Genomic DNA, 55,293 nt, shown 5'->3' on the forward strand with positions numbered 1-55,293 from the left:
CACGGCGGCCGTCGGAAAGCCGGCCGTCGGCATGGCGGGAGCCGCCGCGTCCGGGGCCGACGCGGCGTACGCGGCGGCGGGATAGGCGGCCTCCGCGGTGGCCGCCGGCGTGCTGAGGTAGGCGGCGGCCGCGTCCTGCGCGACGCCCGGGAAGAAACCGTTGTCCATCGGGCCCGGGACGGGCGCAGGCGTCTGGAAGGCGCCCGTGTCGGCGGGGTACGCGGCCTGGAAGGCGTCCGTGTGCGCGGGGGGCACGGAGGGAAACCCGCCGGTGTCGTCCGGCATCCGGAACGTGCCCGTGGCGCCCGGCGTCATGACCCGGAAGGAGCCGGTGTCGCCCGCGCCCGCGGCCGGCATCGCACCCGTCTCCCCGCCCGTCACGGGCGGGAAGCCGTCGGTGGCGCCCGGGGTCATCACGCGGGAGCCGTCCGTGTTCGCCGGGAACCGGGACTGGACGGCGCCCGGGGTCATGATCCGGAAGGTGCCTGTGTCCGTCGCGGACACCACCGGGATGCCACCCGTCGTCTCCGTCACGGTCGGGGCCCGCGAGGAGCCGGTGTCGCCGTACCGCTCCGGCATGCCGGCGGGGGCCGACCACTGCTGCGCGGGGGCCTGGGCCTCGGGCGCCGGCCAGGGGGCCTGAGCCGCCTGCGGTGCCGGTGCCGGTGCCGGGACGGGAGCGGCCGGTTCGGGCGCCGCGATCGCGCGCTGTCCGGTGCGCTGGGACAGCAGCTCGCGCGCCTTGGCGATCTTCAGCTGGTACTTGGTCTTGGACGCGCCCGGCGTGGCCCGCTGCGGCGCGGCGGCGGGCAGCGCCTTGGGCGAGCTGGACGGTCCCGGGGGCAGTGCCGCGGGGGATCCGGCCGTCAGTTCCAGCGGGCGCCCCGCCGGTTCGCGGACGACCTCGATGTCGCTGTTCGCGGACGGCCCCGCGGTCAGCTCGGGCCGGGCCGCGCCGGTGCCCTCCAGCTGGCCGAGCAGGTCGGCCGCCATGGCGCTGACGGGGCGTCGCGGGCCGGGACGGGCGGGCTGCCGGTCGGAGGGCAGCGCCGCCGGGACACTCGGCCCCAGCCGCGAGCGCGCTCCGTCGAACCACTCGCGGGCGATGCTGTCGAGGCCCGGGTCGTCACGCCGGGGCCGCTTGAACAGCGGGACACCGCGGGACCGCGAGCCCCCGTTCATCGCGCGTGTGGCGTTGTAGTTCCCGGTGGCGTTCTCGGCCTGGTCGTAGAGGCTGTCGATCCGCTGTCGAACCTCGTCACGGCTCTCGGGCGCCATGGGGGTCGTGCTCCTTCCGTACTCCGCCGACCGGGTTAGCTGTCGGGTTCGGGCGGGTCGATCCGGAAGGCATGCCCTACGGCCGTCGCCCCTCAGGGCAGTTGGCCGATTCACCCCAGTGGTTCGGTTGGGTCCCCGGCTCCGGGAGGCCCCGTTGGGCACCGGATTGGGCGGAGGCCGCGCGGCCCGACGGGATTCGCCGGGGGGAGCCGAGCGGCTTGCCCGTCAACTTAGCCAACTTGTGTCACTCGTGTGAAGGTTGAAGTGGCTAATGTCCGATACGTAATTGTGATGTTCGTCGTAGCGTTCGAGGTGCCGGAGCGGTGTCGTGGGCGACCGGACGGCTGCTTCCTATGAGATCGCCGTGAATTCGTGGGGCCGTTGAACACGGCGGCGCCGGGCCGCGTACAGGGCGGGGGATTTCCATGTCCGGCCCGACCACGACACGCAGGGGAACGACCTTGAGACCCAACAGGCGCAGACGCCCGACCGGCGCACAACGAGCGACCTTCGCAGCGGTCGCCCTCATGCTCGGCGGCGCAACACTGGTCGCGGTGAACGTCTACGCCTCGGCCACCGAAGGCGGTTCGGACCAGCAGGCCGGGCAGACCGCCCAGGTGCTGTCCGCGCCGACCGTCTACTGCCCCGACGCCGGCAGCCGTCTGACGGACGTGCCCGACGCGGCCCGGGCCGACGTCGACGGTGAACTCGCGCAGCTGGACCAGCAGATCGCGGCCGCCTACCAGCAGCTCAAGGAGTCGGCGGCGGCGATCCGGCAGAACCCCTCTCTCGCCGACCAGACGATTCTGGGTCCGCTGAAGGAGAAGCGGTCCGAATCCCTCCAGCGCATCGCCGACGCCATCGGCCGGGAGGGCGACCGCCCCGAGGGCCTCGACGACCTCGCCCCCTGCACCCTGCGCTCCTCGGACCAGGGCGGCGGCCAGTCGGCGTCGCCGCAGGACGGCGCCACACCGGGTCAGAGCGCGAGCGCCGGTGCCGGCGCCGGGACCGGCATCGGCGGCCAGGGCGGCAACGGCCCCGTCGCCGCCGACTACGCCGACATCACTGCCGTCCAGCCCAATGTCACGACCCCGGCCGAGCAGTCCGGCGGTTCCACCGGCACCTTCTCCTCCAGCTGCGGTGTCAACGCCAACGGGCTGTTCAACTCGGACAACGTGATCGTGGCGCCGGGTGTCTCCAACGGCGCGCACCACTTCCACGACTACATCGGCAACCAGTCCAACAACGCCTTCGCCAGCGACGACGACCTCGCGAAGGCCGACACGAGCTGTGCGGACCAGGGCGACAAGTCCACGTACTACTGGCCCGTGCTGCGCCTGCAGAACGGCACGCAGGAGCGGGACGCCGACAAGCCGGGCGGCGGCACCGAGGGCAACGCCGGGCAGATCGTGACGGCGAAGGAGGTCACGCTCACCTTCGAGGGCAACCCGACCTCCAAGGTCACCGAGATGCCGCGGCTGCTGCGCATCATCACCGGTGACGCCAAGTCCTTCGTCAACGGCCCGGCCAACGCGAACGCCTCCTGGAGCTGCACCGGTTTCGAGGACCGGCAGCTCAAGGACAAGTACCCGCTCTGTCCCTCCGGCAGTGACGTGGTGCGTACGTTCCGGTTCCAGAGCTGCTGGGACGGCCGGAACATCGACAGCGCCAACCACCGCACCCATGTGGCGTTCGAGGCCGCCGACGGCAGCTGCCCAGCCGGCTTCGAGGCCATCCCGCAGCTGGTGCAGCGCATCGTCTACGACGTGGACGCGCCGAGCCTTCAGGACGGCGGCCGGACGGTCCCGCTGTTCGCGGTGGACTCGTTCCCCGAGCAGCTGCACAAGCCGGTCACCGACCACGGCGACTTCATCAACGTCTTCGACGAGGACCTGATGCGGAAGATGGTCGGCTGCATCAACTCCGGCCGTACCTGCGGCGCGGGGGCCGACGAGGAGCCGCCGTCGCAGAGCGCCGAACCCGACCCGTCCGAGTCGGCGACCCCGGAGAACCCGCCGTCGGACACCGCGAGCCCGGTCACCGAGCCGAGCGACACGGCGGCCCCGGCCGACCCGCCGGCCCAGACGCAGAGCGCCGAGCCCTCCGAGCCCGCGGCCGAGCCGTCGGCCACGAGGTCCGGCTCCGGCGACTCCGGTCTGCCGCACGTCTACACGAGCGCTTCGCCGAAGAAGTCCTCGGGCACGGGAGGCGGAGTCATCAGCAAGCCGACCGAGCGGCCCGAGACCCAGGCCCCGGCCGACGCGGCGAGCACCGCCGGTGCCGCTCCGGCCGGCCGGCAGAACCCGTCCACCGCGCCCCAGACCGAGCCGCAGGCCGTCCAGGGTGATCTCGCCGAGACCGGAACCAGCCTCTGGCCGGCCGCCTTCGGCGGACTGCTGCTGGCCGCCGGGTTCGTGCTGCTGTGGCGCACCCGGTGGAGGTCGTCCTGACCCAGGCGACGCGTCTCCGCCGGGCCCCGGCCCGGCGGAGACGGCGCGTCCGGCCCCGGCCCCCGTGCCGGGGTCAGGCGGTGCGCAGTGTCTGCCGGGCGAGCTCGAACGCGGGGAGCATCGCGTCGTGCTCCGCGCTGTCGAGCCCGCCCAGGTGCAGGACGACGGGCCCGCGGGGCGTGACCACGGCCAGCGCGGACTCCCGCTTGCTCTCGCCCAGCAGCTCGCTGGTGTGGACGTAGTCGACCCGTACCCCGGCCGGCCCGCCGGACGTGAACGTGAAGGGCCGGTACCTCGCTCCGCTGGTGCCGTCCTCGGCGGCCACGAAGGCCCGGAGCACCGCGCCGGCGTCACCGCTGCCCGGCTTCCCCGTCGACACCCGAAGAAAGCCGATGGACCCGGCGGGCTTGGCGTCGATCTCGCAGACCAGGGTCACCGGACCCTGACGCAGCAGGCTCTCCGCCAGATCGGCGTCCGTGCCGTCCGAGACACCCGCGGCCGGGCCTTCCACGGCCGCCGCCCGCCAGCCGCGGGCGATGTCGAACGTGACCGGCAGCGCACAGGCCGAACCGGCGGCGCCGACCGTGCCCCCGCGCCGAGCCGCCGCACCGGACGCGTGTCCCGACTCCGTGACGCCGGTCGCGCGCGCCGACACCCCGCAACCCGTCAGCATCCCGGCCAGCAGTGCGAGCGGTACGGCTCGCCTCCCCAGGCTCCCCACCCGTTGCCTCCCCTTCGGCGTCCCGGCGCGTCACTGTAACGGAGGGCTCCGACACGGCCGACCAGCCGCACAGCCTTGACCGGCGGCCCGCCGTTTGCCGCCGGCGGGCCGCGCACGGCAGGGTGCCGGTGTGGCTACCTTGCTGATCGTCCATCACACCCCCTCACCGCACTGCCAGGCCATGTTCGAGGCCGTGGTCTCCGGGGCGACGGCCCCGGAGATCGAGGGCGTCCGGGTCGTGCGGCGGGCGGCGCTGTCCGCCACGGTCTCCGACGTCCTCACGGCCGACGGCTACCTCCTCGGCACCCCGGCCAACCTCGGCTACGTCTCCGGCGCCCTCAAGCACTTCTTCGACCAGATCTACTACCCCTGCCTGGACGAGACGCGGGGCCGTCCCTTCGGCGCCTACGTGCACGGCGGCAACGACGTCACCGGCGCCCTGCGCGCCCTCGACGCCCTCACCACCGGCCTCGGCTGGCGCCGGGCGGCTCAGCCGGTCACGGTGACGGGCGAGCCCGGCACGGCGGACATCGAGGCGTGCTGGGAGCTCGGCGCGACCGTCGCCGCCGGCCTCGCCGACGACGCCTGACCCGCCCCGCGCGACGCGCTCCGTCACCCGCACGGACGAAGGTGCGCGCACCGGGCCCAGGGCACACGATGGGACCAGGCCATGTCGTCGATCCGAGGGAGCGCCGGATGGCAGCGCACCGGCATGCCGCCGGGCCGCCCACGGAGGAACTGCTGCGGGAGTGCGCCCGGGACGTCGTGGACGTCGCCGAAGGCATCCGCGAGGTCTGCGCACGGACCAGCTCGGTCCTGTTCGCCCCGGCGCTGACGGGTTCCGCGCGGCGCCGCCCGCGCACCGGATACGCCGCCCGCTGGGCGCTGCTGCGGGCGCTCACCGACCGGCGGGGGCTCGGCGGAGCGGCGATCGTGGCCCCGGACGGCGTGGGCCGTCTCCTCGGCGCGGCGGGGGAGGCGCTGGGCCGGGAGAGCCTGGCCGCGCTGGTGGCGGTCACCTCGCTGCGGCTGAGGATCGCCGCCGTCCTGCTCGACCATCCCGAGTTCGGGCGGGACCCGGGCATGCGCCGGCTGACCGCCGTGCTCGGCGCCGGCCGGGACCTGGAGGCCGTCCACGCGCTGCGGGCCCTCTTCAAGGACCGACAGGCCCGGCGGGCGCTGTCCGCACTGGCCCCGATCCTCGCCGAACTCCTCGCCGTCCGCGGGCTGCTGGGCGAGGATCCGGTCAGTGACGAGACTGCCTGGGCACTCACCGCCGGCCGTGAGCTGGCCGCCGACCCGGTGCGGGGCATCAGCGCCGCCCACCCGGCCGCCCCGGACCGCGGCGAGGGCGCCGTGCAGGCCGTCGAACCGTCCGCCCGGGAGGCGCGGTCCCTCGCCACCAGGGGCTCCCTGCTCGCCTTCCTGCGCAACCTGGACGTCCTCGACGCCGAGAGCCGGGTGCTGGTCCAGGAGGTGCGCGGCCCCGACGCCGTGCTCCGGTACGTGGTCCAGGCACCCGGCACGACCCCCGGCCGTCCCCGCGACGACTCCCCGCAGGACTTCGCCGACGCCTGGCGCAACCTGTTCGCGGCCGACTCGCCCTACACCCGCTCGGTCCTGCTGGCGATCCGGGACCACGGCGTCCCGCGCGGCGCCGACCTCGCGCTCGTCGGACACGGCGAGGGCGCCATCGCACTGCTGAACCTCGCCCGGGACGAGGAGTTCTGCCGCGCCTACCGGGTCACGCACGTGGTGGCCGTCGGCGCGCCGGTCGGCCGCCGGGAACCCGCCGACCCCCGCACCTGGCTCGCCTGCATCACCAACCGGCACGACATCGTCCCGGCGCTCGACGACGGCGGCAGGGGCGCCGCCCCCGGCCCGCACCCCAACCGCTACCGGGCCGTCTACACCGGTCCGGACCCCGAGTTCCCGCGCTGCCACCTGCTCCGCTTCTACATCGACCATCTGGAGACCGTGATCCCGCAGGTCACCCGGGACGTCGACGAGGCCCTCACGTCCTACCGGGGCCCGGTGGAACGCACCCGTGTCTACCGGCTCGAAAACCGCGCCCACCCGCCCGAGGGCCACCCCCTGCTGACCGTCCCCACCACCAGCGTCCCCACCTCGGCGGGCCCGGTCGACGTGCCGGTCCGCTACTACGACTCGTCCGCCGCGCACCTGTGCTACCCGGTCGACGCCGACGTCGCCCGCAGCCTGCTGCCGGACGTCACCTGGCTGGTCCCCGCCCGCTTCGGGCGCCGGGCCCTGGCCGTGCTCTCCCTCTACGAGCACCGCTGCACCACCATCGGCCCCTACACCGAACTCGGCCTGTCCGTCCTGGTCGACGACCTGTGGCGGCCGCGCCCGTACGACCTGGCCAGGGACCTGCTGCGCCGCGTCGACCTGCGGCGCACCGGGCGGTACGTCGTCGCGCTCGCCGTCGGCACCGAGGAGGCGCGGGCGGTGGCCGAGGAGCTCTGGGCCCAGCCGGCCGTGCACGGTTCCGCCGAGGTCCTCCTGCAGGGTGGTGAACTGCGGGTCGAGGCACCGGAACTGGGCCTGGGCGTCGAGGGCGGCCCCGGCCCCGGAGTGCGCTGCCCGGAGGCGGACTGGGTGCTCTACGGCCGCCGGGGCGACTGCACCGTACGCACCCTGGTCCGTGCCGACGGCCGACCGCGCGTCCACACCCGTCCCCGGGTACGGCTGCGGCTCGACGGCGGGCACGGACCGCTGGCCCGCCACCTCCAGATCCTCGAACTGGACACCCTCCGGCCCGGGTTCGTCCTGACCAGCCCACGGTTCATGGCCCACAGAAGCGCCGGCGCGCCGCTGCCGCGCTGAGCCCGAGAACAGGTGCACCCGCCATGACGACCGAACCCCGTTCCGCCACCGCCGCCCCCGAACTCCTCGCCTACGTCGACGATCTGAGAGTCGACGCGGACCGGATGGACGACTACGCGCGGCGGCTGCGCGGCGCCGCGGACACCCTGGCCGGGCGCACCGGGGCTCCCGAGTGGAGCGGGACCGCCCTGGAGCGGCAGGCGACGGCCTGCGCGGCCGCGGCGGCACAACTGCGCTCCGCGGCGACGGCGTTGCTGGCGCACGCGACGCACTGACCGGCGGCCGTCTCCCGGATGTCAGCCGCGCAGCGCCGCCTCCAGGACCAGCAGGCACGCCTGCCCCGGTGCCGAGGAGTCGTCGGGCAGCGCGTACATCCGGAGCAGATCGGTGCCGGCGGTCTCGAAGTCCACGGCTCGCACGGTGACCGCCCGCCCGGCGGGGGAGAGGGCGGTGACCGCCGCGCAGTCGTGGACGTCGACGCGGCGGCCCGGCACGGGGGCCCCGTCGACGGCCTCGCCGTCCGTGGACAGCACCAGGATCCGCCGGCCGCCCCAGGTCGCCGCGTGCAGCAGACCGGTCTCGGGATCACGGGCGATGCCTCGGAGGTGGTCGGGGTAGCGGAACATCTCCTCCACCTCGCCGGTCGCCGGGTCCAGGCGGTACACGATGGACCGCGAGTCGGGCCGGTCCTCGGCCACCGAGACCCACACGAACTGCCCGTCGTGGGTGAGGCCGCCGGCGTGGTAGACGGTCTCCTCGCCGAGCTCCCAGTGCCGCAGCAGCCGTCCGCGCCCGCTCATCTCGAAGAGGTGCCCACGGCCGGTGCCCGGGGTGTACGACGGCCCGTCCGGGCCCGCGGCGGCCCCGGCCGGCCGCAGGACCTCCGAGCTGCTCACGAAGAAGCTGCCGTCGGCCCGGTCCATGCCCTGCGGGCGGTGGCAGACGAAGTCCAGCGGGACGGTGTCCACGAGGGCCCACTCGGCGGCCCTGGTCACGCGGGCGATGGCCTCGTCGACCGTGGGTTTCATCGAGGTGCCGCCTTCCGCCGGGGCCCCTTCCCCCGATCATGCGGCGCGACCACGGAGGCCGCATCCCGTGCCGGGCGCCGGCTGCGGACGCACGCGGGCCCAGGCCTCGCGGGAGGCCCGGGCCGCGGGGCGGGACGGGGAGCGGGTCAGTCCGCCCGGGTGGTGTGGGGTTGGTCGGGGCCGGGCTTCGGACGGGTGCGGGTCCAGGACGGGTCGGCGGCGAGGACGGGTGCGGGGGGATGGTTCATGGGACGACGTGCTTCCTGGGATGTGGGGGATGGGCGGTCAGCCCGGTGCCGTGGACAGCTCGGCCCAGACGACCCGTGCGGAGGATCCCTCCGGTGCGACCGTGACGCCCCAGTCGAGGCTGAGCGCGTCGACCAGGAAGAGCCCGCGCCCGTTCTGCTCGTCCGGTCTGGCCTGCCGCGGCGCCGGGAGCGTGAAGCTCCCGCTCTGGTCCTCGACCTCGACACGGATCCGGTCGACGGCGGCGTGCACCCGGCAGATGATCCGCCGGCCGGCCGAGTGGACGATGGAGTTGGTGACCAGTTCGGAGGTGACCAGGACCGCGTTGTCGCGGGCCTCCTCGCACACGCCCCACGAGGTCAGCAGCTCGCCCACGCTGCGGCGGGCGTTGCCCACCGCGCGGGGCGTGGGCGCCAGGTCGAACGCCAGGCTGTGCGGGGCGGGCCGGTCCCCGGAGGCGAACCGGTCGGGGCCTTGCGGCCCAGGGAGTCGACCGAGGCGTTCGCCTCCGGGTGGTCGGGGGATGCCCGTGGCCTCCGACGGGCGGTGCGGACCCTCGGCAGCGGCCGCGAGGGCCGGTCGGGGCGGGCCGGGTATCCGGCCGTCGGGCAGTCGGTCGAGCGGCTGGGGGAGAGAGGGCGGGGCCATCGCCGTGCGCCTTTCGTCCGGCTTCGCAGCGTGGGGGGCTGAGCGGTCGCGTCCGCCCGGGCCGCTCGGGGGCAGACGACGACCGGTGCCTGGACGACATCGGGTCGCAGTTCAGTCTCCCCCAACTGGACTGCTTCGCCTGCTCCTTGGTCGGCCGGAGCAGTGACTCCACTCTGGCATCTGCCAACATCGTCTCGCAACCGGCAAGTTGAAAATTGCAAGAAGCGAAGTGCATGCTGCTCCCGACAGGAAGTGATCGAATGAGTCCGCGAGCCGATCACGAGCGTGTGAGACGGTGACCCTGAAACCTGGTGCGAGGGGGTAGGGCGTGACCTCGGAGACCGACTGGGGCGGTGCCCCTTCCGTCCTGCGCATGATCCTCGGCCGGCAGCTGGAGGAGATGCGGACCCGGGCGGGCCTGAGCTTCGAGCAGGCCGGCGCCGCGATCGGCGTCAGTCACTCCACGATCCGCCGGATGGAGGCCGCCAAGGTGGCCCGGCTCCGGCTGGCCGACGCCGAGAAGCTGCTGCAGACCTACGGCGTGACGGACCAACAGGAGGTCGACACCTTCCTCCAGTCGGTGCGCGAGGCCAACAAGCGGGGCTGGTGGCACACCTACCGCGACGTGATGCCGGACTGGTTCGCCGCGTATCTGAGCCTGGAACAGGCGGCGTCGCAGATCCGCGCCTACGAGAACGAGTTCGTGCACGGCCTGCTGCAGACCCGCGAGTACGCCGCCGCCCTGCTCGGCGCCGGCAACCCGCACGCCCCGGCCGAGGCCACCGAGCGCCGGGTGGCGCTGCGCATGCGCCGTCAGGAACTGCTCACCCGTGAGTCGCCGCCCAGGCTGTGGGTCGTGATGGACGAGACGGTGCTGCGCTGGCCGGTCGGCGGCGCCGGGGTGATGCGGGCCCAGATCGACCATCTGATCGAGATCAACCGGCTGCCCAACGTCACCCTGCAGATCATGCCGTTCGCCAACGGCCCGCACCCGGCCATGCGCGCGGGTGCGTACCACCTCTTCCGGTTCCGGGCTCCCGAACTGCCCGACATCGTCTATCTCAACGGCCTGGTGGGCGCCGTCTACCTGGACAAGAGCGAGGACGTCGTGGTTTACCGCGAGGCCCTGGACCGGTTGGGCGCCCAGGCGGCGCCCGCCAGGAAGACCGAGGTCATCCTCGGTGCGATTCGCGAGGAGCTCTGAGTGCACCACCCCATACACAACGGCATCCCGTCCCGGCAGCTCGGCGCGCGCGGCTGGTCCAAGCCGTGGAGCGACGACGCCGGCGGCGCCTGCGTGGAAGTCAAGAAGCTCGCCGACGGGCGGGTGGCGGTACGCCAGTCGACCGACCCGGACGGCCCGGCGCTGGTCTTCACGCCCCGCGAGATGATCACGTTCCTCTCCGGTGTGAAGGCGGGTGACGCCGACTTCCTGATGTGAGACGTGTTACCGGAACTTCCTTGCTATAGCTGATCGTTGAGCGAACCCCCACCCCTGACACCACCACCCCCCACCCCCTCACCTCACCCGAATGGGAGACACGGCGTTGCCCGACAACGGATGGCCGGCCGACCGCATCGACACCGAGAACGCGCACTCCGCCCGCATCTACGACTACATCCTGGGCGGCAAGGACTACTACCCCGCCGATCAGGAGGCGGGCGACGCCATGTCCCGGGAGTGGCCCGCGCTCCCGGTCCACATGCGGGCCAACCGCGACTGGATGAACCGCGCTGTGCGCTGGCTCGCCGAGGAGGCGGGGATGCGCCAGTTCCTGGACGTGGGCACCGGCATACCCACCTCCCCGAACCTGCACGAGATAGCCCAGGCGGTCTCCCCCGACTCCCGGGTCGTCTACGTGGACAACGACCCCATCGTCCTCACCCTGTCCCAGGGCCTGCTCTCCAGCACGCCCGAGGGCAGGACCGCGTACATCGAGGCGGACTTCCGGGACCTGACGGACCTCTTCGACGCCCCCGAACTGCAAGAGACCCTCGACCTCGACCAGCCGGTGGCGCTCACGGTGATCGCCATCGTGCACTTCATGCTGGACGCGGACGACGCGGTGGGTGTCGTACGACGGCTGCTGGAGCGGCTGCCCTCCGGCAGCTATCTGGCGATGTCCATCGGCACCGCCGAGTTCGCGCCGGAGGAGGTGGGCCGGGTCGCCCGCGAGTACGCGGCCCGCAACATGCCGATGCGGCTGCGCACCGTCGACGAGGCCGAGGCGTTCTTCGAGGGCCTGGAGCTGGTCGAGCCGGGCATCGTCCAGGTGCACAAGTGGCACCCGGACGGCACCGGCGATGAAGGCATCCGCGACGAGGACATCGCGATGTACGGAGCGGTCGCCCGCAAGCCGTGACCCAGGGCTCCGTGCCGGGGCCCGGCTCACCTTCCGGGCCCCGGCACGGTCCGCGCGCGGGTACCGTGGGGCCATGAACAGCACGCGCGTCACCCGGCGGGTGCAGGCGACACCGGCCGCCGTCTACCGGGCGCTGCTCGACCCGGAGGCGGTCGCCGCCTGGCGGGCACCGGACGGCATGACCGCCCGGGTCCACGCCTTCGACGCCCGGGAGGGCGGCGAATTCCGGGTCTCCCTCGACTACGACGACCCGGGCCGCGCCGGGAAGTCCGGCGGGCACACCGACACCTACCGGGGGCACTTCGCCCGGCTGGTCCCGGACCGCCTCGTCGTCGAGGTCATCGACTTCGAGACCGACGACGACACCGTACGCGGCACCATGACGATGACGACGGCCCTGACCGCGGCCGGCGGCGGCACGGACGTCGAGGTCCTGCACGAGGGCATCCCCGGGGGCGTCCGCCCCGAGGACGACGAACTGGGCACCCGGATGGCCCTCGACAACCTGGCCCGGCTCGTCGAGGGCCGCGGGTGACTCAGGCGTTCGGGTCGAAGCTGATCCCCGAGGGCATCGAGTACGCGAGGTTGGACTCGAAGGAGCCGTCCTTGATCTTGATGGTGGCATCGCCGAAATCGGCGTTCATCAACTTGTCGCGGTAACCCGCCGGATAGCCGTCCCAGCCCACCAGGCGCGGGAAGAACCAGCCGCCGGTCACGTTCTCGGGCGGGTCGTCGTTGGAGTTGGCGAAGCGGAAGTCGTGCGTGGACAGGCCGTCCTTGTGGTACACGATCTTCGGGTGGGTGCCGTCGAACCGGATCGCCGAGGCGGCCGCCACCTGGTAACTGCTGTGCTGGGACACCGAGACGTACTGCACCTGGTTGTTCTGGATCCACACGATGACGTGTTCCCAGTCGTGCCGGTGGCCGATGGCCAGCGGCCCGTACGTCGCCTGGTCCTTCTCGAAGTAGCTGGCGTACATCACCGCGCACCAGCCGTTGTTGCACTTCTCGCGCGAGTAGGTGTTGGCGTTGGCCAGCTGCGCGTAGTCGTGGCAGTGGCCGTTGACGTCACCGCCCAGCCCCAGGCCGGGGTTGAGGGTGCCGTCGGCGCCGATCGCGGCGGTGGTGTAGCAGCCGTCGCCGTCGTAGTCGTAGGCCGGGGAGAAGCTCTGCTCCAGTCCGTCGGCGTTCTGCGGCAGCAGGGTCAGGACGCTGGCGTGTGCGGTGGCGGGCACGGCGACGACCAGCGCGAGGGCTCCGATCGCGGCGGCGAGGGCTTTGCGGAGCGGCCGTCTGCGGGTGGGGGATTGCAGGTCGGACATGTCGACTCCCTGTCTCTGAAAGGCGATGCGGAGTCTGGCATTCGGGCAATGGTCAAGACCACCCTCACGACTTAACTTTGACCCAAAGACAATTGAACAGAGGATACAACTCCCTTGCTGCCCAATGGTTTTGACCTGCTGTGAGTTGTCCGTTCGCGCCTGCCGTGCGCCCCGGGCCGGCGCCGGGCTTCTCGTCGGCGTCCCCCCACGACCCGAAAGGGGGCCCCGCGAAGGACGCGGACACGCTGTCCACGCCGGCCGAGGCGGGCCGGTACGCGGCCGGCGTCGACCCGGTGGCCACCGAGTCCGGCCGGGCCACCGGAGTCCCGGGCGGCCTGCGGGGGCAGCGTCTTCAAGGGCCTCCCGTACGCCGACTCCACCGCCGGAGCGGCCCGCCGGCACCCGCCGCGGCCGGCCTCGTCCTGGGCGGGGGTACGCGCCGCCGCCTCCGGGGGCCCGGCCTGCCGCAGCCGGTCACGGGTATCCCGGACGACCGGCTGCCCGAGTTCGGCGAGGACTGCCTGAACCTCGACATCTGGACGGCGGGGCCCGGTTCGGACAGCCGTCGCCCCGTCCTCGGCCGGCTGCACGGCGCGAGGCCACCCCGAGCTGAGCGCCGAGTCCGGTTACGGTGGCTCGGGCAACCGCCACCGGCGGCTTCCAGGGCTCCGGCGCCGACTGCCTGCTCGGCTGCCGCTGCGGCACCGACCGCCCCTGGACCTCCCAGGACTACGACGTCGCCGGCACACGGCCTCCCGCGTCGCCCGCTTCGCCGTCACCGGCGACCCGGACGGCGACTCCCTGGCCGACTGGCCCGCCCTCGCCGCCGACACATCCGCGGACGACGGAGCCCGGCGCGGACTTCGGCACGGTCGCGGTGGTGGACAGCGGCGCGAAGCTCACCCTCCTGCGGGCCTACCTGGAGTCACAGACCAGGGAGTTCCGAGACGTCCCCGGCCGCGGCCCGGGCGCCGCCACGGCCGAGGATCCCGTGCTGATGCCGGTGCACGCTCGGGGTGCGGTGCAGGGCGATCAGGGCCGCGTCGTCGCCGAGATGGCCGCCGGCGTGGGTCATCAGGTCCCGCCGGACGTGGTGGATCAGCGCCTCCGGGGAGGAGTCGGTCCACTGCGCCACCCGGTCCGCGAGCGGATAGAAGCGGTGCCGGACGTCCCGCGCCTCGACGACCCCGTCGGTGTACAGCAGCAGGGTGTCGCCCGGCTCGAAGGAGAACACGTCCACGATGTGCTCCGTGGCCCGCGTCCCCTGCACGCCGAGCGGCGGCGACGGATGCAGGCTCGGGACGGTGACCGCGTGCCCGGGGCTCAGCAGCAGGGGCGGCGGATGGCCGCAGCTGGTCATCCGGGTGATCGGGTCCAGGTCCGGGATCTCGATCAGCAGAGCGGTCGCGAACCGCTCGCCCGCCTCCTCCGGCGACTCCATGTCCGCCGCGTACCGGGTCACGCTCTGTTCCAGCACGGCGGCCAGCTCCGGCAGGGTGATGTCCCGGTGGGCGGACTCCCGGAAGGCGCTGAGCAGCAGCGCCGCCTCGCCGATCGCGGCCAGCCCCTTGCCGCGGACATCGCCGATCAGCACCCGGACCTGCCCGCCCGCGTGGGTGGCCGCGTACAGGTCGCCGCCGATCTGCGCCTCGTCCTCGGCGGCCAGGTAGAGCGAGGCGATCCGCAGCGGGCCGATGTGCTCGGGCAGCGGCCACATCAGCACGTGCTGCGCGGCCTCCGCGACCGAGCGGACCTGGGCCAGCTGGGCCCGGCGCCGGTCACGCATCGCGGCGTAGACCGTCACCACCACGGAGAGCAGCGTCAGGGTGACGATCTGCACGATGTGGTTCGCGCTCATCAGACCGCCGTGGAACACGCCGATCACCACCTGGGCGGCCACCGCCAGCGCCGCCACCAGCGCCGTGGCGCGGGCCCCTGCGAATGACGGGGTGAGCGCGGGAGCGATCACGAGGGTCGGCCCCAGGTGGACGTCGGGCGGCGATTCGATGGTCGCCACGGCGATCGCCACGATGAGCAGCACCGGGAGCAGCAGCAGCGCGTGCGCGGACTGCCATGTCTGTCGCCGCCCCGCGGCGCTCCACCGGCTCCCCATGCCTCCCAGCGTGCGTCACCGGCCCGTGCCCGGCCACCGCGAGCCGGACGGGTGGCGTGGCCCTAGAGGTTCACGCTCCGCATCCCGGACTCGTCGTAGCGTTCGCCCGCGGCCCTCGGCACCTCGGCGTCGATGCGGGCCAGGTCCTCCTTGGACAGGTCGACGTCCACGGCGCCGGCGTTCTGCTCCAGATAGGTACGGCGCTTGGTGCCCGGGATCGGGACGATGTGCTCGCCCTGGGCCAGCACCCAGGCCAGCGCCAGCTGGGCCGGGGTGACGTCCTTCTCCGCGGCGATCTCCTTCACCTTCTCGGCGAGCCGCAGGTTCGCCGCCAGGTTGTCGCCGGTGAAGCGGGGGCCGGTGCGGCGCCAGTCGTTCGCGTCGAGGTCGTCGGGGGAGGAGAACCGGCCGGCCAGGAAACCACGGCCCAGCGGCGAGTACGGGACGAACCCGATGCCCAGCTCCCGGCAGGCGGGGAGCACCTCGTCCTCCGGGTCGCGGGTCCACAGCGAGTACTCGGTCTGCACCGCCGCGATCGGGTGCACCGCGTGGGCACGCCGGATCGTCTCGGCGCCCGCCTCGCTCAGTCCGATGTGCCGCACCTTGCCCTCGGCGACCAGCTCGGCCATGGCGCCTACGGTCTCCTCGATCGGCACGTTCGGGTCGACGCGGTGCTGGTAGTAGAGGTCGATGTGGTCGGTGCCGAGACGCCGCAGCGAACCGTGGACGGAGCTGCGCACGTGCTCGGCCGAGCCGTCCTGCGGGCCGATGCTGCCCATGTCGCCGGGGACGGCGTCGTCCATCCGGTAGTTGAACTTCGTGGCGATGACGTACTCGTCCCGGTGCCCGCGGATCGCCTCGCCGATCAGTGTCTCGTTGGTGAGCGGCCCGTAGAGCTGCGCGGTGTCGAGGAAGGTGATGCCCAGTTCCCGCGCACGGCGGATGGTCTGTGCGCCCTCGTCCTGGTCGGCCGTGCCGTAGAAGGCGGACATGCCCATGCAGCCGAGGCCGATGGCGGAAACCTGCAGATCTCCCAGATGGCGCTGTCGCATGTGACTCCAGCCTTTCCCTGCTCGTTCGTTCCTTGGTTCCGGACGCACACCCCACTCCATGGAGCGGCGGTTTGTGTCCGCCGGCATCCCGGGGCGATGCCCGGCGCCGCCGACGCTACGACTTCAAGAGCACTCGAAGTCAAACGGCCGGTACCGCCGATCCGGTACATGTGGACCCCACGACCGTGATCGCCGCCCAGCTTCCCGGGGAGCCCACATGCTGCTGCGCCGGCTCGAATACCTCGTCGCCCTCGCCCGGGAGCGGCACTTCGCCCGCGCTGCCGCCGCCTGCCACGTCTCCCAGCCCTCGCTGTCCGCCGCGATACGCAGGCTGGAGCACGAGCTCGGCGTGCCCATCGTGCGCCGGGGCCGCCGCTACGAGGGCCTGACCCCCGAGGGCGAGACGGTGCTGGCGTGGGCGCACCGCATCCTCGCCGAGCGGGACGCGCTGCGCCAGGAGCTGTCGGCGCTGCGGGAGGGTCTCACGGGCACCCTGCGCCTGGGGATCGTCCCCACCGCGGTCCCCGTGGCCGCGCTGCTCACCGGCCCGTTCTGCGACCGGCATCCGCACGCCCGGGTGGCCATGGAGTCCCTGTCGTCCCTCGACATCCGGCGGGGTCTGGCGGAGTTCGAGCTGGACGCGGCCATGACCTACCTGGACGTCGACGAACTGCGCCAGGTCCGCCGCTTCCCGCTCTACGAGGAGCGCTACGTCCTGCTCACCCCGGTCGACGGCCCCCTCGGGGACACGGCCGACGCCACCTGGTCCCAGGCCGCCGCCCTCCCGCTGTGCCTGCTCGGGACGCGGATGCGCAACCGGCGGATCATCGACGACTGCTTCGCCGCCGAAGGGGCCGCGCCGGTCCCGGCGGTCGAGTCCGACAGTGTGGCGGGCCTGTACGCCCACCTTCCCGGCGGCCGCTGGTCCAGCGTGATCTCGCACGCCTGGCTGCACATGTTCGGCGTACCGCCGGGCATGCGCGTGGTCCCGCTCCGGGGCCCGGCGCACGGCCCCCGGGTGGGCCTGGTGGTCGCCCGCAGCGAGCCCCGGTCCGTACTCGCCGAGGCCCTGGTGAAGGTCGCCCGCCAGGCGCGGCTGCGGGACGCCCTGGACAGCCTGCTGACCGCCCACCTGGACGGCCGCGACCGATAGCCGCGGACTATGAGCACATAACAAAGTTCGCTTTGACCTGCGTAGTTGCTGCCCGCAATCGTGTAAGGAACGTCATCCGCAACGGAGTTGAGGAGCCGCCATCATGGCCAAGGTGCTCTGCGTCCTGTACGACGACCCGACCGACGGATACCCGAAGAGCTACGCCCGCGACGACGTCCCCGTCATCGGCCACTACCCGGGCGGCCAGACCACCCCCACCCCCGAGGCGGTCGACTTCACCCCCGGTCATCTCCTCGGCAGCGTCTCCGGCGAACTCGGCCTGCGCTCCTTCCTGGAGAAGGCCGGCCACACCCTCGTCGTCACCTCCGACAAGGACGGCGCGGGCTCCGTCTTCGACCGTGAGCTGGCCGACGCGGACGTGGTGATCTCGCAGCCGTTCTGGCCGGCCTACCTCACCCCGGAGCGGATCGCCGCGGCGCGGAACCTCAAGCTGGCCGTCACCGCCGGCATCGGGTCCGACCACGTCGACCTCGACGCCGCGATCGCCCACGGAGTGACGGTCACCGAGGTGACGTACTCCAACAGCATCAGCGTCGCCGAGCACGTGGTGATGATGATCCTCGGGCTCGTCCGCAACTACCTGCCCTCCCACCAGGTGGTGCTCGACGGCGGCTGGAACATCGCCGACTGCGTGAGCCGCAGTTACGACCTGGAGGGCATGCACGTCGGGACCGTCGCGGCCGGCCGGATCGGTCTCGCGGTGCTGCGCCGCCTCGCGCCCTTCGACGTGAAGCTGCACTACACCGACCGTGCCCGGCTGCCCGAGTCCGTCGAACGCGAGCTGAACCTGACGTTCCACGAGAGTACGGCGGCCATGGTCCCGCACTGCGACGTCGTCACGGTCAACGCGCCCCTGCACCCGGAGACCGAGGGACTGTTCGGCGACGAACTGCTGGGCACGATGAAGCGCGGCGCGTACCTCGTCAACACCGCGCGGGCCAGGATCGCCGACCGGGACGCCGTCGACCGGGCGCTGCGCAGCGGGCAACTGGCCGGGTACGCGGGCGACGTCTGGTTCCCGCAGCCCGCGCCCGCCGACCACCCGTGGCGCACCATGCCGCACCACGGGATGACTCCGCACATCTCCGGCTCCAGCCTCTCCGCGCAGGCCCGTTACGCGGCCGGTACCCGGGAGATCCTGGAGTCCTGGCTCGCCGGCCGGCCGATCCGCGACGAGTACCTGATCGTCGACGGCGGCGCGCTGGCCGGCACGGGAGCCAAGTCGTACTCCGTGAAGAAGGGTTAGGAGCCGAGCCGGACCGGGAGTTCGAAGAGGTCGTTCTGGGTGACCACCGGCTTGTTGCGCAGTTCGGACGCCGGTACCGCGAGGTCCAGGCCGGGGAAGCGGTCGTACAGGGCGGGCAGCGCGACGCCCGCCTCCAGCCGGGACAGCGCCGCACCGGGGCAGACGTGCGGGCCGTGACCGAAGGAGATGTGCCGGTTCCCCGACTCCCGGGTGACGTCGAACTCCCCGGCGCTCGGCCCGTGCGCGTCCTCGTCGCGGCCGATCGCGGCGTACGACACGATCAGCGCGTCGCCCGCGGGCAGCACCTTGTCGCCGACCGGCACGTCCTCGGTGGCGAAGCGGATCAGCACGTGGGAGGTCGGGGTGGACCAGCGCAGGGTCTCCTCGACCACCGCCGACCAGTCCACCTCGCCGGAGAGCACCCTGGCCCGCTGGCCGGGGTGGGTGGAGAGGTTGACCACGGCGTTGACGATCAGCGAGATCGTCGTCTCGTGACCGGCCGCCACCATCAGCTGGAGGGTGGAGACGATCTCGTCGTCGGTGAGGTGGTCGCCGCCCTCGGAGGCCAGGATCAGCGCGCTGGTCAGGTCGTCGCCCGGCTCGGCCCGCTTGGCGGCGACCGTCGCGGCCATGATGCCCGCCAGCTCGGTGAGGGTGGCGACCACCTCGGCGGGCGGGGTCTGGGTGGAGAAGAACTTCTCGAACAGCACCTTCAGGCGGGGCAGTTCACCCTCGTCGATGCCCATCAGGTCGGCGACCACGTACATCGGCAGCGGATAGGCGAAGGCCGCCTTGAGGTCCACGGTCTCCTGGTCCGCCGGGAGGGCGTCCAGCAGGTCCTGGGTGAGCTTCTCGATCCGCTCCCGCATCCGCTCGACCCGGCGCGGGGTGAGCGCCTGGGCGACCAGAGCGCGCATCCGGCGGTGGTCGGCGCCGTCCACGGTCAGCATGGAACGGCCGGGGTTGGCGAGGCCGATCAGCGGCCAGTCCTGCGGTATCTCCCCGCGCTGCCAGGCCCCCCACACATTGATGTCCTTGACCAGCCGCGGGTCGGTGAGCAGCGCCTTCGCCTCGGCGTGCCGGGTGACCGCCCACACGGGCACCCCGCCGGGCAGTTCCACGGCGGCCAGCGGACCGGCGGCACGCAGCCGCGCGCTCTCGCCGTCCAGGTCGGTGACGAAGGGGTCGAGGGCGATCCGGGCTTGTTCGGTACCGGTCGTCATCGTGAGGTGCCTCCCAGGGCAGGGCCGGAGTACTGCGCCACATCGGTGCCGCGTCCGACCGTCGGTGTCGGACCTACAGGGCGGGTACGGGCGTGAACCGCACGGGCAGCTCGGTGAGCCCCCGCAGCCAGGGCGAGGGGCGGCGTGCCAGGGAGTCGGCGGGCACCGCAAGGTCGATGTCCGGCAGCCGGTCGAGGACCACCTCGATACCGGTCCTGGCGATCACCTCGGCGACCTCCTGCGCCGGGAACGGGCAGCGGTGATCGCCGTGTCCGAAGGAGAAGTGCGCGCTGTTGCCGCCGGTCAGCGCAGAGGCGTCGGTGCGCACCTGCGGATCGGAGTTGGCGCCCTGCAGGCCGAGCAGCAGCAGGTCACCGGCGCGGATCCGGCGTCCGCCCAGCTGGGTGTCCCGGGCGGCCCAGCGGCCGGCCACGTTCTGGGTGGGGGTGTCCTCCCACAGCACCTCGTTCATCGCCTCGGCGACGCTGTTGCGGCCGCCGAACAGGGAGGCCGCGAACCGGTCGTCGGTGAGCATCAGCCGCAGCGAGTTGCCGATCCAGTCCGCGGTCGGCTGGTGCCCGGCCGCCATCATGACCATCAGGTCCTGGGCGATCTCCTCCTCGCTGAACCCGCTCTCGTCCCGGAGCATCCGCGAGACCACGTCGTCGGCCGGGTCTGCCTTCCGGTCGGCCAGCAACTGCGCCATGGAGGCGGCCAGATGGGTCTGCCCGGCGATCGCGCGGTCACGTCCGTCGATCATGTCGTTGAGGGCGGTGACCAGGCCCGGGCCGTCCTCGTCGGAGAAGCCGTAGAGCTGCGCGAGCACCCGTACCGGGAGCAGCATCGCGTACTGGCCGACGAGGTCCGCCTCGCCGCTGGTGCACAGCCCGTCGATCAGCTCGTCCGCGAACCGCTCGGCGTGGCCGCGCAGTTCGAAGGGGTCGACGGCCTCCAGCGCGTCGCTGATCATCCCGGCCCGCTCGCGGTGCCGCTCGCCGACCGTGTAGAGGATCGACGGCTGCTTGCGGCCGATCATCGGCAGCAGCGGCCAGTCCGCGGGGATCATGTCCCACTGGTTCCACAGGTCCGAGTCCCGGCTGAACAGCACCGGATCACCGGTCACCTGGTGCAGTTCGCGGTAGCCGAGCACCAGCCAGGCCGGCACGTCCCCGTCCAGCACGACGGGGGTCACGGCGCCGTGCTCGCGCCGCATCTCCCGGTACAGACGAGCGGGTTCGGTCTGGAACCGGGGGCCGCCGAGCGGCACGGCTTCGGGGGTCACACGAACTCCTGTCGGGGCAGGTCCGCCGGTGCCGAGGGGCCGGCGTACCGGTTCTTGACGTGCTGGACCAGCTTGATCAGCACCTGCTTGCCGGACTCCCGGGAGCGGGCGTCACAGGTGACCAGCGGGATGTGCGGGTCCAGGTCGAGCGCGTGCCGGACGTCCTCGGGCGTGTGCACGGGGCCGCCGAAGTCGTTGCAGGCCACGATGAACGGCGTGCCGTGCTTCTCCAGCCGGTCGATGGCGTACCAGGAGTCGTCGATCCGCCGGGTGTCGACGAGCACCACCGCGCCCAGGGTGCCGGAGAACAGCCGGTCCCACAGGAACCAGAACCGCTCCTGGCCGGGTGCCCCGAACAGGTACAGCACGTTGCGGGTGTCCAGGGTGATGCGGCCGAAGTCGAAGGCGACGGTGGTGGCGGACTTGCCGCGCACCTCCCGGATGTCGTCGACCTCCTCGCCCGCCTGGGTCATCGTCTCCTCGGTGTTGAGGGGACGTATCTCGCTGACGGAACGGACCAGGGTGGTCTTGCCGACGCCGAAGCCGCCCACGACGACGATCTTGAAACCGTGGTCGGCGGAGGCACCCAACGGGGTGCGCGCGTCAGAGGTTGCGGAGTCCAACGAGCACCTGCTCCAGGATGTCGGGGTCGGTGATGGCCGGCCGGTAGGGGTGGCGGGCGCTGACCCGGCCGGCCGCCTGCAGGTCGCACAGCAGGACCTTGGTGATGCTCACCGGCAGCTTCAACTCCGCGGCGATCTCCGCCACCGAGGTCGGGAACTCGGCCAGCCGCAGGATCGCCACGTGCTCCGACTGCATGCCCGGGGTGGGCTCCGACTCGGCGACGACCAGCGTGACCAGGTCGAAAGGGCTGTCCGGCCCGGTGCTGCTGCGACCGCCGGTGAGGGTGTACAGGCGGTCGGGCGCGTCGTCCCTGCCGGGCCGGCTCATGACGTCCGGGGCTGCGCGGTGAGGTGCTCGCCGAGTTGCTCGACCAGTTCGCTCATGTTGTGCCCGACCAGCCCCGGTTCCGCGTCCTCGCTGGTCACCACGGCCAGATGGGCGCCGTCGCCGGCCTCCACGATGAACAGCACGCCCCCGTAGAACTCGGTCATCGCCGACCGGACACCGCCGCTGCCGTCGCCGAACTCGACGGACGCCCCGTGCGACAGCGACTGGATGCCGGCCGCGATGGCCGCGAGCTGGTCGGCCTGGTCGACGGAGAGCTCCGGAGTACGGCAGAGCTTCAGCCCGTCGCGGGAGAGCACCAGGGCGTGCCGCGCGCCAGGGGTGCGCTCCAGGAGGCCCTCGATGAGCCAGGTGAGCTTGTCGTCGGCGGTGGTCCTGCCGGTCATGAAGTGGTGTCGCCTTCCGGGTGCGCGTGCTGGTGGGACGGGGGCTCGGAGCCGGACTCCGGGTGCGGCGCGGGGACCGCGTCGTGCACCGGGGTGGAGGTGTTCGGGACTGTGACGGCATCGGCCGGGTCGGGCGTGCCAGGGGCGTCGGCGGAGTCGGCCGATGCCGGGCGGACGGCCTGCCGGAAGCTGTTGAAGCGGGCGGCGCGGACCCGGGCGTCCTCGGTGGCGGCCACCGGGCGCGGCTCCGCCGGCTGGGGCGCCGACCGGCGTTCGGCCTCGGCGAGGGTCTTGCCGCGGCGCCGCCTGGGCAGCCCGGTGGCGCCTTCCTCGTCCTCGTCGGGCTCCGCGGACTCGTGCACGGGTGCCGAGTCAGGCGGTGCCGGTACCGGGTCGGCCGTCTCCGGCTGCTTGGGCAGCGCGGGTTGGTCGGCGGCCGGACGGGTCAGCAGGTCCTGCGGGATCAGCATCAGCACCCCGGTGCCGCCGCGCGCCGACGGCCGGAACGACACCTTCAGGCCGTGCTTGCCGGCCAGCCGGCCGACCACCGCGAGCCCGAGCCGGGTGCCGGTGAGACCGCCGAGCTCGCTGGTGTCACCGGCGACCGCCCGTTCGGCGCGGCGCAACTGGACGTCGCCCATCACCAGGCCGCTGTCCTCCACGGACACGATGACCCCGGCCGGCACCTCCTCCACGTAGACGTGGACCTCGGCCGTCGGGGGCGAGAAGGTGGCCGCGTTGTCGAGGAGTTCGGCGAGCGCGTGCATGACGCCCTCGGCCGCGTGACCGGTGACGGCCGTCTCGCTCACCGAGTGCACCCGCACCCGGCGGTATCCGCTGATGCGTCCCATCGCACCGCGCAGGATGGACTCCATGCTGATCGGCCGTGCCCAGCGGCGCCCGGAACGCGCCCCGGTCAGCACGGCGATGGAGTCGGCGATCCGGCCCGCCTGGGCGGTGCGGTGGTCCAGGTGCAGCAGGTCGGCGAGGACCTCCTCGTCGGTGTGCCGCTCCTCCATGGCCCGCAGGTCGGCGAGGGTGGCTGTGGCCAGGGCCTGCATCCGGCCGGCCGCGTTGCCGGCCGCGGCGATCGCCGCGGCCCGCTCCCGGGAGGCCTGCTCCAGGGCGGCGGCGAGCCGGCGGTTCTCCTGCCGGTACCGGTCCAGCTCCTGGCTGCTGCCCTCGTGGACCCGCAGCCGCTCCTCCTCGAAGGAGTCCGCGAACTCGCTGCGCTGCTGGGCCAGTTCGTCGATCAGGCGCTGCTGCTCCTGACGTGCTTCCTCGGTCGTGCGGGCCTGTTGCTGGAGCAGCCGTCCGATGTCCTGGCTGACCGTCTCCAGCCGCCGCCGGGCGCGCCGGGCGGCCTGTGCCGCGTGGACGGCCCAGGTCACCGCGGCGCACAGCACCAGAGCGGCCGCACCGGCCCCCAGGGCGAGAGGGGCGCGGACCGAGGCCGGCGCGGCGACCACCGCGGCGACGACCACGAGGGCCGACACCACCGCGGTCAGCGCGAGGGTCGGAACGAGCGTACGGACGGCAGGTCGATCGCCGGGATGCGAGGTCGCGGTCATCGGTCCGGTCTGGTCGTCGGAGCTGGCGGGGATGTGGTTCCGGTGGAGCCGGTGAAGGGGAAGTGACACTGGGCGCTGAACTGGCCGTCACTATACGAGAGTTCGTGATCGAAACAGAACAGTTCCGATTCCCCTGCCGGAAAACGCTCTCAGGAAGGGCGACGTGCGGTGTCCCGGCTGTGAACGATCCTACGAAGCACACCGGGTGAGCGTGTCCACCACCACGGCGGCCGCCTCCTTCACCAGCGCCGAGTCGGCCTGGGCGGCGGGGTCGGTGTGCGTGGACAGGACGGCGACGACGACCGGGGCGCGGCCCGGGGGCCACGCGATCGCGACGTCGTTGGCGGTGCCGTAGGCACCCGTCCCGGTCTTGTCGCCGACGGTCCAGTGGGCGGGCAGCCCCGCACGGATCCGCTCCCCGCCGGTGGTGTTGGCGAGCAGCCAGCCGGTGAGCCGCCGCCGGTCCACGCGGTCCAGAGCGTTCCCGACGGCCAGTCTCGCGTAGCTGGTGCCGATGGCCTCGGGACTGGTGGTGTCCGTGACCCGCCCGGGCTCCGCCGAGTTCAGCTCCGGCTCCCACCGGTCGAGCCGGGTCACCCGGTCTCCGATCGAACGGCACAGCCGCGTCACCGCCACCGGGCCGCCCAGTCGCTCCAGCAGCAGGTTCGCCGCGGTGTTGTCGCTGTAGGTGATGGCCGCGTCGCACAGCCTCGCGACCGTCATTCCGGCGGCGAGGTTCTCCGGCCTGCCCGTGACGGGCGCGCCGCCCGCCCGGTCGATGTCGCTCTGGTCGTAGTGGACGGTCTCGCCGAGCACGGACTCGTCCAGGTCCCGCAGCACGGCGGAGACCGCGAGCGTCTTGAACGCCGAGCACATCGGGAAGAGTTCGCCGCTGCGGTGCCGGACCCGGGCCCCCGAGCCGGTGTCCCAGGCGAACACCCCGAGCCTGGCGCCGTGAGCGCGCTCCAGCGCCCGGAATCCGTCCGCGGTGTCCGCGGCCGTGCGGGCGGGCAGGGCGGTTCCGAGGGCCGCGGTCAGCACAACACGGCGCGACAGCTGCTGCATTACCACTCCTTTGCCGAGGTTTCGATGTGGGGGACGTGATCGCGCAGCGGAGGGTTCCGTCGCGGACGGGTGATAAACCCGACCCCGGCATCCGGGCGGGGACGACGGCACGGGGCCGGTGCCGAGGGGACGATGCCCTCCATGACGGGGAACGCAAGCCCGGGGGCGGCGGCCGCACGTGCCGCCCGGTTCCTGGGGCGCACACTGCGCGAGGAATGGCACGGGATCGTGGCGGAGCCGCTGCGGCGGCTCGTACGGCGTGGTCCCGCCGGGATCGCGCTGGCGTTCGTGGCCGGGTTCGGCGTCGTCCTCTTCCACGACATCGCCCAGCACCCCGGCGGCCGAAGGCTGGTGTGGCACCTGGGCGGTGTCACCGCCGACCTGCCCCTGTGGCTGTCCCTCCTGCGCACCCCGGTCTCCCTCTACGTCCCCGCGCTCGACCTTCCGGTCTGGGCCGGCATCACGCAGCTCTTCCTCGCTTTCGCCCTCGCCGAACTCGTCCTCGGCCGCGCCCGGACCCTCGCCGTCGCCTACCTCACCACCCTGGCCGGGACCCTGGCCGCCCGGGTGATGGTCGCGCTGGGCCCCGGCCGGTGGGGCTTCGGCCTGCCCCCGGAGGCCGGCCGGATCCTCGACACGGGGCCGTCCGCCGCGGTGGTGGGCCTGTTCACCTATCTGGCCGTGGTGCGCCGGGCACCCGTCGTCTTCGCGCTGACCGGCGGTTCGATGGTGTGGGAGTCCCTCGCCGTACCGAACCTGGCCGGCCGCGAGCACCTGATCGCGGTGGCCACGGCGGTCGTCCTCGGAACGCTGCACGGCCGCCGGCTGCCGGTCCCCGCCCTGCCGGTCCCCGCCCCGTGGATCGCCGGCCGGCCCGCCGCGGGCGCCGCCACCCCGCCGAGTCCCCAACCCCTTCGTGTTCCCCGGAACCGCACAAGTCACGCGGCCGACCCGCCGAACTGCTCAACGACGTCAATGTGATGGTTTTCGCACTTCAGCCGGTCCGGGCAACCCCTAATGTTGCGCGGGCTACGGCAGGGCGCGGCTGACACCATGGTGTTCGTCGCCGGCAGGCTGAAGGGATCCAGGGATGTTCCGCAAGGTGCTGGTCGCCAACCGTGGAGAGATCGCCATCCGCGCTTTCCGCGCGGGCTACGAACTGGGCGCGCGCACGGTCGCCGTCTTCCCCCACGAGGACCGTAACTCGCTGCACAGGCTGAAGGCCGACGAGGCCTACGAGATCGGGGAACCGGGGCATCCGGTACGGGCCTACCTCTCCGTCGAGGAGATCGTGGCCGCCGCCCGCCGGGCCGGCGCCGACGCCGTCTACCCGGGCTACGGCTTCCTCTCCGAGAACCCGGAACTCGCCCGCGCCTGTGAGGAGGCGGGCATCACGTTCGTCGGGCCGAGCGCCCAGACACTGGAGCTGACCGGCAACAAGGCCCGCGCGGTCGCAGCCGCCCGCGCCGCCGGGGTACCGGTGCTCGGCTCCTCGCAGCCCTCCAACGACATCGACGAACTGGTCCGCGCCGCCGACGAGATCGGCTTCCCGGTGTTCGTGAAGGCCGTCGCCGGCGGCGGTGGCCGCGGCATGCGCCGGGTCGAGGACCCGGCCGCGCTGCGCGAGTCCATCGAGCAGGCCTCCCGGGAGGCGGCCTCCGCCTTCGGCGACCCGACCGTCTTCCTGGAGAAGGCGGTCGTCGACCCGCGCCACATCGAGGTGCAGATCCTCGCCGACGGCGAGGGCGACGTCATCCACCTCTTCGAGCGGGACTGCTCGCTGCAGCGCCGCCACCAGAAGGTCATCGAGCTGGCCCCCGCCCCCAACCTCGATCCCGAACTGCGCGACCGCATCTGCGCGGACGCGGTCCGCTTCGCCCGCGAGATCGGCTACCGCAACGCCGGCACCGTCGAGTTCCTCCTGGACCGCCAGGGCAAGCACGTCTTCATCGAGATGAACCCGCGCATCCAGGTCGAGCACACGGTGACCGAGGAGGTCACCGACGTCGACCTGGTCCAGGCCCAGATGCGCATCGCATCCGGTGAGACCCTCGCCGACCTCGGGCTGTCGCAGGAGACGGTGAAGCTGCACGGCGCCGCCCTCCAGTGCCGTATCACCACCGAGGACCCCGCCAACGGCTTCCGCCCCGACACCGGCCGGATCAGCGCCTACCGCTCCCCGGGCGGCTCCGGCATCCGGCTCGACGGCGGCACCACGCACGCCGGGACCGAGATCAGCGCCCACTTCGACTCGATGCTGGTGAAACTCACCTGCCGGGGCCGGGACTTCAAGGCCGCCATCGGCCGTGCCCGGCGCGCCGTCGCCGAGTTCCGCATCCGGGGCGTCGCCACCAACATCCCGTTCCTCCAGGCCGTCCTGGACGACCCCGACTTCCAGGCCGGGCGGATCACCACCTCGTTCATCGAGCAGCGCCCGCACCTGCTCACCGCCCGCTCCTCCGCGGACCGCGGCACCAAGCTGCTCACCTACCTGGCCGACGTCACCGTCAACAAGCCGCACGGCGAGCGCCCCCACCTGGTCGAGCCGACCACCAAGCTGCCCCCGCTGCCGGCCGGAGAGCCGCCGGCGGGCTCCCGCCGGCGGCTGGTCGAGCTGGGCCCGGAGGGCTTCGCCCGCGCGCTGCGCGAGTCGCCGACCATCGGCGTCACCGACACCACCTTCCGCGACGCCCACCAGTCGCTGCTCGCGACCCGGGTGCGCACCCGGGACCTGCTCGCCGTCGCCCCGGTGGTCGCCCGCACCCTGCCCGAACTGCTCTCCCTGGAGTGCTGGGGCGGCGCCACCTACGACGTGGCGCTGCGCTTCCTCGCCGAGGACCCCTGGGAGCGGCTGGCGGCCCTGCGCGAGACCGTCCCCAACATCTGCCTCCAGATGCTGCTGCGCGGCCGCAACACCGTCGGGTACACCCCGTACCCGACCGAGGTGACCGACGCCTTCGTGCAGGAGGCCGCCGCCACCGGCATCGACATCTTCCGCATCTTCGACGCCCTCAACGACGTCGGCCAGATGCGCCCCGCCATCGAGGCGGTACGCGAGACGGGCACCGCGGTCGCCGAAGTGGCACTCTGCTACACGGCCGACCTGTCCGATCCGGGCGAGCGGCTCTACACCCTCGACTACTACCTGCGGCTCGCCGAGCAGATCGTCGAGGCCGGCGCGCACATCATCGCCGTCAAGGACATGGCGGGCCTGCTGCGCGCCCCCGCCGCCGCGAAGCTCGTCTCGGCGCTGCGCAGCGAGTTCGACCTCCCCGTCCACCTGCACACCCACGACACGGCGGGCGGCCAGCTGGCCACCTACCTGGCCGCGATCCAGGCGGGTGCGGACGCGGTGGACGGCGCGGTGGCCTCCATGGCCGGTACGACCTCGCAGCCCTCGCTGTCGGCGATCGTGGCCGCGACCGACTACACGGAGCGTCCCACGGGGCTCGACCTGCGGGCGGTCGAGGACCTGGAGCCGTACTGGGAGAGCGTCCGCAAGGTCTACGCGCCCTTCGAGGCGGGCCTGGCCTCCCCGACCGGCCGCGTGTACCACCACGAGATCCCGGGCGGCCAGCTCTCCAACCTGCGCACCCAGGCCGTCGCGCTGGGCCTCGGCGACCGCTTCGAGGACATCGAGGCGATGTACGAGGCCGCCGACCGGATCCTCGGCCGGCTGGTGAAGGTCACCCCGTCCTCGAAGGTGGTCGGCGACCTGGCCCTGCACCTGGTCGGCGCCGGGGTGAGCCCGGAGGACTTCGAGGCCACGCCCGACAGGTTCGACATCCCCGACTCGGTCATCGGCTTCCTCCGTGGCGAGCTGGGCACCCCGCCCGGCGGCTGGCCCGAGCCGTTCCGCACCAAGGCGCTCCAGGGCCGCGGCGCCGCCAAGCCGGCACCGGAGCTCGGCACCGAGGACCGCGAGGGCCTCGCCAAGGACCCCCGCGCGACCCTGAACCGGCTGCTCTTCCCGGCCCCCACCAGGGAGTTCGAGACGCACCGTCAGACCTTCGGCGACACCAGCGTCCTCGACAGCAAGGACTTCTTCTACGGTCTGCGCCCGGGCAAGGAGTACGCGGTCGACCTGGAGCCCGGCGTCCGGCTGCTCATCGAACTCCAGGCCGTCGGCGAGGCCGACGAGCGCGGTCTGCGCACGGTCATGTCCAGCCTCAACGGCCAGCTGCGGCCCATCCAGATCCGCGACCGGGCGGCCGCCTCGGACATCCCGGCCACCGAGAAGGCCGACCGCGCCGACCCCGGCCATGTCGCGGCCCCGTTCGCCGGAGTCGTCACCCTCGCCGTCGAGGAGGGCGCGGAGGTCGAGGCGGGCGCCACGGTGGCCACGATCGAGGCGATGAAGATGGAGGCCACCATCACCGCCTCGAAGGCCGGCCGGATCTCCCGGCTCGCCATCAACCGGATCCAGCAGGTGGAGGGCGGCGACCTGCTGGTCGAGATCGCCTGAGGCCGGGCCCGCGCGAGGGGGAGGGGAGGGCCGGCCGGTGCCGGGCCTCCCCTCTCGGCTACGAGCGCGCGAAGTGGGCGCGCAGACGCGCCTTCAGCAGGTTCGGGTCGCGCTGGGTGGAGTAGGCGCCGCCCGCCACGAACAGGTCGCGGCCGTCGACGGCGAGCGCCGTCGGGTTGGACAGGCCCTCCTGTGCGGTCAGGACGGTGCTGCGGGTGCCGTCCGGGCGGACCATGACGACCTCGTTGGACGGGTTCAGCGCGGCGAGCACGATGTCCGAGTGGCCGGGGAAGACGAAGTCGTCGACGCCGGTCAGGCCGGTGGCCCGGGTCTCGGCCGGGCCTGCCGAGCCGTCGGCGCCGACCGGGATGCGCAGCAGCGTCCCGCGGTCGGTGTTGGTCACCCAGACCGCGTCCTTGTGCACCTTGACGCCGTTGGCGCCGAAGCCGCCGGCCGGCGCCGGGAGCCCGCGCAGGGCGGTGTCCGCGGACCAGGCCGTCGGCGTGCCGCCGGCCTGCGGGATGCGCCACACCGTGCCCAGCGCCGAATCGGCGGCGTAGAGCACCCCGTGCCGTTCGTCCAGGGCCAGTCCGTTGGGCAGACCGTCCGACGGCAGCTGGGCGATCCGCCGGGGCGTTCCGCCACCCGCCGGGACGCGCCAGACACCGGTCCGGTCGGTGCCGGTGGCGTAGTTGACATACAGCGTGCCGTCGTGGGCGCGCGCCAGGCCGAGGGTGACGGCGCCGTCCACCAGGGAGGTGCGGGGATGGTCCTCGGCGGGCAGGGTGGCCAGCACCCGGACCCGCCGCTCCCGGGTGACCCTGGCGACCTGCCGGGCGAACGCGAAGGTCACGTCGACCGACCCGCCCCGCTCGGGGACGACGCTCTCGGGTGTCTGCCCGGCGGCCAGGTCGAAGTGCGCGATGACGTGGGGACCGGAGAGGACCGGCTCGTCGCCAGCGGCCGGAGCGGCCGCGAGCAGGCCGATCGCGACCGCGGCCGGGGCGACGGCGGCCGGGCGGAGAAATCGGGGCATGTGACCTCTTTCGACGGGAGCGCGATGCTCCGGCGTACCGGTCACACCAACATGACGGTTCGTCGGCCCGGGCCCTGGTCAGCCCCGGCCGGGAGTCGCCCGCCCGGCGCACGGCGTGGCCCCGCTCGCCGCGCAGCCGGGTGACGGTGTCCGCTCAGTTCCAGAGCGGGTAGTTCATGACCTGCGTGTATCCGGCCGGCTTGGCGGCGTCGTAGTTCAGGCTCAACCGCGTGAACTGCTGCACGTTCGGATGCTTCGTCCAGGCCGTCGGCCGGTCGAGCCGTACCGTCACCGGGTACTTGCGGAAGGTGCCGGCCGCGCAGTAGGGCTTGCAGTCGTTGACCACGTTCACGCCGTGGCCGACGGCCGTGCTGTCGTTCCACTGCGTCCAACGCATGCCGGTGAGCAGGCTGTTGCCGTCACCGCAGGCCAGCATGAAGTCGGTCGGCCGGAATCGCTGGTGCCAGAGGCAGTCGACGAGCACCGGGTGCTGGACCGCCCGCGACGCGGTCGGTGTCGGCGGGGTCGCGGAGGCCGTCGTCATTCCCGCCGTGAGCAGCAGGGCCGCCCCGAGTCCGATCGCCGTTCCCACCACTGGTCTGCGCATGGTCGCTCCCACCGGTTCCGCCGGGTTTCCTTCCTTTCGACGCTACGACCGTCCCGCCGGATGTACCACTTGCACCGGGCTCGCGAGCCCGGGAACACCCAGATCAGGACCCTCGCGCCGGTGTCCCGCCGGTCGCCCCGAAGACCGGCCCGGGCGGCCACGCGGGGGCCTCGGCCGGGACGGGAGGACGTGGTGCCCGGCTCTGCGTCGTCAGTCCTCCCGTCGTCCGGCCCGCGGGCCCGGATGGCACGTCCGTCGTGCCAGGGGGCACTGCCTCCGCCGCAGCGGTGCGGCCGGACTAGCCGTGTGTGACGGTCAGGCCGTAGAACGCGACCCGGGCGCCGTTGGTCGTGCTGTCGGAGGACGACTGGTTGTACGAGCCCGCCTTGAAGTACTGCTTGTACGCATTGAACGACGACGGGATGGCGTAGTGGGTCGTCGAGCCGTTGACGGTCAGGTCGATGGTGTTCCCGCCGGAGACGGCGATGGTGTAGGTCCAGGTCTTGCCGATCGGCACATGGCCCACGGTGTGCGTGGTCTGGCCGCCGGACGGGGAGTTCTCGGTGCCGAGGACGATGTCGCCGTCGGAGTGGTAGTACAGCTCCAGGAGCGGCTTGGTGGAGGAGCCGCCGGTGCCGAGGTGGATCTGGCCGACGCACACGTTCTTGGTCACCGAGACCACCCGCAGCGTCGCGCTCATCTTGTGGCTGCCGCTCAGCGACCAGTTGGCGGCGCTGCCGTCGCGGTTCATCTCGCGCAGTTCGGAGCGGGCGTAGTTGGAGTTCGGGGTCGTGACGCCCTTCTCGGGCGCCCAGAAGGTCATCGCGCCGTCGCGGGTGTCGGTATAGAAGTAGGCGTCCTGGTAGCCGCCGGCGCCCTGCAGCCGGGACGAGGGGATGGTGGTCGGCGAGCCGGGGGAGCCGACCGGCTCCTGGAGCTGCCAGACGGACAGGTCGAAGTTGCCGCCGGGCGCCTTGGTCGGGTCCGCGGCGCCGGCGCTTCCGCCGGTGAGCAGGACGAGGGCGAGGGCGAGGCCCGCGGCGGCCGGAGCCGCGAGCAGCCGGGAACGGTTCATGTGGGGGGTCCTTTCGGGGAGGGCTGCGTCCAGAATCCACCCGAGTTCATGTCTGTGAACTTTGGACGCGTCCATAACCGTCGATGACCCGTGAAGCTAAAGGTCCGGACCAAACTCGTCAAGAGGGTCAGCAGGCGCCCTCGTCCTGCCAGGGGCCCCAGTCGGAGGCGCTGGGTGCCTCGTTCTGGGTCCACCACTTGGCCTTCCAGTTGTGGCCGTTGTACGAGACCTCGTTGCCGGCCGTGTACACCGCCGTCGAACTCCACGCGGTCCTGCAGGAGGTGGGCGTCGGGGTCGGCGTGGGGGTGGGGGTGGGCGTGCCGGTCGGCGGGGTGACCCCGGCGAACCGCACCGAGTACGTGGCGAAGTCCCAGTCGCTCTGCGCGACGCTGGAGCAGGTGCCGGACGTGGTGCCGTTGTTGTCGGCCGGGGAGCACTGCCGGTCGCGGTTCAGGGACCAGAACGTGAAGCGGTCCATGTGGTGGCTCGTCGCGTAGTCGAGCACCGTCTGGAAGTCGGCCTGGGTGAAGTACTCACCGGTGTCGCTGCGGCCGTTCATCCCGGAGAACCCCTCGTGGGCGTAGGCGGTCGCCTGGTCCCAGCCGAAGGTGGACTGCAGGATCGTGTTGAAGTTGGTGAGCGCGCCGGTCTGCGCGGACGCACCGCTGAAGCCGCCGTCGAACGGCATGATGGAGAAGTTGTTCGGCGTGAACCCCTGGGACTTCGCCTCCAGCAGCATCTGCTTGCCGAACCAGCCGGTTCCGTCCGCCGTGCCGGCCGTGGTGACCGAGACGTACAGGCCCGGGTTGTTCTGCTGGAGGATCTTCGCGGCGCCGATCTCGTTCCTGATCGCCGCGGTGTTCTCGTACTCCGGCTCCTCCAGGTCGAAGTCGATGGCGTGCAGGCCGTACTTGGTGATGACCTGCTGATAGGCCGCCGCGGTGGAGGAGGCGTCCGCGCAGGTCTGGCCCAGCTTGGTGCCGCCGTAGCCGCCGATCGAGACGGAGACGTCGCCGCCCTTGGCGCGGATGGTGTTGATGACCGACTGGACGGCGGTGTCCGAGGAGACGGCGGCCGTACCACCCCAGGTGGGGGAGCAGCCGCCGCCGTCGGGGGCCAGGACGAACGCCAGCTGGAAGGCCTTGAGGCCGGTGGCGTCCATGATGGTGGCCGCGTTCGGCGGGTTGTTGTCCAGCGGCATCAGGTAGGGGGCTGCCGCGTACCACCGGTTGCTCAGTGCGGTGGTCGCGCCCGCGGCGTTGCTCGCCACGAGCGCGGTCGTGCCGGCGGCGGCGAGGGTGACGGCGGCCGCCGCGCCCAGACATGCGCGAAGGGGTCTCACTGGTGCCTCCAGGGGGACGGGAGGGGTGGGGGTGGTGCCCCAGCTTCCGGAGGTGTCGCGATCACGTCAATAGATTGGACTGGACCAAAGTGCGCTTTGGACTAGACCATACGAAATCTTTACCTGGCCCGCCGGAGGAGTGCCGGTCTCCCGAACCGCACCCTCACTCCCGGGGACCAGAGCACGCTGACCGGCGGCCCGGGGGGTGCGGGCAGCCCCGCCGCCACCACCAGGTCATCCTCCAGATTGAGGAGTTCGGCCCGGTGCAGCGGCCAGGGCGGGTGCTCGTTCGGCTGGTGCAAGGTGTGCCCGTGCCAGCCGGCGTGCAGCCCCCAGCGCGCGGTCAGGAAGTGCTCCAGCGGAGAGGGATCGGTTATCGGCGGCCCGATCCGTACCACCGCCCGGCTGCCGGTGGCCGGGCGGCCTCGCCGCCGGCAGGTGTAGGTGATCGTCCCGCCCTCGCGGCGTACCCGCATCGAGGACCAGAGGTAGGGCAGCCGGAACCCGAGCCGGCCGACCAGCGCGGGGATCAGCCGCGACGCGTCCAAGGACCTGAACACCACTCCGCGCCGGCCCTGCTCGTCCACCGAGTACAGCCGTACGTTCGTCTCGCAGAAGGTCCCCAGATACGGCAGCCCGGGGCCAGGGCCCGGACCGGCGCCCCGCATCAGGAACGGAACCAGGCCGATATAGCTGATCCCGTCCAGCGTGTCCGGCCGGGTGCCGGCGGGCAGCAGCCCCGCCACCCGTTCCGGCTCCACCGGCCAGTGCAGGAAGGTGAGTTCGTGCCAGCCCTGCACCTGGGTCGGCCGTCGCACGGGCCGTGGCGTGGCGGTGGTGATCGGCTCGGGTTCCATGGACAGGGTCATAGCACGCCCGTGCGTGCGACGGTGCCGGGGCGACGCCCGCCGGGTGCCGGCCCGCCCCGCCTGATCCGGACTCTCCCGCCTGTCACCCCGCCCACCTGGGTAAACTGTGCGCGACACACAGGCCTTGAGACGAGGAGCCGGGATGCCGTCGCACAGCTCTTCCGCGGCCGGGGCCCCGGCCGAGGGCGAGGAGCACGGCGGGCCCGCTCCCGTCCGGCAGGCGCTGTCGGACAGCGTCTACGAGAGCATCAAGGCGATGGTCATGGACCACGAGATCGCTCCCGGCGCCCGCGTCGGCATCGACGCGCTCGCCCGCGCCCTCAAGGTCTCGCCCACCCCGGTCCGCGAGGCCCTGGCCCGGCTGGAGTCCGACGGCCTGGTGGTCAAGCGCGCCCTGTCCGGATACCGGGCCACGGAGCTGCTGACCCGGCAGGGCCTCGCGGAACTCTTCGAGATGCGGCTGCTGTTGGAGCCCCGAGCCGCGGCCCTGGCCGCCGCCCACGCCACCGAGGACCAGCTCGACGACCTCGAAAGGATCGTCGAGGAGATGCAGACCCAGCCCAGCCCGAACGGCCGGTACGCGTCCTACCGCGACTTCGCCGTGCTCGACCAGCGCTTCCACGAGGCGATCGGGCGGGCCGCACACCGGCCGCTGCTCGCGGACGCCGTGCAACGCCTCCACGCCCACCTGCACATCTTCCGGCTCGGCGACGTCGTGGGCGCCGGCGGCCCCACCGTCGCCGAGCACGAGCGGATCGTGCGGGCGGTACTGCGCCGCAACCCCGAGCGGGCGGCCGAGGCGATGACCGAGCACCTCACCCGCAGCATGGAGCGCCAGCGCGTCGAGGACGGCGGCGGCGACGGGCCGGCTGCTCCATGAGGATCACGCGGTCCGCCCTCGCCCACCCTCCGCCCGGTGCCGTCCGCGCGGCCCGCCTCACGGGCGCACCGCGTCACCGTCGTGGATCAGGCGGATGATCCGGCCGCTCATCCGGTCGTAGTCCCGGTCGTTGCGGACCTCGCCGCGGACACGGTGGTCGGTCATGACGACGATCCGGTCGGCGAGGGTGACCATCTCCGCGAGATCGCTGCTGATCAGCAGGATGGGCAGGCCGTCGTGGGCCAGGTCCCAGAGGAGTTCGTGGAAGGCGCGTTTGGTGCGGACGTCGACGCCCACCGTCGGCTCGTCGACGACCAGCAACCGGGTGTCGGCGGCCAGCCACTTGGCCAGACTGACCTTCTGCTGGTTGCCGCCGGAGAGTTCTCCGGCGTTCTGCCCGAGCCCGGAGATACGGATGCCGAGGCGGTCGACGAGGTCCTGGGCGACGGCGCGCTCCTGGCCCGCCGGGACGAAGCCGAGGGCCCCGGCCAGCCGCCGCCAGACCGTCACCGTGATGTTGCGGAGGACCGGCTGCTCCAGGAAGACACCCTCCTCCTTGCGGTTCTCGGTCACGTACCCGATGCCGAACTCGTGCAGCGCCTGCCGCGGCGAGGCGATCCGCACCGGCCTGCCGTGCACCCGCACCTCGCCGCCGGTGATGCGGTCCAGGCCGAGCACCGCCTTGACCAGCTCGCTGCGTCCGGCGCCGACCAGCCCGTACAGGCCGACGATCTCTCCTGGCCGTACCGCCAGGCTGATGTCCCGGTGCCCGCCGGCCGTGGCGACCGCGGCCAGCTCCAGGACCGGCTCGGCGGACCCGTCGACCGTACGCGGGCGCATCGCCGCCGCCGTGTGGGCGCGGCCCACCATGAGGCCCACGACGTCGTCGTGGGTGTGCTCGGCCAGCGGCGCGGACTCCAGCACCGACCTCCCGTCCCGCAGCACCGTGACGGTGTCGCAGACGGCGAACACCTCCTCCAGCTTGTGACTGACGAACACCACACAGGCTCCGCGTTCGGCCAGCCGCCGGACCACCCCGAACAGGCGCTCCGTCTCCTCGGGGGACAGGGAGGCGGTGGGCTCGTCCAGGAGCAGCACCCGGCTCTCGGTGTACAGGGCCTTGGCGATCTCCACCAACTGCTGCTGTGCGACGGACAGTTCGTGCACCGGCCGGTCCGGGTCGAGGTCCACGCCCAGCTCGGTGAGGCAGGCGACGGCCGGTTCGGTCATGGCCGCGCGGTCGACCAGTCCCCGGCGCGCGGGCGGCTTCTGCAGGGTGATGTTCTCGGCCACCGAGAAGCCGGGGATGAGGTTGCGTTCCTGGTGGACGACACCGACTCCGGTGCGGGCGGCCTCCAACGGCGAGCGGAACCCGACTGGTTCGCCGCACCAGGTGAGGGTGCCGCGGTCGGGGGCGTGCACCCCGGTCAGGACCTTGATGAGAGTGGACTTGCCGGCGCCGTTCTCGCCGAGCAGGGCGTGCACGCTGCCGGCGGTGAGCCGCAGCCCCACGCCGTCCAGGGCGCGCACCCCGGGGAAGACCTTCACGAGGCCGTGGCATTCGAGCAGGACCGCGCTCACCGCGCACCTCCCGGTCGTGGTGCCGGCGTGGTGGTCCTCGCCAGCCGCGCCCGGTGCAGGTGGCCGCCCGCGACCGTACCGAGCACGACCAGCCCGATCAGCAGGTTCACCCAGCTCGGGTCCAGCGAGAACTGGGCGCGGGCCGCGTCGATGAGCCGGGTCACGAAAGCCGCCAGCACCGTCCCGAACACGGCCATCGAGCCACCGGTCAGCGCGACCCCGCCGATGATCGGCGCCGCGAAGCTCGGCAGCAGCCAGTCACCGCCGACGCTGCGGTTGACGCCGGGCAGCGAGGCGGTCGCGGTGACGGCGGCCACCCCGACCAGCAGTCCGGAGAGCGTGTGCGCGACCACGATCTGCCGGTCGGTGGAGATGCCGGACAGCCGGGCGGCCAGGGGATTGCCGCCGGCGGCGAGCAGCCGCCGCCCCGCGACCGTGCGGTACGCGAAACCGCCCAGCAGGACCGCCGCGACGATCGCCGTGACGAAGACGAGCGGGACGTCCAGCGGTGCCGCGGTGCCGAGGTCGCGCAGGGCGGGGGCGTACCCGTCGACGGTACGGGTGCCGACGAGCCGGTACTGCGCGCCCAGCAGGATCGTCATGGTGGCGAGCGTGACGATGAAACCGTTGATCCGCGTGGCCACGATGACCACACCGGTGGCCATGCCGGCGGCGGTCGCCGTCAGCAGGCCCACGGGCACGGCGACCACCGCGGGCACCCCGTGGTCGGCCATGAGGACGCCCGTCAGGCAGGCGGTGAAGCCGCCCAGGGCGCCGACGGCGAGATTGAGCTGGCCCACGCACAGCGCCACCATCTGCGCCAGGCCGATCAGGATGGGCGTGGCCAGGTACTGCAGGAAGACCCGTACGGAGGGGCCCTCGAAGAAGGAACCCGACGACGCCACCTCCAGGGCCGCCGAGCCGGCCACGACCACCAGCAGCAGCACGGCCGTCGTGGTGCGGGAGAACCGGTGCACCGGCGCGGCCGCGCGGCCGCGCAGATCACGGATCGTGGTCATGCGGAGCGCACCACCTTGCGAGAGGACACCGCGGTGCGGATCCGGTCGGCCGACAGGGCGAGCAACAGGATGCAGCCGAGGTAGATGTTCAGGCTTTCCAGACCGACGCCGAGCAGGTCGAGCCCCTTGCGGATGACACCGACCAGAGCGGTACCGAGCAGGGAACCGAGGACGGACACCACCCCGCCGGTCAGCAGGGTGCCGCCGAGCACCGCGCCCAGGAAGGACGGCAGCATGAAGTCGTCGCCGATGGAGGCCCGGAAGGTGCCCGTCCCGGCGGCGGCCATGAAGCCGGCGAGTGCCGCGAGCAGCCCGGAGAGGCTGTGGGCGAGCAGGACCCGGCGACCGGTGGGGATGCCGGACAGCTCGGCGGCGGCCGGGTTCGCCCCGGTGAGCAGCAGCTCCCTCCCGATGCGCGTAGTGCCGTACAGGAGACCGAGACCGAGCATGGCGAGCAGGGTGAACTGGGCCAGCTGCGGGATCGCCGGTGAGCCGCAGACAGGCCCCGCGCAGATGTCGGCGAGGGAGTAGGACCGCAGCGCGTCGATTCCGGCCGGGCGGACGGTGAAGGCGGCGTCCTCGGTGAGCGCCGAGTACATGAGGGAGACCAGGCCCAGCAGGGCGAAGTCCATGGCCAGCGTGACGACGAAGGAGCTCACGCCGGTGCGGGCGATCAGCCAGCCGGTGACCGCGCCGATCGCCGCGCCCGCGACCAGGCACAGCAACAGGCCCGCCTGCATGGGCAGATGGAGCCTGTCGTAGCCGAGACCCGCGAACATGGCCCCGAACGCCGCCATCCGTCCCACCGCGAGGTTCATGTGCCCCACGGACAGGGCGACCATCTGGGCGAGGGCCACCACGGTCAGGGTGGCCACGTCCCGCAACAGCGGGAAGAGCACCAGACGCTGGTCGAGGAAGGCGGGCCGCAGCGCGCCGAACACGATGCCCAGCGCGACGACCAGCACCACCAGGCCGAGCCGCTGGTTGACCCAGAACGGCATCCGGTGACCGGCCGTCCGCTCCGGCCGGACGGTGTCCGGAGGGCTGATCGACGTCGTCATGCCACCCTCCGGTCGTCGAGCGCGTCCAGGTCCCAGTCGACGCCGATGCCCGGCACGTCCGGAGCCACGGCCAGGCCGTCTCGGATGGCCAGCTCGGTCCGGGTCACGGCCCGCAACTGCGGGATGTACTCGACGAAGCCGCCGTTGGGCACCGCGGCGGCGAGGCTGACGTGCAGTTCCATCAGGAAGTGCGGGCAGACCGTCACGTTGTGGCTCTCCGCCAGGTGCGCGACCTTCAGCCACGGGGTGATACCGCCGACCCGGGCGGCGTCGACCTGCACGACCGAGGCGGCACCGGCCTCCAGGTAGCCGCGGAACTGCATGAGCGAGTACAGGGACTCGCCGACCGCCACGGGGATCCGGGTCGCCCGCGCGAGCCCGGCGTGTCCGCTGACGTCGTCCGCGGGCAGCGGCTCCTCCAGCCAGTACGGGTCGTACGGCTGAAGCGCGGCCGCCAGCCGGAGCGCCGAGGACGCCGTCTGGGACTGGTTGGCGTCGGTCATGACGTGCAGCGAGGGACCGACCGCCTCGCGGACGGCGCGCAGCCGCTCCGCGTCCTCGGCGGGATGCGGCCTGCCCACCTTGATCTTGACGCCGGCCCAGCCCGCCTCCCGGGCCCGCAGGGCTCCCTTCACCAGTTCCTCGGTGCTCAGATGGAGCCAGCCGCCCTCGGTGTCGTAGACCGGTACCTCCTGGCGGTGACCGCCGGCCAGCCGCCAGAGCGGTTCCCCGGCCCGCTTGCAGCGCACGTCCCACAGGGCGGTGTCCACGGCGGCCAGGGCGAGGGAGGTGAGGGCGCCGGTGGTGGTCGCCCGGGTCAGGGCGAACAGCCGCTGCCACAGGGCCTCGACGTTGCGGGCGTCCTGTCCGGGCAGGGCGGGGAGCAGATGGTCGCGCAGCAGGGCGAGTACGGAGCTGCCGCCGGTGCCGATCGTGTAGGCGTATCCGGTCCCCGTGAGACCGTCCGCCGTCTCCAGGTCCACCAGGATCGTCTCCTGTTTGACGAAGGACTGCACCGCGTCGGTACGGTCCGTCTCGACGGCGATGTCGGCCAGCCTGGCGGTCGCTGTCGTGATGAGGCTCATCGATGTCCGTTCTCTGTCGGTCTCCCGCCGGCCGGTCAGCCGCACGCGAGGTACTTGTCGGCGAACTCCGTCTTCAGCCGCCTGGTCTTCTCCTGCCGGGCCCGGTCGTAGTCGGCGACGTTCGCCGCGGTGACGACGAACGAGCCGGAGTCGACCTCCACCCCGGGGTCGCGCATGGTGCACTGCTTCGTCTGCAGCAGCGCGAGCGCCCAGGTGCCGATCTCGGCCTGACCGGTGGGGTTCTGTACGACGGTCGCGGTGACCGTGCCCTGCCTGATACCGCCGAGGATCTTGGCGTCGTCGTCGATGGCGACGACCTTGGCCTTCGAACCGGACGAGCTGACGGCGTCGGCGGCGGCCACGGCCGGGTTGTAGGCGGTGGCGACGATGCCCGTGATCCGGTCGCCCTTCGCCGCCATCAGGTCGGACACCGCCTTCTGCGCGGTCTGCAGGTCGGTGTCGATGTCGGTGACGGTCTGCAGGAGCCGCACCCTGCCGCCGGACTCCTTGACGGCCCGGGCCACGCCCTTGATCCGCAACTGGGTGTTGGCGTCGACGTTGTTGCCGGTCAGGTGGACCAGTGTGCCCGTACCGCCCATGGCCTCGACGGCGGCCTTCGCGGCCTTGTAGGCGGCGAGTTCGACGTCCGTGGAGAGGCAGAAGTCGGCCTCGTCCGTCGGGCCGGCCGGACAGGAGCCCAGTGACGCCACCGGGAAGCCCTGCGAGGTGAGGTCCGCGAAGGTGGTGTTGATGTCGGTGGGGGAGACTCCGAACACCCCGAAGGCGTTGTAGCCGCGCGCCGCGAGCGTGGACAGCAGGTTGTTCTGCTTCTGCTGGTCCCACTCGGCCGTCTCGTCGAAGGTGACCGACCCGAGGCCGTACGTCTTCCGCGCGGCGGCGCCGGCCGCCTTCCAGGGCTGGAAGTAGGGATGCGCGCCACCGGGCACCAGGGCCACCTCGGTCCGCGAGCCGTCCGCCAACTCGGCCCCGCCGCCTTTCCGTTGGGCCGCCGTGGCCGAACCGGCAGCGGGGCCGGGGGCGTTGCGGTAGGTGCAGGCCGCGGTCCCCGCGACGAGCAGGGCCGCCGTGAGGAGCCCGGGCAGCACGGATCTGGTCGGGAAGCGCATCGCCCACCCCTGCGAAATCAGATAGGAAAGCATTGCGGAGATCGTGGGTCAGTGGGACGTGTGCGTCAAGGCTTGTGGCAGGATCCGACTTGATCAGGGATGACGTGGGCTGGCTCGCATGCGATCGCCCTCGCGTTTCGCGAATCCTATAGGAAATCGTCTGCTCATCGAGCGTCTGCCGACGCCTTGAGATATCTGACAATCCCCGTGTGCAGAACCCTGGCCGCCGCCCGCCACCTTGGGCTACCGTCGGTAACACCCTGCCGTCCCGGCAGTCTCAGACCTGTCTCCCGCACCGCCCGCATCCGTACGGAAGGCACCCCCACCCATGGACAATCCCAGAGCAGGCGCCGGTCCGGTCAACGGGACCGACCGGCCGTCCCGTTTCACCCGCCGTCAGGTGCTGACGGTGGCCGGCGGCACGCTCGCCGGTGTGGCCCTCGGCCAGACGGGGGCGTTCGCCGCCGAATCCCAGGACGCGGACGCGATCGTCGTCGGCCACGGCCTGGCCGGTCTGGTCGCGACCGCCGAACTCGCCGCCGCCGGCCGCAAGGTGCTGCTGCTCGACCAGGAACCGGAGGCGAGCCTGGGCGGCCAGGCGTTCTGGTCCTTCGGCGGACTGTTCTTCGTCGACTCCGACGAACAGCGGCTGATGGGGGTCAGGGACTCCCATGACCTCGCCTGGCAGGACTGGCTCGGCGCGGCCGGCTTCGACCGGGGCGTCGCCGACCCGAAGGGCCAGGACCACTGGGCCTACAAGTGGGCCCAGTCGTATGTGGACTTCGCCTCCGGCGAGAAGCGCTCCTGGCTCTCCGGCCTCGGCGTGCAGTGGTTCCCGATCGTGGGCTGGGCCGAGCGCGGCGGCGGTCTCGCCGACGGCCACGGCAACTCGGTGCCCCGCTTCCATGTCACCTGGGGCACCGGCCCGGCCGTCGTCGAGCCGTTCGAGAAGAAGGTGCGCGCGGCGGTCGCCGCCGGCAAGGTCGCCTTCAAGTTCCGTCACCGGGTGGACGGGCTGGTCACCACCGCGGGTGCGGTGACCGGCGTGCGGGGCGCGGTCCTGGAGCCCAGCAGCGCGGCCCGGGGCACTCCGAGCAGCCGTACCGTCGTCGGCGACTTCGAACTGCGGGCACCGGTCGTGGTGGTCACCTCGGGCGGCATCGGCGCCAACCACGACCTGGTCCGGCAGAACTGGCCCGCCCGGCTCGGCACCGCGCCCAAGTTCATGGTGACCGGGGTCCCCGCGCACGTGGACGGCCGGATGCTGGCCATCACCCAGCAGGCGGGCGGGCGGATCGTCAACCCCGACCGGATGTGGCACTACACCGAGGGCCTGCGCAACTACGCCCCGATCTGGCCCAATCACGGCATCCGCATCCTGCCCGGCCCGTCCTCGATGTGGTTCGACGCGAAGGGCCGCCGGTTCAACTCCCCGGACGTGCCCGGTTACGACACCCTGCACACGCTGGGGTCGATCACCGCCTCCGGCTACGACTACTCCTGGTTCGTCACCACCCAGAAGATCATCGCCAAGGAGTTCGCGCTCTCCGGCTCGGAGCAGAACCCCGACCTCACCAACAAGAACGTCTGGCAGCTGCTGTCCCGGATCTGGCAGACCCCCGAGCCCATCGAGAAGTTCAAGAACAACGGCGCCGACTTCGTGGTCGCCGACAACCTCGCCGCCCTCGTCACCGGCATGAACAAGCTGACCGGCGACAACCTCATCGACCTCGCCGACCTCAGAGGGCAGATCGAGGCCCGCGACCGCGAGATCGACAACCCTTACACCAAGGACGTCCAGGTCCAGGGCATCCGCAACGCCCTGAGCTACATCGGGGACTCCCTCAGCCGTACGGCGCCGATTCACCGGATCCTCGACCCCGCCGCCGGCCCGCTGATCGCCGTCCGGCTCAACATCCTCACCCGCAAGACCCTGGGCGGCCTCCAGACCGACCTCTCCGGGCGCGTCCTGAACAGCGACGGCTCCCCGGTGCCCGGGCTGTACGCAGCCGGTGAGGTCGCGGGCTTCGGCGGCGGCGGGGTGCACGGCTACCGCTCGCTGGAGGGCACCTTCCTCGGCGGCTGCCTCTTCTCGGGCCGCCAGGCGGGCCGGGCGGCGGCCGCCGCGACGGCGACCTGACGGAAAGGGCGGGAAAGTCCGAGTCACCCCCCGTCCCGCCGTGACAGTGGCACCCTTGACAGTGTGCGTACTGTTTCGCGACGTCTGAGTGACACCTCCGGACCGGCGACGCCGTCGCCGGTCACGGACGGACGCCGTACGGCGAGGAGCAGGAGCTGTTCGCGGCAACGGCAGGACGCGGAATCCGCGTTATGGGGGGAGCGGTCGCCCATGCGATCCAGAGGTCAGTGCAGAGGCCCGTCCGGGAGCGGGACCCGCAACCGTGCGCCACACACCTCGTCAGCCGAAGGGCGGTTGATCTGAGGTGGACATCACGATCCACAGACCCGGCGAGCTGACCCAGTCGCTCCGCCGGGCCTGGCACCAGGCGATGGACGAGTCACCGGAGTACGCCAATCCCTTCCTGGCCCCGGAGTTCGCCATCGGGGTCGGCAGACACCGCGGGGGCGTTCGGGTGGCGGTCCTGCGCGACGCCGGCGAACCCGTCGGCTTCCTGCCCTACGAGCGCAACCCCCTGGGCGTGGGCCGGGCCGTCGGCCTCGGCCTCTCCGGCTGCCAGGCGCTGGTGCACCGTCCCGGAGTCACCTGGGACGCCCAGGAGTTGCTGAGGGCGTGCGGCACGTCCATCTTCGAGTTCGATCATCTGGTCGCCGAGCAGCGGCCGTTCGCCGGTCATGTCACCGGCACCTTCGCCTCGCCGGTGATCGACGTGAAACCCGGCGACGGCGGCTACCCCGAGTGGCTGCGCGCCACCTATCCGGGCCTGGCGAAGACCACGCTGGAGAAGGAACGGCGCCTCGGCCGCGACATCGGCGACCTGCGCTTCGAGTGGGACGAGCGCGACCCCGCGGCGCTGCGCACGCTGATGCGCTGGAAGTCGGCCCAGTACCGGCGGACCGGACGCATGGACCGCTTCGCCCGCCCCTGGATCGCCGACCTGGTGGACCACCTCTTCCACGTCCGCGACGACCACTTCACCGGCGTGCTCTCGGTGCTCTACGCGGGCGACCGCCCGGTGGCCGCGCACTTCGGACCGCGTTCGAGCACCGTACTGGCCGCCTGGTTCACCGCCTACGACCCCGATCTGCACTACTGCTCACCCGGGTTGATGATGCGTCTGCGCACCGCCGAGAGCGCGGCGCGCGGCGGTGTGACCCACGTCGACCTCGGGCGCGGCGACAAGGAGTACAAGGACTGGCTCAAGACCCGGGAACTGCGGGTGGGTGAGGGGTTCGTCACCCGGGCCCACCCGGTGGCCGCCGCGCACCGGATGTGGCGCCGCCCGGTCCGTGGGCTGCGCAACACGGTCCTCGCCCATGCCAGGCTGCGTGAGCCGGCGGACCGGCTGCTCAGGAAGGTCGGCACCCTGCGGGCCGCGCGCCGCACCGACGGGATCCGCGAGGAGTGAAGGGCCCGCCCCACCCGCCGGGCCGCCCCGTGGGCAGGACCGCGGCGGCCCGCCGTGTCCGGCGGCCGCCGGTGTGACCGATCACTCGGCCGCCATTCGGACTATGATCCTGTAAAGGCGAAATCTGACGGTTTGCCCTGGTAAGGCCGCCGCCCCGGCCGGAGTGATCCATGCCCCGCAAGCGCTCAATGGACGACGAGCTGCTGATCAGACTCAGGTCGCTCACCGCTCAGGCGCGCGAGCGGGCCGAGTACCAGCGCTCCCAGGTCGAGCTGGCCATCGCCCTGCAGCGCGGGATGCTGCCCCGCGACCTGCCCGACACCCCCCGCTTCCACCTTGCCGTCCGCTACGCGCCCGCCACCTACGGGCTGAACGTCGGCGGCGACTGGTACGACGCCTTCACCCTGCCCGACGGCCGCATCGGCCTGACGATAGGTGACGTCCAGGGCCACAACATCGAGGCGGCCGCCTTCATGGGCCAGGTCAGGGCCGGGCTGCGGGCGCTCGCCTCGGTCACCGGCGAGCCGGGCGAGCTGCTCAGCAGGACCAACGACCTGCTGATCTCCCTGGGCAACGACCTCTTCGCCACCTGCACCTTCATGCGGCTCGACCCGGAGACCGGGGTGCTGGAGAGCGCCCGGGCCGGTCACATCCCCTTCGTCTGGGCCACCGCGGACGGGAAGTCCGGGATCGGCGAGGACGAGGGCGGGCCGCCGCTGGGCATCGAGCCCGGAATCGAGTACCCGGTGTCCCGGTTCCGGCTCACCACCGGGGGCATGTTCGTGCTGCTCACGGACGGGGTGGTGGAGGGGCCGTCGATGAGTGTGCAGGAGGGGCTCGACCAGGTGGTACGGCTCGCCGGCATCGCCGCCGTAGCGGGCCTGGAGGCGCACTCCCTGGCCGCCGCCGTGATCAAGGGCGCGGAACAGGTGGGCCACGAGGACGACGCGGCGGTCCTGGTCCTGGGCCACGACGGCATCGACCGCGTGCCCTGACGCCCCGGACACCGGCGGGGCGTGTCAGTCGTGGGCCGCATTCGCCTCGCCGACCAGGGCGGATCGGTGTCTGATGGCTGCTGTGGTGGGTATCCAGCAACAGCGCCGGCCGGCCGCCTTCGCCCTCCGGACGCTGGCCGTCGCCGCCTGCTACTTCGCGGCAGGGCGGCTGGGCCTGCTGTGCCGGCTCGACGTCGAGGGCGCCGTCTTCACCCCCGTCTATCCGCCGACCGGAGTCGCGCTGGCCTGTCTGCTGGTCTTCGGCCTGGGCTGCTGGCCGGGCATCATGCTCGGCGCCTTCTTCCTCGTCCTGTCGCTCGGCACGCCCGGGCCCGACGTCGTGGGCATCCTCCTCGGGAACACCGCCGGGCCGGTGTGCGCGTACCTGATGCTGCGCCGGGTCGGCTTCCGCACCGACCTGGGCCGGCTGCGGGACGGCCTCGCCCTGGTGTTCCTCGGGGCGATGGCCGCCATGCTGATCAGCCCCACCGTGGGCGTTCTCACGCTGATCCTCGCCGGCAAGCTCGCCGCGACGCACTTCTGGCCCATCTGGCTGTCGTGGTGGGTCGGCGACGCCATGGGCGTCCTGATCGTCACCCCGGTCCTGCTGGTGCTGCTCGGCGCCCGTTGGCCCCCGCCGCTCAACCGCTGGAAGGAGGTCCTGGCTCTCGCCGTCACGGCGGCGGTCCTGGTCCCGGTGGCCACGCGCAGTTCCCTGAGCGCGCTCTTCCTGGTCTATCCGCTGCTGGTCTGGGCCGCGCTGCGATTCCGGCTGGCGGGCAGCATGCTGTGCGCCCTGTTCGCGTCGGTGACGGCCTCGGTCGCCGCGACGGACGGCACCGGCGCGTTCGCCGGGCTGTCCCACATCCAGGTGATGCTGAAGCTTCAGTTGTTCAACGGTTCGCTGGCGCTGACCGCGCTGCTGCTGTCGGCCGTGATCACCGAGCAGCGCAACACCCGGCTCTCCGTCGAGGAGGCGTGCCAGGAGCTGGCCGAGGCACTGGAACACCTCACCGCGCACGATCACCCGGCAGGCCGCGCCCCGCCGCCGGAGGCCGAGGAACTCCGGCGCGCGAGAGACGAACGGTGACCGGGTACGCGCCCGGTCACCGTTGCGTTGGTGGGTGCCGTGGTCAGACGGTGCCGCTGGCCGTGATCTTGATCTCGGCCTTCGGCGAACCGCTGGCGGTGCCGTAGCCCTCGATCTTGTCGACGATGTCCGAGCCCTCGACGACCTCGCCGAAGACCACGTGCTTGCCGTCGAGCCACGGCGTCAGCACGGTGGTGACGAAGAACTGCGAGCCGTTGGTGTGCGGGCCCGCGTTGGCCATGCTCAGCAGGTACTTGCGGTCGTGCTTGAGCTTGAAGTTCTCGTCCTTGAACTTCTCGCCGTAGATGCTCTTGCCGCCGGTGCCGTCACCGCGGGTGAAGTCACCGCCCTGGAGCATGAACTGGGGGATGACCCGGTGGAAGCCGGAACCGGCGTAGCCGAAGCCGTGCTGCCCGGTGGCGAGCTCACGGAAGTTGCGGGCCGTGTCCGGAACCACGTCGTCGAACAGGTTGAACACGATCCGGCCGGCCGGCTCGTTGTTGATCGAGATGTCGAAGTAAACCTTGTCGCTCATGCAGGTCAACCTATCGCGAACCGTCCCCCGGCCCCTCCCATGGGTGGCGACGGGCCGGGGTGTCGGGTCAGTACCGCCGCTCCAGCCGGTCCAGCACGGCCCGGGCCATGGCCGCCTCGCCCTTGGCGTTGGGGTGGGCGGGAGCCGCCGGTGAGGTGGGCTGGAGGGGCTCGATCCAGCGGTCGGCGGGGGCCTTGCACATGTCGTGGCCGACGGTCGGGCCGTAGGTGTCCGCGTACCGGGCGCCGTTCCACGCGGCGACCGCGCGCAGCATGAGGTTCAGCCGCTTCCCGACGTCCCGGAGGTAGGGGAAGTCCTTGGCGGCGAAGGGCACCGTCGGGTAGCAGCCGCTGCCGTCGTCGGGCAGCAGGTCGGGGTAGCCGACGACGAGGATCCGGGCGTGCGGGGCCCGGGCGTGCACGGCCCGCAGCACCTTGTCGACCTTGGGGGCGGTCTGCGCGATCCTGAGCGTCAGCTGGTCGGTGCCGGAGGCGTTGTAGTACCGCTGGCAGGGATTGCCCGTCAGGTCCGTGGCGCTGAGCGTCGCGCAGGTGCCGATGATCGAGCTGAAACCGATGTCGTTGCCGCCGATCTGGACCGTCACCAGGTCGGTGTCCCGCCGGACGGCGTCGAGCTGCGGGCCGTTGGTGCCCTGCGCCTTCCACATCTCCGCGGTCGTGGCACCGCCGCAGCTCACGTCCTTGAACGCGCTGACGTGCCGGGCGGCCGCCACCAGCGAGGGGTAGTTGTGGTCGGAACGGGCGCAGTCGGCGTCGACCTGTGTCGGGATGACGGGGCCCGAGGTGTAGGAGTCGCCGAGCGCCGCGTAGCTGGTGCCGCGGTCGTGGCCGCCGTGGTGCCCGCCGCCGTGTGCCGCGGCCGGTGTCGTGGACGCGGCCACCAGGGCGCAGCCGCCCAGCGCAGCCGCCACGGTGGCCTTCCGCCGGTGCCGTCTCGCCGAACCGTCGGACGGGGTGCCGTACGCCATGGAGATTCCCCCCTGGAACCGGGACGCGCGCGGAACCGGTCCCGACGGGCGGCCCGTACGCGTGTGTCGGGGGTCTGTATACCGCCCGGTAGGAGTCCGGAGCCAGAGGTCGGACGCAATGAACTGGATCGAGTAACCCGCCCTGCCCGCAAGGGAGTCCGCGGCGGACGGCGGCCGGATGCGGCCGTGTGCGATTGAAGCCGGAAACCGATCGGTTTACTATGGTCGCACCAGTCGGAAACCGATCGGTTTCCGCCGTGCCAAGTCTGGAGTGTGAGTGTCATGACCGCGATCAAGGACTCCGTCGTCCTCGTCACCGGCGGCAGCCGGGGCGTCGGAAAAGCGCTGGTGGAGGAGTTGTACGCGCGCGGCGCCGGCAAGGTCTACGCCACCGCCCGCGACCCGCGCTCGGTGACCCACCCGGACGCCGTGGCGCTGGCGCTGGAGGTCACCGACCCGGACTCCGTGGCCGCCGTCGCCGAGCAGGCCCAGGACGTCACCGTCCTGATCAACAACGCGGGGGTCGCCACCGGCACCCGCTTCCTGACCTCCTCGCTCGACGACATCCGCCGCGAGTTCGAGATCAATTTCTACGGCCCGCTGCTGCTCACCCGCGCCTTCGTCCCGGTGATCGGGCGCAACGGCGGCGGCCACATCCTGAACGTCCACTCGGTGCTGTCCTGGCTGGCCGAAGGCGGCGCCTACAGCGCCTCCAAGGCGGCGTTCTGGTCGCAGACCAACAGCCTGCGCCAGGCGCTCCAGCCGCAGGGCATCGGCGTCACCGGCCTGCACATGGGCTATGTCGACACCGACATGGCGGCCCACGTCGACGCGCCCAAGACCAGCCCGCAGGACATCGCCGTGGCGGCCCTCGACGGCGTCGAGTCGGACGCCTACGAGGTGCTCGCCGACGATCTCACCCGCTGGGTCAAGGGTGCTCTGTCCGGCGACCCGGCCGCCATGTACGAGCGACTCGCCGCCCGGTGACCTCGGCCCCCGGCCCGCCCGCCGGCCCCCTCCGCGCCACCGCGGAGGGGGAGTCCGGCGAAAAATCCGGTGCCGAAGGGTTGTCGCCCAGTTGCCTCACCACTTAAATCAAAACCTGAACTAAGCAGTGGGGCGTGCCGGTCGAGTGCGTCCCGTGCCCAATTCAGGGAGCCGCTGATGAGACTGAGATCGCTGGGCGTCGCGCTCGCCGCCATGGCAGCGCTGCTCGCCCTACCCACCGTGCACGCACCGGCGGCCCAGGCCGCTGACACCCCCCTGTCCCAGGGGAAGACGGCCACCGCCTCCTCCGAGGAGAACGGCGGAACCGTGGCGGGCAACGCGGTGGACGGCAACACCGGTACCCGCTGGTCGTCGGCCTTCACCGACGACCAGTGGCTCCAGGTCGACCTGGGCTCCACCGCCACGGTCACCCAGGTGGTCCTCAACTGGGAGACCGCCTACGGCAAGGACTACAAGGTCCAGATCTCCGCCAACGGCAGCAGCTGGACCGACCTCAAGTCGGTCACCGGCGGGGACGGCGGCACCGACACCCTCGCCGTGTCCGGACAGGGCCGCTACGTCCGGATGCAGGGCGTGCACCGCGCGACCCAGTACGGCTACTCGCTCTGGGAGTTCCAGGTCTTCGGCAGCACCACCGGCACGCCCCCGGTCCAGGGCGGCGGTGACCTCGGCCCGAACGTGATCGTCGTCGACCCGTCCACGCCGAACCTCCAGCAGAAGTTCGACTCCGTGTTCGCCCAGCAGGAGTCGGCCCAGTTCGGCAGCGGCCGTTACCAGTTCCTGCTGAAGCCGGGCACCTACAACGGCATCAACGCCCAGATCGGCTTCTACACCTCGATCTCCGGTCTCGGTCTCAACCCCGACGACACGCAGATCAACGGTGACGTCACGGTCGACGCCGGCTGGTTCAACGGCAACGCCACGCAGAACTTCTGGCGTTCGGCGGAGAACCTCGCCATCACGCCGTCGAACGGGACGGACCGGTGGGCCGTGGCTCAGGCGGCCCCCTTCCGCCGCGTCCACGTCAAGGGCGGTCTCAACCTGGCCCCGAACGGCTACGGCTGGGCCTCCGGCGGGTACATCGCCGACTCGAAGATCGACGGCACCGTCGGCCCGTACTCCCAGCAGCAGTGGTACACCCGCGACAGCTCGGTCGGCGGATGGACCAACGGCGTCTGGAACATGACCTTCACCGGCGTCCAGGGCGCCCCCGCGACCAACTTCGACTCCGGCCCGTACACCACGCTGGACACCACCCCCGTCTCGCGCGAGAAGCCGTTCCTGTACCTGGACGGCAGCACCTACAAGGTCTTCGTCCCGGCCAAGCGCACCAACGCCCGGGGCGTCTCCTGGCCGGCCAACGCGGGCACCTCCGTCCCGCTGGACCAGTTCTACGTCGTCAAGGCCGGCGCCACCGCGGCCACCATCAACCAGGCTCTCGCCCAGGGCCTCAACCTGCTCTTCACCCCGGGCGTCTACCACCTCGACCAGACCATCAACGTCACCCGCGCCAACACCGTCGTGCTCGGCCTGGGCCTGGCCACCCTGGTCCCGGACAACGGCGTCGACGCCATGCACGTCGCCGACGTCGACGGCGTGAAGCTCGCCGGGTTCCTGATCGACGCGGGCTCGGTCAACTCCGACACCCTGCTGCGGATCGGCGACGCCGGATCCACCGCCGACCACTCCGCCAACCCGACCAGCATGCAGGACGTGTTCGTCCGCGTCGGCGGCGCCGGACCCGGCCTGGCCACCAACTCCGTGGTCGTCAACAGCAACAACGTCATCATCGACCACACCTGGCTGTGGCGCGCCGACCACGGCAGCGGCGTCGGCTGGACCACCAACCGCGCCGACTACGGCCTCCGGGTCAACGGCAACGACGTCCTCGCCACCGGCCTGTTCGTCGAGCACTTCAACAAGTACGACGTCTACTGGCAGGGCGAGAGAGGCCGCACGATCTTCTTCCAGAACGAGAAGGCCTACGACGCCCCCAACGCCGCCGCCATCACCCACGACGGCGTCGTCGGCTACGCGGCCTACAAGGTCGCCGACACCGTGACCAACCACGAGGCGTGGGGGCTGGGCAGCTACTGCAACTACACGGCCGATCCGTCGATCGTGCAGTCCAACGGCTTCCAGGTGCCGACCGGTTCGGGGATCAAGATGCACGACCTGCTGGTGATCTCGCTGGGCGGCATGGGCCAGTACGCCCACGTCGTCAACACCACCGGATCGCCGACGTCGGGGACCAGTACCGTGCCCTCCAAGGTGACGCAGTTCCCGTAGCCGGTCAGGCCGTCGTCCGCCGGGACGGACGCAGCAGCAGCCGTCGCGCGGGCCGTTCCACGCCCTCGTAGAGGAGCCAGGACAGGCCCAGCGACACGGCGAACGCGACGGTGGCGGCGGCCGCGCCGGTGAGCAGGCCGAAACGCGGGCGGGTACCGAGCAGGTGGGTGCCCGTCCGCAGCACCAGCAGATGGACCATGTAGAACGCGAACGACAGCTCCCCGAGGCGCACCAGCCACCGGCGCCGCCACAGCGAGGGCAGCCCGCGCAGGTCCGCGAGGGCGGCCGCCGGGATGAGCAGCGCGAATCCGACGATGGTGCAGGCGGTCGCCGCGTACTCGTCGGTGATCTGCGGGACCAGGAAGTAACCGATGACCGCCAGCGCCAGCGAGGCCTCCAGGCCTGGGCCGCGCCAGCGGCCGAGCAGCACCAGCCGCGCGGTGGCCGCGCCGAGCACGAACTCGGGGAGCCGGGCCGCCGGGAAGGAGCTGATCGGCTGGTCCCACCAGTGGTGGGCGTCCGTCCAGGCCAGCACCAGCACCGCGAGGACGGACAGGGCGGCCAGCAGCCTGGCGCCCCGCGCGTCCAGCCGGCGCAGCACCAGGGCCAGCAGCGGGAAGCCGGCGTAGAAGAACGCCTCGCAGGCCAGCGACCAGCTGACCGGGTCCAGGGTCTGCCACCACGGCCGCCACCAGGAGTGCACCAGGAAGACGTCGGCCAGTCCCTGGGGCAGGGTCGGCCTCGGCTGCCGGGGCAGCGTGAGGGCCATCAGCAGGGCGATCGCGACCGTCACCAGGTGCACCGGGTAGACCCGGGCGACGCGCCGCCACCAGAAGCGCCCCGCCCGGTCGCCGGGCCGCGCGGACCACATCAGCACGAACCCGGAGAGCACGAAGAAGAACGACACCCCGGACGCGCCGGCCTCGAACCCCCACGACATGAAGCGGGCGCCGGTACCGCCGAAGTACCGGAAGTTGTGCACGTGCAGTCCGAAGACCAGCACCGCGGCCATCCATCTGAGCCCGGTGAGGGACGGCAGCGAGCCGGCGGGGGCGGACGGCTGGGTCCGGGACGGTGGCGCGGCGGCCGGAGCGGTCTCGGGGGCCTTGGTCGCCGTCGTCATCTGGTCACCTGCCGGAGGGTTCGCGCGTGGAGCATGGAACGGAGCGTTGCCCGTTCCGCACCTTTCATTCCGGCCTCGTACGAAACGTCACACCAACGCCGAGCGGTGGCCTCGGCCAAACGGGCCGCAGCGGCCGGACGGGCGGGTGCGACCCTACCCGGACGGCCGACACGGTCCGCGACCCTTCCGGGGCGGCCCGTCCCCCGTCCCGACGCCCCGGCCCGTGTGCGGGCACCACCGACGGCGTGCCGAAACGCGGGGGCACGAACGGGTGATGCGTCTCTTTGCCGAGTTGACGCGGCTAGATGCGGGAGGGGGTGACGGCGTCCCTGCGCCGGTCCTCGGACGGTGCGCTGCGCATCGCCGACGGAGCCGTCGACCGTTCACGGCCGGGGGCCTGCGTGGTGCGGTCGCGGCCGGTCGCGGTGCTGGGGCCCGGTGTGGAGCTGCGGGGTGCCGGGGACGCCGGGGTGCGGTGCGGAGGTTCCGTCGGGCTGACGGCCGGCGGCGCGAGCGGCACCTGCGGGGACACCGGCGCGGAGGGTGACGCCAGGTGCGTCGGCAGGGCCACCAGGAGGGCGACGGCACACGTCACTCCCGCCCCGGCCGCCGCACGCACCAGCCGACGGCGGCCCGCGGCCCGCCGGATCTCCTCGTACCGGCCCGGCGGCGGGCCCAGATAGGCGGCCGGCGGTCGCAGGACGACGGTGAGCGGATCGTCGGGGCCGTCGAATTCCGGCTCCTCGTCAAAGCGTGTGGTCAAGGCTTCTCCTCAGATGGCCGCGGAGCAGTTCACGGGCCGCGTGCAGATCGGCCTTGACGGTTCCCTCCTTGCGTCCGGTCAGCACGGACACCTCCCGGATCGGCATGTCAGCGTAGTAGTGCAGCAGGATCGGAACCCGCAGTCGCTCCGGCAGCGACTGCACCAGCAGCCGTACCGAGGGATCGGCCTGCTCGGGGTGCGGGCGGGTGGCGGCCTCCGAGCCGACGCGGCGCACGGTCCGGCGCTCGCGCTCCAGCTTGCGCCAGTGGTCCCGGACGATGTTGGCCGCGGTGACGTAGAGGAACCCGCGGGGCTCCTCCACCGACGTCCACCGGGCCCACAGCCGGGTGAAGGCCTCCGAGGCGATCTCGTGCGCCGTCTCGTCGTCGTCGACCAGACGGCGGCACCAGCCCGCCAGGCGCGGGTACAGGGCGGCGAACAGCTCGGACGCCGCCTTGTCACGGGACCGTTTCAACGTTCTCCAGGGTCGAAGGGCTCGGCGAGGACGATGAGGAGGATGCGGGACCGGACCGGTGCGTTCCACCGGTCCCGCATCCTCCTCGGCCGGGTCAGGCCGTCGTGCCGCTCAGCGTGGCGAAGACGATCACGTTGTCGAGGTAGCCGTCGCCGCCCCGCGGGCCGCCGCAGGTGATCAGCCGCAGCTCCGGGCGGTCCACGTCCCCGTACACGTCCTCGGTCGGGAACGCGGCCTTGGCGACCGTACGCACCTCGTCGACGGTGAACACCGCCGTCCGGCCGTTCTCCAGACGCACCACGGCCCGCTCGCCCCGGCGCAGCTCCGCGAGCCGGCGGAAGACGCCGTCGCCGTAGCTGCCGACCGTGACATGGCCGAGGATCACCGACGGGCCGACCTGCCCCGGAGTGGGGGAGTGGCGGTACCAGCCGGCCCGGTCGTGCGCGGTGACCGGCGGCACCTGCACCGTGCCGTCGGCCGCCAGCCCCAGCCGCAGCAGCGGGGTGTCGACGCCGATCGCCGGGACGCGCAGCCGGACCGGCACGGAACGCCCGAGCGCGGCCGGGCCGGCGGACGACGAGGGTGCCGGCGGCCGCTCGCTGTGGACGGCGCCGGCCGTCCCGTGGGCCGTCCGGCCCGCACAGCCCGCCAGCAGCGAGGCCGTGGCGGCGGAGACGAATGCGCGCCTGGAGAGCGAGGTCATGCCCCGGTCGCCCGGCGGCGACGCGCGGCGAACACCACGGCGCCGGCGGCGAGGACCGCGGCCGCGCCGCCGCCGATCAGGGCGCTCTCGGTCCCGGAGTCCGAGGACGGCTCGGCCACCCCGGTGTCGGGCGCGCCCTGGGGCACGGCCGCGACCTGGCGCCGGTCCCGGGCGGGCGCGGGGGTCGAGACCCGGGTGGGCTCGGCGGACCGGACCTCGGAGGGGACGGGGGAGGGCTCCGCGGAGGGGCGGGTGGACGGTGCCGCGGTGGAGGCCGGGCTCGGGCTGCTGCCGTCGGCGAACGCGGGCACGGTGCCGCCCAGGACGGCGGTGCAGGCGAGTGCCGTGGCGGTCAGGACAGTTCGGCGCATGGAGACGCTCTCTTTCGTCGGCCCGCGGCGGTCAGGGCGGGCTGGGCAACTGATCGAGCGGAGAGACGACCCGGCACCGGAACGGGTTGTAAAGAGACGGCAAAGCCCTCTCCGGGGGCGCCGGCATCAAACTTGAACTGTTTGTTTTCTTGAATCACTCGTGTTTATGCGAGTAGGTTGGCGCCATGACCGCATCCCAGCCCCCGACCACCGCCGACGAGCTCCGTGGTGTCGGCCTGCGGGTGACGGCCGCCCGCGTCGCGCTGCTGGAGACCGT

The 55,293-nt window shown here is 72.4% G+C and carries 52 protein-coding genes and 1 riboswitch (2 of these 53 running past the window's edge); of the genes, 21 read left to right on the plus strand and 31 right to left on the minus strand.

Annotation, left to right across the window (positions count from 1 at the left end):
* Positions 1–1,278, minus strand: partial view of a C40 family peptidase gene (locus tag ACFXI4_RS09435; RefSeq protein WP_384989106.1) — the 5' portion only. The gene continues 780 nt to the left of window position 1, outside the view; the window shows 1,278 of its 2,058 coding nt (coding positions 1–1,278); it begins with the start codon at positions 1,276–1,278; its stop codon lies beyond the left edge, outside the window.
* Positions 1,279–1,286: 8 nt separating this feature from the next.
* Positions 1,287–1,461, minus strand: a riboswitch (cyclic di-AMP (ydaO/yuaA leader).
* A gap of 344 nt (positions 1,462–1,805) precedes the next feature.
* Between ACFXI4_RS09435 and ACFXI4_RS09440 the strand changes: the two genes are divergently transcribed.
* On the plus strand, positions 1,806–3,728 hold the full coding sequence (locus ACFXI4_RS09440) for a DUF1996 domain-containing protein (RefSeq protein ID WP_384989240.1): 1,923 nt from the start codon (positions 1,806–1,808) through the stop codon (positions 3,726–3,728).
* A 73-nt stretch (positions 3,729–3,801) separates the two neighbouring features.
* Here the strand turns inward: ACFXI4_RS09440 and ACFXI4_RS09445 are convergent, their stop codons facing one another.
* Positions 3,802–4,449 (minus strand): lipoprotein, encoded by a 648-nt coding sequence (locus ACFXI4_RS09445; protein WP_384989107.1) that lies wholly within the window; start codon positions 4,447–4,449, stop codon positions 3,802–3,804.
* Positions 4,450–4,579: 130 nt separating this feature from the next.
* Between ACFXI4_RS09445 and ACFXI4_RS09450 the strand changes: the two genes are divergently transcribed.
* From ACFXI4_RS09450 to ACFXI4_RS09460, 3 genes are all read left to right on the plus strand, one after another.
* The gene (locus ACFXI4_RS09450) at positions 4,580–5,038 is read left to right on the plus strand and encodes a flavodoxin family protein (RefSeq protein WP_384989108.1); all 459 of its coding nucleotides are present in this window, start codon (positions 4,580–4,582) and stop codon (positions 5,036–5,038) included.
* Between the two features lie 107 nt (positions 5,039–5,145).
* Positions 5,146–7,293 carry an acetoacetate decarboxylase family protein gene (locus ACFXI4_RS09455; RefSeq protein WP_384989109.1) on the plus strand — a complete coding sequence of 716 codons (2,148 nt, stop codon included), beginning with the start codon at positions 5,146–5,148 and terminating at the stop codon, positions 7,291–7,293.
* Between the two features lie 23 nt (positions 7,294–7,316).
* Positions 7,317–7,568, plus strand: a complete 252-nt coding sequence (locus ACFXI4_RS09460) for a hypothetical protein (RefSeq protein WP_384989110.1) — start codon at positions 7,317–7,319, stop codon at positions 7,566–7,568.
* A gap of 21 nt (positions 7,569–7,589) precedes the next feature.
* Here ACFXI4_RS09460 and ACFXI4_RS09465 read toward each other — a convergent pair whose 3' ends face one another.
* Together ACFXI4_RS09465 and ACFXI4_RS09470 are read right to left on the minus strand one after the other, a co-directional pair.
* The gene (locus ACFXI4_RS09465; RefSeq protein WP_384989111.1) at positions 7,590–8,321 is read right to left on the minus strand and encodes a DUF6454 family protein; all 732 of its coding nucleotides are present in this window, start codon (positions 8,319–8,321) and stop codon (positions 7,590–7,592) included.
* 285 nt (positions 8,322–8,606) lie between these two features.
* Positions 8,607–9,215, minus strand: coding sequence for an ATP-binding protein (locus ACFXI4_RS09470; protein ID WP_384989112.1), 609 nt, complete (start codon positions 9,213–9,215; stop codon positions 8,607–8,609).
* Between the two features lie 328 nt (positions 9,216–9,543).
* Between ACFXI4_RS09470 and ACFXI4_RS09475 the strand changes: the two genes are divergently transcribed.
* From ACFXI4_RS09475 to ACFXI4_RS09490, 4 genes are all read left to right on the plus strand, one after another.
* Positions 9,544–10,419: a helix-turn-helix domain-containing protein gene (locus ACFXI4_RS09475; RefSeq protein WP_384989113.1), complete on the plus strand. Its 876-nt coding sequence runs from the start codon at positions 9,544–9,546 to the stop codon at positions 10,417–10,419.
* Positions 10,420–10,656 carry a DUF397 domain-containing protein gene (locus tag ACFXI4_RS09480; protein ID WP_384989114.1) on the plus strand — a complete coding sequence of 79 codons (237 nt, stop codon included), beginning with the start codon at positions 10,420–10,422 and terminating at the stop codon, positions 10,654–10,656.
* 106 nt (positions 10,657–10,762) lie between these two features.
* On the plus strand, positions 10,763–11,578 hold the full coding sequence (locus ACFXI4_RS09485) for an SAM-dependent methyltransferase (protein WP_384989115.1): 816 nt from the start codon (positions 10,763–10,765) through the stop codon (positions 11,576–11,578).
* A gap of 73 nt (positions 11,579–11,651) precedes the next feature.
* Complete coding sequence (locus ACFXI4_RS09490; RefSeq protein WP_384989116.1) at positions 11,652–12,113, plus strand: SRPBCC domain-containing protein; 462 nt, start codon at positions 11,652–11,654, stop codon at positions 12,111–12,113.
* Position 12,114: 1 nt separating this feature from the next.
* Here ACFXI4_RS09490 and ACFXI4_RS09495 read toward each other — a convergent pair whose 3' ends face one another.
* The gene (locus ACFXI4_RS09495; protein WP_362732635.1) at positions 12,115–12,900 is read right to left on the minus strand and encodes an NPP1 family protein; all 786 of its coding nucleotides are present in this window, start codon (positions 12,898–12,900) and stop codon (positions 12,115–12,117) included.
* Between the two features lie 159 nt (positions 12,901–13,059).
* On the opposite strand from ACFXI4_RS09495, the gene ACFXI4_RS09500 reads away from it, so the two are divergent.
* The gene (locus tag ACFXI4_RS09500) at positions 13,060–13,425 is read left to right on the plus strand and encodes a carboxylesterase family protein (protein WP_384989242.1); all 366 of its coding nucleotides are present in this window, start codon (positions 13,060–13,062) and stop codon (positions 13,423–13,425) included.
* A gap of 400 nt (positions 13,426–13,825) precedes the next feature.
* Here the strand turns inward: ACFXI4_RS09500 and ACFXI4_RS09505 are convergent, their stop codons facing one another.
* Both ACFXI4_RS09505 and ACFXI4_RS09510 read right to left on the minus strand, forming a co-directional pair.
* Complete coding sequence (locus tag ACFXI4_RS09505; protein ID WP_384989117.1) at positions 13,826–15,013, minus strand: PP2C family protein-serine/threonine phosphatase; 1,188 nt, start codon at positions 15,011–15,013, stop codon at positions 13,826–13,828.
* Positions 15,014–15,075: 62 nt separating this feature from the next.
* Positions 15,076–16,065, minus strand: coding sequence for an aldo/keto reductase (locus ACFXI4_RS09510; RefSeq protein WP_384989118.1), 990 nt, complete (start codon positions 16,063–16,065; stop codon positions 15,076–15,078).
* A gap of 217 nt (positions 16,066–16,282) precedes the next feature.
* Here ACFXI4_RS09510 and ACFXI4_RS09515 point away from each other — a divergent pair, with 217 nt between their 5' ends.
* On the plus strand, positions 16,283–17,218 hold the full coding sequence (locus ACFXI4_RS09515; RefSeq protein WP_384989119.1) for a LysR family transcriptional regulator: 936 nt from the start codon (positions 16,283–16,285) through the stop codon (positions 17,216–17,218).
* 103 nt (positions 17,219–17,321) lie between these two features.
* On the plus strand, positions 17,322–18,485 hold the full coding sequence (locus tag ACFXI4_RS09520) for an NAD-dependent formate dehydrogenase (protein ID WP_384989120.1): 1,164 nt from the start codon (positions 17,322–17,324) through the stop codon (positions 18,483–18,485).
* Here ACFXI4_RS09520 and ACFXI4_RS09525 read toward each other — a convergent pair.
* The 7 genes from ACFXI4_RS09525 to bla all read right to left on the minus strand — a co-directional run bounded on the left by ACFXI4_RS09525 (position 18,482) and on the right by bla (position 24,981).
* On the minus strand, positions 18,482–19,708 hold the full coding sequence (locus ACFXI4_RS09525; RefSeq protein ID WP_362728195.1) for a cytochrome P450: 1,227 nt from the start codon (positions 19,706–19,708) through the stop codon (positions 18,482–18,484). The two genes, ACFXI4_RS09520 and ACFXI4_RS09525, sit on opposite strands and share 4 nt — an antisense overlap.
* Positions 19,709–19,781: 73 nt before the next feature.
* Complete coding sequence (locus ACFXI4_RS09530; protein WP_362728197.1) at positions 19,782–20,990, minus strand: cytochrome P450; 1,209 nt, start codon at positions 20,988–20,990, stop codon at positions 19,782–19,784.
* Positions 20,987–21,613, minus strand: a complete 627-nt coding sequence (locus tag ACFXI4_RS09535) for an ATP/GTP-binding protein (RefSeq protein ID WP_384989121.1) — start codon at positions 21,611–21,613, stop codon at positions 20,987–20,989. Before ACFXI4_RS09535 ends, ACFXI4_RS09530 begins: the two co-directional genes overlap by 4 nt.
* The gene (locus ACFXI4_RS09540) at positions 21,594–21,941 is read right to left on the minus strand and encodes a DUF742 domain-containing protein (RefSeq protein WP_362728199.1); all 348 of its coding nucleotides are present in this window, start codon (positions 21,939–21,941) and stop codon (positions 21,594–21,596) included. Before ACFXI4_RS09540 ends, ACFXI4_RS09535 begins: the two co-directional genes overlap by 20 nt.
* A complete protein-coding gene (locus ACFXI4_RS09545) occupies positions 21,938–22,345 on the minus strand; it encodes a roadblock/LC7 domain-containing protein (protein ID WP_360478541.1) in 408 nt (135 codons plus the stop codon). Before ACFXI4_RS09545 ends, ACFXI4_RS09540 begins: the two co-directional genes overlap by 4 nt.
* Positions 22,342–23,916, minus strand: a complete 1,575-nt coding sequence (locus ACFXI4_RS09550) for an ATP-binding protein (protein ID WP_384989122.1) — start codon at positions 23,914–23,916, stop codon at positions 22,342–22,344. Before ACFXI4_RS09550 ends, ACFXI4_RS09545 begins: the two co-directional genes overlap by 4 nt.
* A gap of 189 nt (positions 23,917–24,105) precedes the next feature.
* Positions 24,106–24,981, minus strand: coding sequence for a class A beta-lactamase (bla, locus tag ACFXI4_RS09555; protein WP_384989123.1), 876 nt, complete (start codon positions 24,979–24,981; stop codon positions 24,106–24,108).
* A gap of 141 nt (positions 24,982–25,122) precedes the next feature.
* Here bla and ACFXI4_RS09560 point away from each other — a divergent pair, with 141 nt between their 5' ends.
* Complete coding sequence (locus tag ACFXI4_RS09560) at positions 25,123–25,962, plus strand: hypothetical protein (protein ID WP_384989124.1); 840 nt, start codon at positions 25,123–25,125, stop codon at positions 25,960–25,962.
* A 109-nt stretch (positions 25,963–26,071) separates the two neighbouring features.
* Positions 26,072–29,446 (plus strand): pyruvate carboxylase, encoded by a 3,375-nt coding sequence (locus tag ACFXI4_RS09565; protein WP_384989125.1) that lies wholly within the window; start codon positions 26,072–26,074, stop codon positions 29,444–29,446.
* A gap of 58 nt (positions 29,447–29,504) precedes the next feature.
* Here the strand turns inward: ACFXI4_RS09565 and ACFXI4_RS09570 are convergent, their stop codons facing one another.
* The 5 genes from ACFXI4_RS09570 to ACFXI4_RS09590 all read right to left on the minus strand — a co-directional run bounded on the left by ACFXI4_RS09570 (position 29,505) and on the right by ACFXI4_RS09590 (position 34,363).
* Positions 29,505–30,482 (minus strand): SMP-30/gluconolactonase/LRE family protein, encoded by a 978-nt coding sequence (locus tag ACFXI4_RS09570; RefSeq protein ID WP_384989126.1) that lies wholly within the window; start codon positions 30,480–30,482, stop codon positions 29,505–29,507.
* A gap of 154 nt (positions 30,483–30,636) precedes the next feature.
* Positions 30,637–31,089: a hypothetical protein gene (locus tag ACFXI4_RS09575; RefSeq protein ID WP_384989127.1), complete on the minus strand. Its 453-nt coding sequence runs from the start codon at positions 31,087–31,089 to the stop codon at positions 30,637–30,639.
* Positions 31,090–31,387: 298 nt separating this feature from the next.
* Positions 31,388–32,164, minus strand: coding sequence for a polysaccharide lyase family 7 protein (locus tag ACFXI4_RS09580; protein ID WP_384989128.1), 777 nt, complete (start codon positions 32,162–32,164; stop codon positions 31,388–31,390).
* A gap of 127 nt (positions 32,165–32,291) precedes the next feature.
* Complete coding sequence (locus ACFXI4_RS09585) at positions 32,292–33,506, minus strand: carbohydrate-binding protein (protein ID WP_384989129.1); 1,215 nt, start codon at positions 33,504–33,506, stop codon at positions 32,292–32,294.
* Between the two features lie 119 nt (positions 33,507–33,625).
* Positions 33,626–34,363: a YqjF family protein gene (locus ACFXI4_RS09590; protein WP_384989130.1), complete on the minus strand. Its 738-nt coding sequence runs from the start codon at positions 34,361–34,363 to the stop codon at positions 33,626–33,628.
* A 154-nt stretch (positions 34,364–34,517) separates the two neighbouring features.
* Here ACFXI4_RS09590 and ACFXI4_RS09595 point away from each other — a divergent pair, with 154 nt between their 5' ends.
* A complete protein-coding gene (locus ACFXI4_RS09595) occupies positions 34,518–35,255 on the plus strand; it encodes a GntR family transcriptional regulator (protein WP_384989131.1) in 738 nt (245 codons plus the stop codon).
* Positions 35,256–35,312: 57 nt separating this feature from the next.
* Here ACFXI4_RS09595 and ACFXI4_RS09600 read toward each other — a convergent pair whose 3' ends face one another.
* Genes ACFXI4_RS09600 through ACFXI4_RS09620 form a run of 5 tightly spaced genes read right to left on the minus strand, consistent with a single transcriptional unit; the run spans position 35,313 to position 41,128 of the window.
* Positions 35,313–36,836, minus strand: a complete 1,524-nt coding sequence (locus ACFXI4_RS09600; protein ID WP_384989132.1) for a sugar ABC transporter ATP-binding protein — start codon at positions 36,834–36,836, stop codon at positions 35,313–35,315.
* On the minus strand, positions 36,833–37,855 hold the full coding sequence (locus ACFXI4_RS09605) for an ABC transporter permease (protein WP_384989133.1): 1,023 nt from the start codon (positions 37,853–37,855) through the stop codon (positions 36,833–36,835). The genes ACFXI4_RS09600 and ACFXI4_RS09605 overlap by 4 nt, the downstream gene beginning before the upstream one ends.
* On the minus strand, positions 37,852–38,916 hold the full coding sequence (locus tag ACFXI4_RS09610; protein ID WP_384989134.1) for an ABC transporter permease: 1,065 nt from the start codon (positions 38,914–38,916) through the stop codon (positions 37,852–37,854). Before ACFXI4_RS09610 ends, ACFXI4_RS09605 begins: the two co-directional genes overlap by 4 nt.
* Positions 38,913–40,001: a mandelate racemase/muconate lactonizing enzyme family protein gene (locus ACFXI4_RS09615; protein WP_384989135.1), complete on the minus strand. Its 1,089-nt coding sequence runs from the start codon at positions 39,999–40,001 to the stop codon at positions 38,913–38,915. The genes ACFXI4_RS09610 and ACFXI4_RS09615 overlap by 4 nt, the downstream gene beginning before the upstream one ends.
* A 35-nt stretch (positions 40,002–40,036) precedes the next feature.
* Positions 40,037–41,128: a substrate-binding domain-containing protein gene (locus tag ACFXI4_RS09620; protein WP_384989136.1), complete on the minus strand. Its 1,092-nt coding sequence runs from the start codon at positions 41,126–41,128 to the stop codon at positions 40,037–40,039.
* A 328-nt stretch (positions 41,129–41,456) separates the two neighbouring features.
* Here ACFXI4_RS09620 and ACFXI4_RS09625 point away from each other — a divergent pair, with 328 nt between their 5' ends.
* The 4 genes from ACFXI4_RS09625 to ACFXI4_RS09640 all read left to right on the plus strand — a co-directional run bounded on the left by ACFXI4_RS09625 (position 41,457) and on the right by ACFXI4_RS09640 (position 46,761).
* Positions 41,457–43,268, plus strand: a complete 1,812-nt coding sequence (locus ACFXI4_RS09625; RefSeq protein WP_384989137.1) for an FAD-binding dehydrogenase — start codon at positions 41,457–41,459, stop codon at positions 43,266–43,268.
* Between the two features lie 304 nt (positions 43,269–43,572).
* A complete protein-coding gene (locus ACFXI4_RS09630; protein ID WP_384989138.1) occupies positions 43,573–44,676 on the plus strand; it encodes a GNAT family N-acetyltransferase in 1,104 nt (367 codons plus the stop codon).
* Positions 44,677–44,846: 170 nt separating this feature from the next.
* A complete protein-coding gene (locus ACFXI4_RS09635) occupies positions 44,847–45,671 on the plus strand; it encodes a PP2C family protein-serine/threonine phosphatase (RefSeq protein WP_384989139.1) in 825 nt (274 codons plus the stop codon).
* 73 nt (positions 45,672–45,744) lie between these two features.
* Positions 45,745–46,761, plus strand: coding sequence for an MASE1 domain-containing protein (locus ACFXI4_RS09640; RefSeq protein WP_384989140.1), 1,017 nt, complete (start codon positions 45,745–45,747; stop codon positions 46,759–46,761).
* 43 nt (positions 46,762–46,804) lie between these two features.
* On the opposite strand, the gene ACFXI4_RS09645 is transcribed toward ACFXI4_RS09640, so the two are convergent.
* Together ACFXI4_RS09645 and ACFXI4_RS09650 are read right to left on the minus strand one after the other, a co-directional pair.
* A complete protein-coding gene (locus ACFXI4_RS09645) occupies positions 46,805–47,296 on the minus strand; it encodes a peptidylprolyl isomerase (protein ID WP_362732008.1) in 492 nt (163 codons plus the stop codon).
* 67 nt (positions 47,297–47,363) lie between these two features.
* Entirely contained in the window at positions 47,364–48,284 is a 921-nt protein-coding gene (locus ACFXI4_RS09650) for an SGNH/GDSL hydrolase family protein (protein ID WP_384989141.1), read from the minus strand.
* 282 nt (positions 48,285–48,566) lie between these two features.
* Between ACFXI4_RS09650 and ACFXI4_RS09655 the strand changes: the two genes are divergently transcribed.
* Both ACFXI4_RS09655 and ACFXI4_RS09660 read left to right on the plus strand, forming a co-directional pair.
* Complete coding sequence (locus ACFXI4_RS09655) at positions 48,567–49,271, plus strand: SDR family oxidoreductase (protein WP_384989142.1); 705 nt, start codon at positions 48,567–48,569, stop codon at positions 49,269–49,271.
* A gap of 177 nt (positions 49,272–49,448) precedes the next feature.
* The gene (locus ACFXI4_RS09660) at positions 49,449–51,581 is read left to right on the plus strand and encodes a discoidin domain-containing protein (RefSeq protein WP_384989143.1); all 2,133 of its coding nucleotides are present in this window, start codon (positions 49,449–49,451) and stop codon (positions 51,579–51,581) included.
* A 4-nt stretch (positions 51,582–51,585) separates the two neighbouring features.
* Here ACFXI4_RS09660 and ACFXI4_RS09665 read toward each other — a convergent pair whose 3' ends face one another.
* From ACFXI4_RS09665 to ACFXI4_RS09685, 5 genes are all read right to left on the minus strand, one after another.
* A complete protein-coding gene (locus ACFXI4_RS09665) occupies positions 51,586–52,704 on the minus strand; it encodes an acyltransferase family protein (RefSeq protein WP_384989144.1) in 1,119 nt (372 codons plus the stop codon).
* Between the two features lie 301 nt (positions 52,705–53,005).
* Complete coding sequence (locus ACFXI4_RS09670; protein WP_384989145.1) at positions 53,006–53,467, minus strand: hypothetical protein; 462 nt, start codon at positions 53,465–53,467, stop codon at positions 53,006–53,008.
* Positions 53,451–53,942, minus strand: coding sequence for an RNA polymerase sigma factor (locus ACFXI4_RS09675; protein WP_384989146.1), 492 nt, complete (start codon positions 53,940–53,942; stop codon positions 53,451–53,453). Before ACFXI4_RS09675 ends, ACFXI4_RS09670 begins: the two co-directional genes overlap by 17 nt.
* A gap of 94 nt (positions 53,943–54,036) precedes the next feature.
* The gene (locus ACFXI4_RS09680; protein ID WP_384989147.1) at positions 54,037–54,645 is read right to left on the minus strand and encodes a class F sortase; all 609 of its coding nucleotides are present in this window, start codon (positions 54,643–54,645) and stop codon (positions 54,037–54,039) included.
* A complete protein-coding gene (locus ACFXI4_RS09685; RefSeq protein WP_384989148.1) occupies positions 54,642–55,016 on the minus strand; it encodes a sortase-dependent protein in 375 nt (124 codons plus the stop codon). Before ACFXI4_RS09685 ends, ACFXI4_RS09680 begins: the two co-directional genes overlap by 4 nt.
* 185 nt (positions 55,017–55,201) lie before the next feature.
* Here ACFXI4_RS09685 and ACFXI4_RS09690 point away from each other — a divergent pair, with 185 nt between their 5' ends.
* Positions 55,202–55,293, plus strand: the 5' end (the start) of a protein-coding gene (locus tag ACFXI4_RS09690) for a Fur family transcriptional regulator (protein WP_384989149.1). 346 nt of this gene lie beyond the right edge of the window; the window shows 92 of its 438 coding nt (coding positions 1–92); the start codon lies at positions 55,202–55,204; its stop codon lies off the right edge, out of view.

Origin of the sequence: Streptomyces sp. NPDC059224 (assembly GCF_042754285.1) — a bacterium.
GTDB lineage: Bacteria > Actinomycetota > Actinomycetes > Streptomycetales > Streptomycetaceae > Streptomyces.

What these genes read in the sequence shown, in the direction of transcription:
- ACFXI4_RS09440 (WP_384989240.1), top strand. Translation starts at nt 1,806, where the DNA reads ATGCTCGGCGGCGCAACACTGGTCGCGGTGAACGTCTACGCCTCGGCC.
- ACFXI4_RS09455 (WP_384989109.1), top strand. Translation starts at nt 5,146, where the DNA reads ATGGCAGCGCACCGGCATGCCGCCGGGCCGCCCACGGAGGAACTGCTG.
- ACFXI4_RS09460 (WP_384989110.1), top strand. Translation starts at nt 7,317, where the DNA reads ATGACGACCGAACCCCGTTCCGCCACCGCCGCCCCCGAACTCCTCGCC.
- ACFXI4_RS09465 (WP_384989111.1), bottom strand. Translation starts at nt 8,321, where the DNA reads ATGAAACCCACGGTCGACGAGGCCATCGCCCGCGTGACCAGGGCCGCC.
- ACFXI4_RS09470 (WP_384989112.1), bottom strand. Translation starts at nt 9,215, where the DNA reads ATGGCCCCGCCCTCTCTCCCCCAGCCGCTCGACCGACTGCCCGACGGC.
- ACFXI4_RS09490 (WP_384989116.1), top strand. Translation starts at nt 11,652, where the DNA reads ATGAACAGCACGCGCGTCACCCGGCGGGTGCAGGCGACACCGGCCGCC.
- ACFXI4_RS09495 (WP_362732635.1), bottom strand. Translation starts at nt 12,900, where the DNA reads ATGTCCGACCTGCAATCCCCCACCCGCAGACGGCCGCTCCGCAAAGCC.
- ACFXI4_RS09505 (WP_384989117.1), bottom strand. Translation starts at nt 15,013, where the DNA reads ATGGGGAGCCGGTGGAGCGCCGCGGGGCGGCGACAGACATGGCAGTCC.
- ACFXI4_RS09510 (WP_384989118.1), bottom strand. Translation starts at nt 16,065, where the DNA reads ATGCGACAGCGCCATCTGGGAGATCTGCAGGTTTCCGCCATCGGCCTC.
- ACFXI4_RS09515 (WP_384989119.1), top strand. Translation starts at nt 16,283, where the DNA reads ATGCTGCTGCGCCGGCTCGAATACCTCGTCGCCCTCGCCCGGGAGCGG.
- ACFXI4_RS09520 (WP_384989120.1), top strand. Translation starts at nt 17,322, where the DNA reads ATGGCCAAGGTGCTCTGCGTCCTGTACGACGACCCGACCGACGGATAC.
- ACFXI4_RS09525 (WP_362728195.1), bottom strand. Translation starts at nt 19,708, where the DNA reads ATGACGACCGGTACCGAACAAGCCCGGATCGCCCTCGACCCCTTCGTC.
- ACFXI4_RS09540 (WP_362728199.1), bottom strand. Translation starts at nt 21,941, where the DNA reads ATGAGCCGGCCCGGCAGGGACGACGCGCCCGACCGCCTGTACACCCTC.
- ACFXI4_RS09545 (WP_360478541.1), bottom strand. Translation starts at nt 22,345, where the DNA reads ATGACCGGCAGGACCACCGCCGACGACAAGCTCACCTGGCTCATCGAG.
- ACFXI4_RS09550 (WP_384989122.1), bottom strand. Translation starts at nt 23,916, where the DNA reads ATGACCGCGACCTCGCATCCCGGCGATCGACCTGCCGTCCGTACGCTC.
- bla (WP_384989123.1), bottom strand. Translation starts at nt 24,981, where the DNA reads ATGCAGCAGCTGTCGCGCCGTGTTGTGCTGACCGCGGCCCTCGGAACC.
- ACFXI4_RS09560 (WP_384989124.1), top strand. Translation starts at nt 25,123, where the DNA reads ATGACGGGGAACGCAAGCCCGGGGGCGGCGGCCGCACGTGCCGCCCGG.
- ACFXI4_RS09565 (WP_384989125.1), top strand. Translation starts at nt 26,072, where the DNA reads ATGTTCCGCAAGGTGCTGGTCGCCAACCGTGGAGAGATCGCCATCCGC.
- ACFXI4_RS09570 (WP_384989126.1), bottom strand. Translation starts at nt 30,482, where the DNA reads ATGCCCCGATTTCTCCGCCCGGCCGCCGTCGCCCCGGCCGCGGTCGCG.
- ACFXI4_RS09575 (WP_384989127.1), bottom strand. Translation starts at nt 31,089, where the DNA reads ATGCGCAGACCAGTGGTGGGAACGGCGATCGGACTCGGGGCGGCCCTG.
- ACFXI4_RS09580 (WP_384989128.1), bottom strand. Translation starts at nt 32,164, where the DNA reads ATGAACCGTTCCCGGCTGCTCGCGGCTCCGGCCGCCGCGGGCCTCGCC.
- ACFXI4_RS09590 (WP_384989130.1), bottom strand. Translation starts at nt 34,363, where the DNA reads ATGGAACCCGAGCCGATCACCACCGCCACGCCACGGCCCGTGCGACGG.
- ACFXI4_RS09595 (WP_384989131.1), top strand. Translation starts at nt 34,518, where the DNA reads ATGCCGTCGCACAGCTCTTCCGCGGCCGGGGCCCCGGCCGAGGGCGAG.
- ACFXI4_RS09605 (WP_384989133.1), bottom strand. Translation starts at nt 37,855, where the DNA reads ATGACCACGATCCGTGATCTGCGCGGCCGCGCGGCCGCGCCGGTGCAC.
- ACFXI4_RS09610 (WP_384989134.1), bottom strand. Translation starts at nt 38,916, where the DNA reads ATGACGACGTCGATCAGCCCTCCGGACACCGTCCGGCCGGAGCGGACG.
- ACFXI4_RS09615 (WP_384989135.1), bottom strand. Translation starts at nt 40,001, where the DNA reads ATGAGCCTCATCACGACAGCGACCGCCAGGCTGGCCGACATCGCCGTC.
- ACFXI4_RS09620 (WP_384989136.1), bottom strand. Translation starts at nt 41,128, where the DNA reads ATGCGCTTCCCGACCAGATCCGTGCTGCCCGGGCTCCTCACGGCGGCC.
- ACFXI4_RS09625 (WP_384989137.1), top strand. Translation starts at nt 41,457, where the DNA reads ATGGACAATCCCAGAGCAGGCGCCGGTCCGGTCAACGGGACCGACCGG.
- ACFXI4_RS09635 (WP_384989139.1), top strand. Translation starts at nt 44,847, where the DNA reads ATGCCCCGCAAGCGCTCAATGGACGACGAGCTGCTGATCAGACTCAGG.
- ACFXI4_RS09640 (WP_384989140.1), top strand. Translation starts at nt 45,745, where the DNA reads ATGGCTGCTGTGGTGGGTATCCAGCAACAGCGCCGGCCGGCCGCCTTC.
- ACFXI4_RS09645 (WP_362732008.1), bottom strand. Translation starts at nt 47,296, where the DNA reads ATGAGCGACAAGGTTTACTTCGACATCTCGATCAACAACGAGCCGGCC.
- ACFXI4_RS09650 (WP_384989141.1), bottom strand. Translation starts at nt 48,284, where the DNA reads ATGGCGTACGGCACCCCGTCCGACGGTTCGGCGAGACGGCACCGGCGG.
- ACFXI4_RS09655 (WP_384989142.1), top strand. Translation starts at nt 48,567, where the DNA reads ATGACCGCGATCAAGGACTCCGTCGTCCTCGTCACCGGCGGCAGCCGG.
- ACFXI4_RS09660 (WP_384989143.1), top strand. Translation starts at nt 49,449, where the DNA reads ATGAGACTGAGATCGCTGGGCGTCGCGCTCGCCGCCATGGCAGCGCTG.
- ACFXI4_RS09665 (WP_384989144.1), bottom strand. Translation starts at nt 52,704, where the DNA reads ATGACGACGGCGACCAAGGCCCCCGAGACCGCTCCGGCCGCCGCGCCA.
- ACFXI4_RS09680 (WP_384989147.1), bottom strand. Translation starts at nt 54,645, where the DNA reads ATGACCTCGCTCTCCAGGCGCGCATTCGTCTCCGCCGCCACGGCCTCG.
- ACFXI4_RS09685 (WP_384989148.1), bottom strand. Translation starts at nt 55,016, where the DNA reads ATGCGCCGAACTGTCCTGACCGCCACGGCACTCGCCTGCACCGCCGTC.